Origin of the sequence: Streptomyces olivochromogenes (genome assembly GCF_001514115.1) — a bacterium.
Lineage (GTDB): Bacteria > Actinomycetota > Actinomycetes > Streptomycetales > Streptomycetaceae > Streptomyces > Streptomyces olivochromogenes.
This window is the reverse complement of the sequence record NZ_KQ948478.1, coordinates 55,483-113,036: the sequence shown is the minus strand read 5'-3', so window position 1 is coordinate 113,036 and position 57,554 is coordinate 55,483. Positions and strand designations below refer to the sequence as shown.

43 protein-coding genes and 10 pseudogenes (2 of these 53 only partly in view) are annotated in these 57,554 nt (G+C 68.9%); 28 read left to right on the top strand and 25 right to left on the bottom strand.

Annotation, left to right across the window (positions count from 1 at the left end):
* A protein-coding gene (locus AQJ27_RS44585) for a cytochrome P450 family protein (RefSeq protein WP_341866157.1) crosses the window boundary here: on the top strand, positions 1-891 show its 3' portion. Its footprint begins 645 nt before the window's first position; only the last 891 of its 1,536 coding nucleotides appear in the window; its start codon lies beyond the left edge, outside the window; it ends in the stop codon at positions 889-891.
* A gap of 429 nt (positions 892-1,320) precedes the next feature.
* On the opposite strand, the gene AQJ27_RS44575 is transcribed toward AQJ27_RS44585, so the two are convergent.
* Entirely contained in the window at positions 1,321-2,058 is a 738-nt protein-coding gene (locus AQJ27_RS44575; RefSeq protein WP_067382693.1) for a MerR family transcriptional regulator, read from the bottom strand.
* Positions 2,059-2,105: 47 nt separating this feature from the next.
* Here AQJ27_RS44575 and AQJ27_RS44570 point away from each other — a divergent pair, with 47 nt between their 5' ends.
* A complete protein-coding gene (locus AQJ27_RS44570) occupies positions 2,106-2,585 on the top strand; it encodes a DUF6194 family protein (protein WP_067382690.1) in 480 nt (159 codons plus the stop codon).
* A 611-nt stretch (positions 2,586-3,196) separates the two neighbouring features.
* Here AQJ27_RS44570 and AQJ27_RS44565 read toward each other — a convergent pair.
* From AQJ27_RS44565 to AQJ27_RS44555, 3 genes are all read right to left on the bottom strand, one after another.
* Positions 3,197-4,102 carry an alpha/beta fold hydrolase gene (locus AQJ27_RS44565; protein WP_096240500.1) on the bottom strand — a complete coding sequence of 302 codons (906 nt, stop codon included), beginning with the start codon at positions 4,100-4,102 and terminating at the stop codon, positions 3,197-3,199.
* Positions 4,103-4,187: 85 nt separating this feature from the next.
* Entirely contained in the window at positions 4,188-5,156 is a 969-nt protein-coding gene (locus AQJ27_RS44560) for an RNA polymerase sigma factor (RefSeq protein ID WP_067382687.1), read from the bottom strand.
* Between the two features lie 122 nt (positions 5,157-5,278).
* On the bottom strand, positions 5,279-6,166 hold the full coding sequence (locus tag AQJ27_RS44555) for an aldo/keto reductase (protein WP_067382735.1): 888 nt from the start codon (positions 6,164-6,166) through the stop codon (positions 5,279-5,281).
* 272 nt (positions 6,167-6,438) lie between these two features.
* On the opposite strand from AQJ27_RS44555, the gene AQJ27_RS44550 reads away from it, so the two are divergent.
* Complete coding sequence (locus AQJ27_RS44550; protein ID WP_159064568.1) at positions 6,439-6,984, top strand: TetR/AcrR family transcriptional regulator; 546 nt, start codon at positions 6,439-6,441, stop codon at positions 6,982-6,984.
* Positions 6,985-7,188: 204 nt separating this feature from the next.
* On the opposite strand, the gene AQJ27_RS44545 is transcribed toward AQJ27_RS44550, so the two are convergent.
* Entirely contained in the window at positions 7,189-7,734 is a 546-nt protein-coding gene (locus AQJ27_RS44545; RefSeq protein WP_067382681.1) for an AAA family ATPase, read from the bottom strand.
* A 444-nt stretch (positions 7,735-8,178) separates the two neighbouring features.
* Positions 8,179-9,117 (bottom strand): LysR family transcriptional regulator, encoded by a 939-nt coding sequence (locus tag AQJ27_RS44540; RefSeq protein ID WP_067382678.1) that lies wholly within the window; start codon positions 9,115-9,117, stop codon positions 8,179-8,181.
* A gap of 134 nt (positions 9,118-9,251) precedes the next feature.
* Here AQJ27_RS44540 and AQJ27_RS44535 point away from each other — a divergent pair, with 134 nt between their 5' ends.
* On the top strand, positions 9,252-10,586 hold the full coding sequence (locus AQJ27_RS44535) for an MFS transporter (RefSeq protein WP_067382674.1): 1,335 nt from the start codon (positions 9,252-9,254) through the stop codon (positions 10,584-10,586).
* 324 nt (positions 10,587-10,910) lie between these two features.
* On the opposite strand, the gene AQJ27_RS44530 is transcribed toward AQJ27_RS44535, so the two are convergent.
* Positions 10,911-11,528, bottom strand: coding sequence for a TetR/AcrR family transcriptional regulator (locus tag AQJ27_RS44530; RefSeq protein ID WP_067382671.1), 618 nt, complete (start codon positions 11,526-11,528; stop codon positions 10,911-10,913).
* 174 nt (positions 11,529-11,702) lie between these two features.
* Here AQJ27_RS44530 and AQJ27_RS44525 point away from each other — a divergent pair, with 174 nt between their 5' ends.
* From AQJ27_RS44525 to AQJ27_RS44505, 5 genes are all read left to right on the top strand, one after another.
* Positions 11,703-12,851, top strand: a complete 1,149-nt coding sequence (locus AQJ27_RS44525) for an FAD-dependent oxidoreductase (protein WP_067382669.1) — start codon at positions 11,703-11,705, stop codon at positions 12,849-12,851.
* A gap of 673 nt (positions 12,852-13,524) precedes the next feature.
* Entirely contained in the window at positions 13,525-14,751 is a 1,227-nt protein-coding gene (locus AQJ27_RS44520) for an acyl-CoA dehydrogenase family protein (RefSeq protein ID WP_079065752.1), read from the top strand.
* 5 nt (positions 14,752-14,756) lie between these two features.
* Positions 14,757-15,989, top strand: coding sequence for a CaiB/BaiF CoA transferase family protein (locus AQJ27_RS44515; RefSeq protein ID WP_067382728.1), 1,233 nt, complete (start codon positions 14,757-14,759; stop codon positions 15,987-15,989).
* A 517-nt stretch (positions 15,990-16,506) separates the two neighbouring features.
* Positions 16,507-17,496, top strand: a complete 990-nt coding sequence (locus tag AQJ27_RS44510; RefSeq protein ID WP_067382666.1) for a 3-hydroxyacyl-CoA dehydrogenase NAD-binding domain-containing protein — start codon at positions 16,507-16,509, stop codon at positions 17,494-17,496.
* Positions 17,493-18,398, top strand: coding sequence for a 3-hydroxyacyl-CoA dehydrogenase (locus tag AQJ27_RS44505; RefSeq protein ID WP_067382663.1), 906 nt, complete (start codon positions 17,493-17,495; stop codon positions 18,396-18,398). Before AQJ27_RS44510 ends, AQJ27_RS44505 begins: the two co-directional genes overlap by 4 nt.
* A 167-nt stretch (positions 18,399-18,565) precedes the next feature.
* On the opposite strand, the gene AQJ27_RS44500 is transcribed toward AQJ27_RS44505, so the two are convergent.
* Complete coding sequence (locus tag AQJ27_RS44500; RefSeq protein WP_067382660.1) at positions 18,566-19,018, bottom strand: iron chaperone; 453 nt, start codon at positions 19,016-19,018, stop codon at positions 18,566-18,568.
* Between the two features lie 180 nt (positions 19,019-19,198).
* Between AQJ27_RS44500 and AQJ27_RS44495 the strand changes: the two genes are divergently transcribed.
* The 3 genes and pseudogenes from AQJ27_RS44495 to AQJ27_RS44485 all read left to right on the top strand — a co-directional run bounded on the left by AQJ27_RS44495 (position 19,199) and on the right by AQJ27_RS44485 (position 20,990).
* A complete protein-coding gene (locus tag AQJ27_RS44495) occupies positions 19,199-19,807 on the top strand; it encodes a TetR/AcrR family transcriptional regulator (RefSeq protein ID WP_067382657.1) in 609 nt (202 codons plus the stop codon).
* A gap of 11 nt (positions 19,808-19,818) precedes the next feature.
* Positions 19,819-20,208, top strand: a pseudogene (locus AQJ27_RS55175) (IS5/IS1182 family transposase); the annotation flags it as partial.
* 233 nt (positions 20,209-20,441) lie between these two features.
* Positions 20,442-20,990: a DUF1062 domain-containing protein gene (locus AQJ27_RS44485; protein ID WP_067382654.1), complete on the top strand. Its 549-nt coding sequence runs from the start codon at positions 20,442-20,444 to the stop codon at positions 20,988-20,990.
* Positions 20,991-21,271: 281 nt separating this feature from the next.
* On the opposite strand, the gene AQJ27_RS44480 is transcribed toward AQJ27_RS44485, so the two are convergent.
* Both AQJ27_RS44480 and AQJ27_RS44475 read right to left on the bottom strand, forming a co-directional pair.
* Complete coding sequence (locus tag AQJ27_RS44480) at positions 21,272-22,924, bottom strand: GMC family oxidoreductase (protein WP_067382651.1); 1,653 nt, start codon at positions 22,922-22,924, stop codon at positions 21,272-21,274.
* A gap of 76 nt (positions 22,925-23,000) precedes the next feature.
* Positions 23,001-24,437 carry an aldehyde dehydrogenase gene (locus AQJ27_RS44475; protein ID WP_201264493.1) on the bottom strand — a complete coding sequence of 479 codons (1,437 nt, stop codon included), beginning with the start codon at positions 24,435-24,437 and terminating at the stop codon, positions 23,001-23,003.
* A gap of 401 nt (positions 24,438-24,838) precedes the next feature.
* On the opposite strand from AQJ27_RS44475, the gene AQJ27_RS44470 reads away from it, so the two are divergent.
* Positions 24,839-25,489 (top strand): TetR/AcrR family transcriptional regulator, encoded by a 651-nt coding sequence (locus tag AQJ27_RS44470; protein WP_159064567.1) that lies wholly within the window; start codon positions 24,839-24,841, stop codon positions 25,487-25,489.
* A gap of 54 nt (positions 25,490-25,543) precedes the next feature.
* Here the strand turns inward: AQJ27_RS44470 and AQJ27_RS58115 are convergent, their stop codons facing one another.
* From AQJ27_RS58115 to AQJ27_RS44450, 4 genes are all read right to left on the bottom strand, one after another.
* Positions 25,544-26,107: a hypothetical protein gene (locus tag AQJ27_RS58115; protein WP_201264492.1), complete on the bottom strand. Its 564-nt coding sequence runs from the start codon at positions 26,105-26,107 to the stop codon at positions 25,544-25,546.
* Between the two features lie 178 nt (positions 26,108-26,285).
* Positions 26,286-26,867 carry an NADPH-dependent FMN reductase gene (locus AQJ27_RS44460; RefSeq protein ID WP_067382642.1) on the bottom strand — a complete coding sequence of 194 codons (582 nt, stop codon included), beginning with the start codon at positions 26,865-26,867 and terminating at the stop codon, positions 26,286-26,288.
* A gap of 250 nt (positions 26,868-27,117) precedes the next feature.
* Positions 27,118-28,041 carry an RNA polymerase sigma-70 factor gene (locus AQJ27_RS44455; RefSeq protein WP_067382638.1) on the bottom strand — a complete coding sequence of 308 codons (924 nt, stop codon included), beginning with the start codon at positions 28,039-28,041 and terminating at the stop codon, positions 27,118-27,120.
* The gene (locus AQJ27_RS44450; protein ID WP_201264491.1) at positions 28,038-28,976 is read right to left on the bottom strand and encodes an NAD-dependent epimerase/dehydratase family protein; all 939 of its coding nucleotides are present in this window, start codon (positions 28,974-28,976) and stop codon (positions 28,038-28,040) included. Before AQJ27_RS44450 ends, AQJ27_RS44455 begins: the two co-directional genes overlap by 4 nt.
* A 1,557-nt stretch (positions 28,977-30,533) precedes the next feature.
* On the opposite strand from AQJ27_RS44450, the gene AQJ27_RS44445 reads away from it, so the two are divergent.
* A complete protein-coding gene (locus tag AQJ27_RS44445; protein ID WP_067382635.1) occupies positions 30,534-30,797 on the top strand; it encodes a hypothetical protein in 264 nt (87 codons plus the stop codon).
* A gap of 248 nt (positions 30,798-31,045) precedes the next feature.
* A pseudogene (locus tag AQJ27_RS55170) lies at positions 31,046-31,189 on the top strand (IS982 family transposase); the annotation flags it as partial.
* Between the two features lie 220 nt (positions 31,190-31,409).
* On the opposite strand, the gene AQJ27_RS44440 reads toward AQJ27_RS55170, so the two are convergent.
* The 3 genes and pseudogenes from AQJ27_RS44440 to AQJ27_RS44430 all read right to left on the bottom strand — a co-directional run bounded on the left by AQJ27_RS44440 (position 31,410) and on the right by AQJ27_RS44430 (position 33,824).
* The gene (locus AQJ27_RS44440) at positions 31,410-32,285 is read right to left on the bottom strand and encodes a PhzF family phenazine biosynthesis protein (RefSeq protein WP_067382632.1); all 876 of its coding nucleotides are present in this window, start codon (positions 32,283-32,285) and stop codon (positions 31,410-31,412) included.
* 46 nt (positions 32,286-32,331) lie between these two features.
* Positions 32,332-32,997 (bottom strand): annotated as a pseudogene (locus AQJ27_RS44435) (transposase); the annotation flags it as partial.
* A gap of 191 nt (positions 32,998-33,188) precedes the next feature.
* Positions 33,189-33,824: an antibiotic biosynthesis monooxygenase family protein gene (locus AQJ27_RS44430; RefSeq protein ID WP_067382622.1), complete on the bottom strand. Its 636-nt coding sequence runs from the start codon at positions 33,822-33,824 to the stop codon at positions 33,189-33,191.
* A gap of 427 nt (positions 33,825-34,251) precedes the next feature.
* On the opposite strand from AQJ27_RS44430, the gene AQJ27_RS44425 reads away from it, so the two are divergent.
* Positions 34,252-35,655, top strand: a complete 1,404-nt coding sequence (locus AQJ27_RS44425) for an SLAC1 family transporter (RefSeq protein ID WP_079065749.1) — start codon at positions 34,252-34,254, stop codon at positions 35,653-35,655.
* A gap of 281 nt (positions 35,656-35,936) precedes the next feature.
* On the opposite strand, the gene AQJ27_RS58110 is transcribed toward AQJ27_RS44425, so the two are convergent.
* Both AQJ27_RS58110 and AQJ27_RS58105 read right to left on the bottom strand, forming a co-directional pair.
* Positions 35,937-36,113: a hypothetical protein gene (locus AQJ27_RS58110; RefSeq protein WP_201264489.1), complete on the bottom strand. Its 177-nt coding sequence runs from the start codon at positions 36,111-36,113 to the stop codon at positions 35,937-35,939.
* A gap of 11 nt (positions 36,114-36,124) precedes the next feature.
* The gene (locus tag AQJ27_RS58105; protein WP_067382619.1) at positions 36,125-36,409 is read right to left on the bottom strand and encodes a DUF6884 domain-containing protein; all 285 of its coding nucleotides are present in this window, start codon (positions 36,407-36,409) and stop codon (positions 36,125-36,127) included.
* 682 nt (positions 36,410-37,091) lie between these two features.
* Here AQJ27_RS58105 and AQJ27_RS44415 point away from each other — a divergent pair.
* The 7 genes and pseudogenes from AQJ27_RS44415 (at position 37,092) to AQJ27_RS44400 (ending at position 40,071) form a co-directional block, all read left to right on the top strand.
* Positions 37,092-37,583 carry a DUF2975 domain-containing protein gene (locus tag AQJ27_RS44415; RefSeq protein ID WP_067382616.1) on the top strand — a complete coding sequence of 164 codons (492 nt, stop codon included), beginning with the start codon at positions 37,092-37,094 and terminating at the stop codon, positions 37,581-37,583.
* Positions 37,583-37,804, top strand: coding sequence for a helix-turn-helix domain-containing protein (locus tag AQJ27_RS44410; protein ID WP_054237256.1), 222 nt, complete (start codon positions 37,583-37,585; stop codon positions 37,802-37,804). Before AQJ27_RS44415 ends, AQJ27_RS44410 begins: the two co-directional genes overlap by 1 nt.
* The gene (locus AQJ27_RS59510; protein ID WP_235613917.1) at positions 37,801-38,412 is read left to right on the top strand and encodes a transposase family protein; all 612 of its coding nucleotides are present in this window, start codon (positions 37,801-37,803) and stop codon (positions 38,410-38,412) included. Before AQJ27_RS44410 ends, AQJ27_RS59510 begins: the two co-directional genes overlap by 4 nt.
* Before the next feature lie 12 nt (positions 38,413-38,424).
* Positions 38,425-38,994, top strand: a complete 570-nt coding sequence (locus tag AQJ27_RS59505; RefSeq protein ID WP_235613916.1) for an ISAs1 family transposase — start codon at positions 38,425-38,427, stop codon at positions 38,992-38,994.
* A gap of 384 nt (positions 38,995-39,378) precedes the next feature.
* A pseudogene (locus tag AQJ27_RS61040) lies at positions 39,379-39,522 on the top strand (IS630 family transposase); the annotation flags it as partial.
* Positions 39,516-39,726, top strand: a pseudogene (locus tag AQJ27_RS53590) (IS5/IS1182 family transposase); the annotation flags it as partial. The pseudogenes AQJ27_RS61040 and AQJ27_RS53590, both read left to right, overlap by 7 nt.
* Before the next feature lie 33 nt (positions 39,727-39,759).
* Positions 39,760-40,071, top strand: a complete 312-nt coding sequence (locus tag AQJ27_RS44400; protein ID WP_079065748.1) for a hypothetical protein — start codon at positions 39,760-39,762, stop codon at positions 40,069-40,071.
* A gap of 55 nt (positions 40,072-40,126) precedes the next feature.
* On the opposite strand, the pseudogene AQJ27_RS59500 reads toward AQJ27_RS44400, so the two are convergent.
* A pseudogene (locus tag AQJ27_RS59500) lies at positions 40,127-40,318 on the bottom strand (IS5/IS1182 family transposase); the annotation flags it as partial.
* Positions 40,319-40,430: 112 nt separating this feature from the next.
* Positions 40,431-41,408 carry a hypothetical protein gene (locus AQJ27_RS56885; RefSeq protein ID WP_159064566.1) on the bottom strand — a complete coding sequence of 326 codons (978 nt, stop codon included), beginning with the start codon at positions 41,406-41,408 and terminating at the stop codon, positions 40,431-40,433.
* Positions 41,409-42,035: 627 nt separating this feature from the next.
* On the opposite strand from AQJ27_RS56885, the gene AQJ27_RS44390 reads away from it, so the two are divergent.
* Positions 42,036-46,568: a CHAT domain-containing protein gene (locus AQJ27_RS44390; RefSeq protein WP_067382610.1), complete on the top strand. Its 4,533-nt coding sequence runs from the start codon at positions 42,036-42,038 to the stop codon at positions 46,566-46,568.
* A gap of 63 nt (positions 46,569-46,631) precedes the next feature.
* Here AQJ27_RS44390 and AQJ27_RS59495 read toward each other — a convergent pair.
* A pseudogene (locus AQJ27_RS59495) lies at positions 46,632-46,768 on the bottom strand (IS5/IS1182 family transposase); the annotation flags it as partial.
* A 1,047-nt stretch (positions 46,769-47,815) separates the two neighbouring features.
* Here AQJ27_RS59495 and AQJ27_RS44385 point away from each other — a divergent pair.
* Positions 47,816-50,581: a multifunctional oxoglutarate decarboxylase/oxoglutarate dehydrogenase thiamine pyrophosphate-binding subunit/dihydrolipoyllysine-residue succinyltransferase subunit gene (locus tag AQJ27_RS44385; RefSeq protein ID WP_425275276.1), complete on the top strand. Its 2,766-nt coding sequence runs from the start codon at positions 47,816-47,818 to the stop codon at positions 50,579-50,581.
* Between the two features lie 279 nt (positions 50,582-50,860).
* Here AQJ27_RS44385 and AQJ27_RS44380 read toward each other — a convergent pair whose 3' ends face one another.
* The gene (locus tag AQJ27_RS44380) at positions 50,861-51,655 is read right to left on the bottom strand and encodes an SDR family NAD(P)-dependent oxidoreductase (protein ID WP_067382603.1); all 795 of its coding nucleotides are present in this window, start codon (positions 51,653-51,655) and stop codon (positions 50,861-50,863) included.
* A gap of 779 nt (positions 51,656-52,434) precedes the next feature.
* Here AQJ27_RS44380 and AQJ27_RS44370 point away from each other — a divergent pair.
* Positions 52,435-53,207 (top strand): annotated as a pseudogene (locus tag AQJ27_RS44370) (oxidoreductase).
* A gap of 69 nt (positions 53,208-53,276) precedes the next feature.
* On the opposite strand, the pseudogene AQJ27_RS55160 reads toward AQJ27_RS44370, so the two are convergent.
* A pseudogene (locus tag AQJ27_RS55160) lies at positions 53,277-53,396 on the bottom strand (LysR family transcriptional regulator); the annotation flags it as partial.
* A gap of 1 nt (position 53,397) precedes the next feature.
* Here AQJ27_RS55160 and AQJ27_RS44365 point away from each other — a divergent pair.
* Positions 53,398-54,012 (top strand): annotated as a pseudogene (locus AQJ27_RS44365) (IS256 family transposase); the annotation flags it as partial.
* A gap of 503 nt (positions 54,013-54,515) precedes the next feature.
* Here the strand turns inward: AQJ27_RS44365 and AQJ27_RS44360 are convergent.
* Positions 54,516-57,296, bottom strand: coding sequence for an AAA family ATPase (locus AQJ27_RS44360; protein ID WP_079065744.1), 2,781 nt, complete (start codon positions 57,294-57,296; stop codon positions 54,516-54,518).
* A 132-nt stretch (positions 57,297-57,428) separates the two neighbouring features.
* On the opposite strand from AQJ27_RS44360, the gene AQJ27_RS44355 reads away from it, so the two are divergent.
* Positions 57,429-57,554 carry the 5' portion of an alpha/beta fold hydrolase gene (locus tag AQJ27_RS44355; protein ID WP_067382597.1) on the top strand. Its footprint extends 741 nt past the window's final position, so the window shows 126 of its 867 coding nt (coding positions 1-126); its start codon is at positions 57,429-57,431; its stop codon lies off the right edge, out of view.

Sequence of the window (57,554 nt, the reverse complement as noted above, 5' to 3'; positions counted from 1 at the left end):
AGCCGGGTGATGCTGGAGTTGTTCGGGATTCCGGAGGAGTTCCGGGGGGCGTTGCGGGAGATCATCGAGGGGTTCTTCGCTACGGGGGTGTCGTTGGAGGATGCGCGGCGTAACTACGCGGCGTTGTATCGGACGATGGGGGAGTTGGTGGCGTTCAAGCGACGTTGTCCAGGTGAGGATCTGACGAGTGCGCTGATCGCTGCGGGGAGTGGAGCGGATCCCGCGGCCCCGGCCGCCCTGTCTGACCTCGCAGACATCACAGACCTCTCGGATGTCGTGGACGGTGCGGGCGCGGGTGCCCCGGAGACTGCGGGGGGTGGGGGGTTGAGTGAGAAGGAGTTGGTGGACAACCTAATCATGCTGTTGAGCGCGGGGTGCGAGCCGACCGTGAATCTGCTGGCGAACGCGGTGGTGTTGTTGCTGCAGGAGCCGGAGCAGTTGGAGTTGGTGCGGTCGGGGCGGGCGTCGTGGGGGGACGTGGTGGAGGAGGCGTTGCGGGTGGAGGCGCCGGGGGCGAACGCGATCTTGCGGTATGCGGTGGAGGATGTGCGGGTGGGGGAGACGGTGATCCCGCGGGGGGATGCACTGGTGATCGGGTTCGCGGCGGCGGGGCGGCATCCGGGGGTGCACGGGGAGGATGCGGAGCGGTTCGATGTGATGCGGGCGACGCGGCGGGAGCATTTGTCGTTCGGTCATGGAGTGCATTACTGCCTGGGCGCGCCGTTGGCGCGGCTGGAGGCCGAGATCGCCCTTCAGGCGTTGTTCGACCGCTTTCCCGGGATGCGGCTGGCGGTGGAGCCGGGTGCGCTGCGCCCGACGGAGTCGTTCATTTCGAACGGGCCGCAGGAGGTACCGGTGTTGTTGGGGCCGCCTGCCGACGGGGTGCGGTGACGCGCCGGCCCGCACCCTGCCTGAACAGGCTCGGGACGGTGACCGCTGGGGAGACGTGGACGCGTTCCCGGCGACGAGCGACAGGGCCTCGAACGGCATCTGTCGATCTCTCGCCTTCCGCTTCATCGCCGAACGCAACGTGACGTTCGCGGACCGAGTTCCGCGAAGCAACCACTGGGCCATCACTCCCCGCACTGACCCGGCACGAAGGTGACATTCGGGGGCTCCACGACCAGGCGGTACATGCAACTCGCGTGAACGGCCGACACCCTGCCGACCAGAACGACCCCATGCCCACAACCGCCCCGCTGGGACCACACCAGCGGGGCCCTCTCGTCCGCCGTGGACGAGTTCGGCCCGACGATCGTGTGCGGCACCCACTCCCCGCGCCTGACCACCAAGCGATGCCGCCACGCCGACCACCAGCGCCTACGAGCCGTGGTCGCCAACGACGGCTGCCAGGTCCGCACCCGCTCGGAGTAGCGCCACGGTCCGTGTGGCGATCTGGTCGAGGTGTTGTTGCAGGATGTGTTGGGTCCTGCCCAGGCTGTCGAGTTGGTGCAGGGAGCCCATGATCTCGCGCACTGCGGGAATGCTGTAACCGGTGCCGCGCAGGGCCGCGACGATTCGGGCCGCTCTGATGGCTGAGAGACCATAGCGGCGTGCTTGCAGTGACGTCACTCGCTCGGGCGTGACAAGCCCTTCCTGTTCCCAGAACCGCAGAGTGGAGGGACGTACATTGAGCGCCCCGGCGAGCTGTGTGATCGTCATCGCGTCACTCTCGTGCTCGAACTCGGTCGCGTTCGCCTCGGCTTGGATCGCACGCAGCGCTTGTTGAGCGCGCAGGGCCTCCTCTCGTTCTCTCGCGAGCCGAACGTGGACCGCGTTGATCGCCGACGCCGCCTCCGCGATCGTCTCGGTTCGCAGCTCCGCGAGCATGCGCCGGGCTGTGACTGGCCCAACGGCAGCTGCGAGTCCTCGATAGGCGCGGAGGGCATGTACGTGCAGCGGTGTGTAGGAACGGTAGCCGTTGCTCGATCGAGCGGCCGGGGGAATGACTCCCAGTCGCTCGAGGTCGCGAACCTGTTGCACCGAGTACCCCGACTCTCCGGCGACATCGACGGTCCGGAGCGGTACCCGTCGCGAACCGCTCACCAGCTCGCCCATCAGCCAACCCCACATAAGCACTTGAAGGTGATGCTTGAACCATGAGTATGGAACAGATCATCGACACCGTGCGAGGCTTCGTCGGCGCGCTCGTGGTTGTCCCGGAGCAGGGCGGCGACTTCCCCGAACTCGTGTGGGGGGATGCGTTCTTCTCCTACGCCCCCGACGGCCGGGCGCCTCAGAACGTCCAGCCCTACGGGACCATCGTCACCAAGAACTATCCTGACGACGCCGTTTCCGACCTTGACTCTCCAGGCCGCTGGCGCCTGAACATCCATGTCGACCGCGCGACGTTCCGGGAGCTCACGGGGGAGGAGCCGCGCAGCCTCACCCGACCTCGCGACTACGCGGCGGCCGACACCGTGATGCCGCACCCGGTATACGGGGCACTCGGCTGGATCTCTGTCGTCAATCCTGGTGAGAGGACGACGGACACGGTCGTAGAGCTTTTGCGCAGCGCCCACGACGCCGCTCGTGCCCGGTGCGCGCGGCGACACGCAACGCGAAGGTCGCAGGAGGAGGACTGACACGGTTGCGGAACAAGCGGACTTGAGGGCGCCCCGCGCACAGCGGTGAGCGCGAGTTCGCTCCAGGTCATGCGGTGGGCGCGGTAGTGGGCGTTGGACCGTTCGGGCTCGCTGGGGCAACGGTCGACGCTGCCGACAAGTGCGTTGCCGCGAGCTACCCGGCGGCCCTGCCCTGGCGCGCCCCGGTGTTCGGCGCCTCGAAGTCCGCGGCCGACCGCATGATCGGCCACCTCAGTCCCCGACTCGCGCTTCGGCCCCGCATGCTTCGCCCATTACCAGACCGTCAACGACGGCGACAGCCGCCGGGTCGTCGCGGTCCGCCGGCCGCTTCTGGGCAACCGTGCCGACTGCACGGCGTGGGAAGAGTGCGGGGCCACGGCCGCCGTCGGGAACAGCACTACGACCGCCGACGGCGGCTGCCCGGGCAGCGGCCTCGTGATGCCCCGCCGGCGCCTCAAGGGAGAAGGACTCCCTGAACGGAAGCAGGCATCTCGCTCTCGCCGGATGGACGAGGCGGCTCACACAGCGCCCCGCCTCGTCCACGTCGATTCCACGAGCATTGCGAGACGAGCCTCACGCCGGACCGTCCGTCCCGGCTTCGCTCAAATGACCTAGTGGTCAGAGGAGTTCGCGGCCGTCACGAAACGCGTCACCGCCTGCGAGAAGGCCTCCGGCTCCTCGAGGTGACCGAAGTGCCCGCTGTTCTCCAGGATCAGCAGCTCCGATCCGGGGATCAGCAGGTGGAGTTCCTCGGCCCATCGCACCCCGCAGATGACGTCATGGCGGCCGACGACGACGAGGGTCGGTACGGTGAGTGAGCCGAGGTCCGCACGGTCGTCGATGACGTGTGGGGAGAGGTTCTCGTCCAGCCCGGAGATGTGCGCGGCCCGCACCGAGGCCCGCATGGGAGCGAACTCCTCCTCGCGCCCCCAGTAGTCGGCGAAGTACGCGGGGAGCAGCCCCCTGGCGACGGCTGTCATCTGTGCGTCGTCGGAGATGGTGGGGATCGCCTGGAACGCGGCCAGGACCTCGGGGAGTTCGGGGTGGTCGGCGTGGAGCGCGGCGAACGACTGGACCAGGCGCATGGCCTCGGCGCCGTGTTCGGGACCGGTCAGCGGCGCGCTCTCGTAGAGGATCACCCCGGCGATGAGCTCGGGGTGGTGCAGGGCGTGGTACTGGGCGACGAAGCCGCCGTGCGAGTGGCCCAGCAGGTACACCTCGGGGACGCCGAGGTGTTCGATCAGCGCCCCGAGGAACTGGCTGTAGCGGGCCCGGGTGTAGCCGTGAGGGTGGGAGGGCAGGCGGCCGGAGCCGCCGGTGCCGATCGGCTCCGGGTAGACGATCGTCAGATGCCGCTCCAGCGCGGGCATGCGCAGGTACTCCCAGTCGATGCCAGGTCCGCCGGAGTGCGCGACGCACACCGGACCCGTGCCGTGGACGTGGTAGCGCTGCACGACTCCGTCGATCTCGACGGTGTGCGTTCCGGCGGCCAGAGGTTCGGTCGCAGAGGTGGTCATGGGGTCTCCGTATCGGGCAGGTGTCGATGACACCGGCATGACGCTGCAGAGAGGACGAAGTTCGACCCGGACCACGTGACGCCCGTCACATCAGGGTGAGCGACTGGAGGGCCTGCACCGGCCTTGGATGCAGGAGACGCAGCCGGTGCGGACGACCGGCGTCGTCGAGGGTCATCAGCCAGGCCACCGAGGGCGGGCAGTGGTCGGGGTTGTCGGCGGGGCTGAGGAGGTCCATCTCCCAGACGGCAAGGGACCGTCCGGCCACGGCATGGACCAGGCGCTGTCGTACGCCGGCCTCGAGGTCACCGTCCATGCCGCGCGCGAGGACGCTCCTGCCGCCCACTGGGTCGTTCCCCCTGAGCAGGGCGATCTCGGGCGACCAGCGCTCCGTCATCAGCGCGCCGAAGCGTCCGCTCTCGGCGGCGGCCAGTGTCTCGTGTGCCTCGACACGGCTGGCGCGGAGGCGCTGTGCGGTGTTTCCGTGCGGGGCGTCCGCCGTGGCGGCGAGGGCTGTCGCGAGCTTGGCCCGCCCCTGGTTGAGCCGGCTGCGGACCGTGCCGACCGGGACCCCGCAGGCGTCGGCTATCCGCTCGTAGGAAGTGACGCCGGTGCTGAAGTGACGCAGCACCAGGGGCAGGCGTAGCGCTGGGGACAGCTCTTCGATGGCCTCCCAGATCCAGTCCCGCATCGCGTGCCGCTCCAGCCACCGCTCCGGACCGGCGTCCGTGGCAGGCAGGTGCAGGTCGTCGATCGGCTGGACGGGGACGGAGGATCGCAACAGGGAACGGCTGGCGTTGCGCACGATCATCCGCAGCCATGCGCCCACGGCCGCCGGGTCGCGGACGTCGCCCACGTGGCGGAGCGCGGTCACAGCCGCGTCCTGGACCACGTCGTCGACGTCGGGCCCCGGTCCCAGAATGCTCAGCGCCACCGCGCGCATACCTGCCTGGTGCCGTTCAAGCAGCAGGCCGAGGGCGGTGGCCTCACCCGCCTGCGCGGCACGGGTGAGCGCCGCGTCCTCGATGCGCGCGGCTTCGTCCGACGTCTGGTTCATGTGGCTCCCCTTCCAGCGTCCGCCGTCGTGCGTGACCGTACTACGTGATCGCCATGCCTCCCTCTCCCTCGGGTGCGGGGGCCGATGTGCCACGCCGGAGCGGCACGGTCTCCCCTCATCGCTCAGTAGCGCCCGCCCACCGCCTGCGCGGCCAGCCCGTCGAGCGTGGCGATCTCGTCGGCCGTCAGCTCTATGTCAGCGGCGGCCACGTTCTGCTCCAGCCACTTCACGCGCTTGGTTCCCGGGATGGGCACCACGGGAATGCCGAGGTGCTCACTGCGTGCGTGCACCCAGGCGAGCGCCAGCTGGGCCGGAGCGACACCCTTCTCCTCCGCCAGTGCGCGGACGGCGTCCGCGATGACCTGGTTGGCCGTCGTCCGGAAGCGGGGAAGCCGATTGCGGGCGTCGCCCGGCGCCAGTGATGTCACATCGACCGTGCCCGTCAGGAAGCCTCGGCCGAGTGGCGAGTACGCCACCAGTGCCACACCCAGTTCGCGCAGGCAGTCCGCGACCGCCGTCTCGGGATCGCGGGACCAGATCGAGTACTCGCTCTGCACCGCAGCGATCGGATGAACGGCGTGGGCGCGCCGCAGGAGCGCGGCATCGACCTCGGACAGGCCGATGTGCCGGATCTTTCCCGCCTTCACCAGCTCTGCCATGGCCCCGACGGACTCCTCGATCTCTGCTGTCTGCGGAGGCCGGTGCAGGTAGTAGAGGTCGATGTGGTCGACGCTCAGACGCATGAGGGAGGCGTCACACGCGCGCTTGATGTAGTTCGCCTCCCCGCGCAGCACCCAAGTGTCGCTGCCCATACGGTCGATACCCGTCTTCGTCGCGAGTTGCGCCTCGTCCCGACGACCGGCGATGGCTCGGCCCACCAGCACCTCGTTGTGGCCGAAGGCGTAGGCGTCGGCGGTGTCGATGAGCGTGACACCCAGGTCCAGGGCGCGACGGATGGTGTCGATCGCGTCGTCCCAACTGGTCGGGCCGTACCCCTCGCTCATTCCCATGCATCCGAGCCCCTGGGACGACGTGGTGAGGCCACCGAGTGAAGTCTTGCTCACGGGATGTCTCCGTTCGATGTGGCTGTACCATGACACACATAACGGAGGATCCTCCGGTATGTGGGACGTTAGTGGAGGATCCTCCGCTAAGCAAGCGAGGGTGAGATCTCGGCGGCTGTCGTTCGGTCGGCGCGCCGGTCTGGAGGGCAGCACGGATGCACGAACAAGGACCTGCGCAACCCATGCGCGCCCATGCCCGACGTAACAGGGAGAAGCTCTTGGCGGCAGCGCTGGAGGAGTTCACTCGCACAGGTAAGGACGCACCGCTGGACAGCATCGCCAGAGCTGCCGGGGTGGGCATCGGTACTCTCTACCGGCACTTTCCGACGCGGGAGGCCCTCGTCCTGGCCACCTATCAGCACGAGGTGGAGCAGATGTGCTCCACAGCGGACGAGCTCCTCAGGACGCTGCCGCCGCACCAGGCACTGCGCGAGTGGATGGCCCGATTGGCCAGTCTGCTGGTCGCGAAGCAACACATGTCCGAAGCGTTGCGGAGCGTGGGGCCCTCCAGCGGAGCATGGGCGTCGGAGTCGTACGCGCAGGTCTTCGACACGATCGACACCCTTGTCGCCGCGGGCGTCGCCGCCGGAACGATTCGGTCCGACCTTGAGACAGCCGATGTGGTGCTGGCCATGAGTGGGCTCCTCCGCCTGGACGTGGCCGGAGACTGGAAAGGCCAGGCCGACCGACAGATCAGGCTCCTCATGGACGGCCTGCAGGCCGGGACACATCCGCATCCCCTGAACGCCGACACGGCCGAGTGAACACCGGTACGGTCGAGGGTGTGAGTCTGGAGACCTTTCGGCCCTGTTCAGTGCGCCAGTGCGCCCCTTTGACCCGCGAAACGAGATAGAGGCAGACGAGTCGGGCCGTACGCCGGGCTCGACCTGATCCCGGCGCTCGCTCCGGAAGCCGTCCACCCGCTCGACTGGCCGTACCCCGGGCGCCGTTCGCGACGCCCGGGTGTCCTACCTCTCCGAACCCACCCCGATACGGGCCAACACCTGGTCGGCCAACTCCGGCGGTGTCAGCTCTCCGTCCAGGAACACCGTGTCACCGGGCAGGGTGTCGACCGCGGCCATGCACGGTTCAATCCTGTCCTTGACCCAGCGTCGGACCTGCTCCTCCCGCTCGGGATCATCAGGGAAGAAGATTCGCCCGTCGATTCGCTTCTCCAAGACCTCTCGAGAGACCTTGAGGAAGAAGTGGTGAAGGTCGATGCCCGCGTACTTCAACGCGCCGAAAATCTCGCCGACATACCCGGGGTTGACCACGGTCATGGGGACCAGGACCGGGCGGCGGTACTCCTCGATCAGCCCTACCGCCAGGTCGGCAACCTGTCGCCGCCACAACCGAAGATCCTGGAAGTCGCCGGTCGGCACCTCCACGATCTCCCGCAGCACGAAGCCGACCATCTCCGGGTCATAGACCAGTGCCTCGGGCCAACGAGGACGCAACTCGTCCACGAGCGTGGTCTTCCCGCTGCCGAACGCACCGTTCACCCAGACGATCAACGCGATTCTCCCCACCCCGATGCCAGGCCCGCGCGTCGAACCCGGCGTGTCGGATCAGCATGCCGCTCGACCTGAGTGAGGCCAAATCCCATGGCCGGATCGTGCCCGAAAGATCACTAAGTTGGGCCGAACCCCGCTGCCAACTCGCCACCCTGGAAGCCGCCGAAGCCCGGGCGGCCAAGTGACCGCCGAGAATCTGCCCGCGGAAACCGAACGAAAGGCACGCCATGGCTGACAACGGCCACCGTCATGCTCTGAGTTGTCGGTGGGTGATGCGGCAGGGACCTGGTCGCGGCAGACGTCGTGGTCGTAGCCGTGGTCGGCGAGAAGTGAGTCGGGTCTGCGGCGCTGACGGACCCACCCGCCCGCGGACCGGCGGAATCGTATCGAGCAGCAGAGACAGCAGAGGCAGAGGCCGCGTGACGTCGTTGTGGACTCCGCCGGTCAGCGGGACGAAATCACCCAGCTCGGCGCCCAGGTCCCGGTGGCGTCGTGGCCGGTCGCTGTGGCGGCGAGATGGGCGCGGAGGGTGCCCAGCGCCGGGTGGGGGTTGTCGCGGTGCCAGAGGAGCGAGTGCGGGTAGACGGGCGTCGGGTCGGTCACCGGGATGCGGCGCAGGCCGTGGCCGGAGGGCCAGACGAGGCGGGTGTGCCCGCCCATGAAGGTGGCCAGGGCCGGGGTGTCGGCGACGGTGTCGAGGAGCGCGTCGGAGCCGAAGTTGGGGCCCGTCGCCTCGATGGTGAGGCCGAACTCGGCGACGAGGTCGTCGTAGTAGGCGGCCCACTCGGTACCGGGGACGATGCCGGGCATCCAGATCCGGTGTCCGGCGAGCTGAGCGACAGTCACCGACCTGGCGCCCGCCAGCGCGTGGGCGGGGCCGGTGAGGAGCTCGAGCGGCTCGTCGAGCACCCGGACGGACTCGATGTCCTCGGGAAGGGGCCGGCCGGGCGCGGCGACGGCGCGGAAGGACGCGTCGATCGCACCGGACCGGATGGCGGCGACGGCCGTCTCGATGTCGAACAGCATCACCACGTCGAGGTCGATCTCGGGGTGCGCGCGGTAGAAGCCGCGCATCAGGCCCGCCGCCGCGCCGCGCGAGGCGATCACGTCGACGCGCAGCGGACGGCGGCCGGGGCGCACGGACGCGACCGCGCGCTCGGCGACGCGCAGCAGCTCGCGCGCGTGGGGCAAGAACGCCTGCCCGTCGATGGTGAGCTCGGCGCCGCGCGCGGTGCGGGTGAAGAGCCGAACACCGAGGTTGCGCTCCAGCGCGGCGATGCGCTTGGAGACAGCCTGCTGGGTGACCGCCAGCTCGGCGGCGGCCTCCTGGAACTGCCCTGCGTCGGCGGCGACGACGAAGGTCCGGACGATGTCGAGGTCCATGCCGATATCCTACGAGCACAACCGATGGTTGTGGCCGACGGCCCTGTGGTTGTTTGATCCCTGGGTACGGTGCTCGCTTTGATTGCCACCGAACGCGAATCGGTTGTGCGGGTGAGTGGCGAAGGGCGTCGGGCATGGGGAGCGGACACCGGCTGGGACATCTGCTCGGACATCGGCTGGGACATCTGCTCGGACATCGGCTGGGGTGGCGGTTCGGGTGGCTGTGGGGAGCGTACGGGACCAGCGCGCTCGGCACGTGGCTCGCCTTCGGCGCCTTCCCGCTGATCGCCATCCGCGTGCTGCACGCCGGACCGGCCGAGGTCGCCGCGCTCTCCTCCGTGGGGGCTGCGGTGGGCGCGGCCGTGGCGGTGCCGCTCGGCCCGTGGGTGGAGTTCCGACGCAAGCGGCCGGTACTGATCGCGATGGACCTGGTGCGGTTCGCGGCGCTGCTGACGATCCCCGCCGCGTTCGCGCTCGGCGTGCTCACCTTCCTTCAGCTCCTGCTGGTCTCGGTCGTCGTCGCGGCGGCGGACATCACCTTCCGCGCCGCCTCAGGCGCGTACCTGAAGACCCTGCTGCCGGCCGAGGACCTGCTCGTCGCCAACGCCCGATTCGAGTCCACGGACTGGACGACCACGATCATCGGACCGCCGCTGGGCGGCGCGGCGATCGCGCTCCTCGGCCCGGTGGCGACGGTGCTGGCCGACGCGGTCAGCTACCTGCTCTCGGCCCTGGGCATCCGCGCGACGGGCCGGCACGAGCCGCGGCCCGAGCGCCGGGAAGCCGCGCGCCTGCGGGCCCGGGACCTGCTCGACGGCTGGCGGTACATCCTCGCCGACGCGACGCTGCGACCGCTGTTCTTCAACACCGCCTTGTTCAACGGCCTGGTGATGGCCACCCAGCCGCTGCTTGCCGTCCTGATGCTCGGCCGAATCGGATTCACACCGTGGCAGTACGGCCTCGCCTTCGCCGCGCCCTCGATCGGCGGGCTGCTCGGTTCGCGACTGGCCCGACCGCTCGTCACCCGGTTCGGACAGCACCAGGTCCTGGTCGTGACCGGGGCGCTGCGCGCGCTCTGGCCCGTCGGCCTGGCCTTCCTGGGACCGGGCACCGGAGGGCTGCTGCTGGTGATGGGTGTCGAGCTCGGGCTCATCTTCTGCTGCGGGGTCTTCAACCCCGTCTACGCCACCTACCGCCTCGAGCGCACCGCGACCGACCGGATCACCCGCACACTGTCCGCCTGGACGGTGACGACCAAGGCCTCGACCGCGCTCCTGACGGCCGTCTGGGGCGTGCTGGGCGCCCTGCTCGGCCCGCGTACGGCCATCGGCCTAGCCGGCGTGCTCCTGCTGGCGACCCCGCTGCTGCTTCCCCGCCGCGCGGCAGCGCCTCTCGCCGAGCCGAAGTCGGAGCCGGAGCCGGAGCCGGAGCCGAAGCCCGAGTCGGAGTCGGCACCGAACCGCGCCTGACGGCCCGCCACCCCCGTCACCGCGATCGGGCTGCACCGCCCTTCTCCGGAGCGGCGGTTCACCCCTCCCCATACAGCTCGGAGATGACCGCGACGGCCTCCGCCGCGGCCGGTGAGGCTCGCCGCCCGGCACATCGTGGTTCATGTGCCCAATGCAGGGGAGATTCAGATATCGCCATCACTGCGAAGCCGCGTGCAGCTCAGTGAGCAGGGCCTCGTGAGGTCGCCGCCACGTGTCGACCTCGTTCCGCTCCCGCAACCGGCGCCGCTCACGGTGCGGCCATAGCGGTTCCAGGGGCTTGCAAAGTCGACCCATCTCGATGTGTCAGCCCTTGCAAGAGCCTGTGATCGCGTCCCCGGAATCGTGCTGTGACTGCCAACCGTGGATCAGTAGGTCGAACACTGTCTCCACGGTCGCGCGTGGATCGTGTCGGCCCTTGGTCAAGGTCGGGATTTCCAGGACGAACCGTGCGAGTGCCGAGCATGCGAGATCATCCGCTTCGCGGCCGAGTTCCTCCGCGATGACGGCGCTGAGGGTGCCCGCGTGCCGCATCCACATACGCTCCGCGTACTCGCGGAGCGCGGGCGTTTGGTCCACCAGAGCGGTGAGTTGATGCAGACGTGGATCGGACGCGATCGGCACCCAGGACTTCAGCGCGTGGGCGCGGAGCGCCTCGACCACGCTCTGGTTCTCGGGTCGTTCACGGACGGCGGCGGTCAGCTCTGCATCGACTTCCTCCTCGCGGTCGAAGACCAGAGCCTCCTTGCTCGGGAAGTGCGCGAAGAGGGTCGTCGTCGATACGTCGGCTCGTTCGGCGATGTCGCGGACACTCGCTTGTTCGAATCCGTGTTCCAGGAAGAGGTCCAGCGCGGCGTCGGCGATGGCCTGCCTCGTCGCGGCCTTCTTGCGCTCGCGACGGCCAACGGTCGGAGAGTCGGGCATGGCGTCACTGTACTCCATAACTGGAATGAAGCAGAAACTGAAACGGTTGCACTTATGGACTCGTTTCTGCTTTGGTGGTCGTCGTAGGGGTTGCCGCATCCCGGTGGGGTCGCGGCACCGGTCATCGCCGCGCCGTGGCGTCCCCCGGAACCCCGCCGACGAAAGGAATCCACCGTGGACTCTCCGATGCCCGCAGACGCGCGGATCAGCATCATCGGTGCCGGCCCGGGAGGCCTCACGTGCGCACGCATCCTGCAGCAGCACGGCATTGCGGTGACGGTGTACGACCGTGATGCAGAGGTGAACTCCCGCAACCAGGGAGGCTCGCTCGACCTGCACAAGGAAGACGGCCAGCTCGCGCTCCGTGAAGCGGGCCTACTGGAGGAGTTCTTCGCGCTCGCCAGGCTCGAGAGCCAGGAGATGCGCCGCATGGACCCCGCAGGGCGCGTCCTTGCCCACCATCTGCCGGACGAGGGCGAAACAGCCAGCCCCGAGATCGACCGCGGACAGCTTCGCGATCTCCTGCTGGGCTCGCTCGCTCCCGGGACGGTTCAGTGGGGACGCACGCTCGAATCAGTGAGCGGACCGGCCGACGGGCCGCGCACACTGACGTTCGCCGACGGGACGGCCGTCGAAGCGGATCTCGTCATCGGTGCGGACGGCGCCTCCTCTCGCGTCCGCACAGCCGTGTCGCCCGCGACACCGCGCTACACCGGGGTCAGCTTCCTCGAGGCATGGTTCGACGACATGGAGAGCGCGCATCCTGAGCTTTCCGAACTGGTCGGGAAGGGCAGCGCCCACGTTGCCGACGGCGAGCGCGGCCTCTTCGCACAGCGCAACAGCGGTAGCCACATGCGCGTCTACATCATGCAGCGCGTCCCTGCGGACTGGATCACGACGAACGGGCTTCGCCCCGAGGACACCGAGGGCATCCGCACGCACCTGTTGAGCGAGTACGCGGCCTGGTCACCACAGACACTCCGGATGATCACCGACAACGACGGCCCCTACGTCGATCGTCCGCTCTACGCCCTGCCGGTGCCGCACACATGGGAGCACTCACCCAGCGTGACACTCCTCGGAGACGCCGCGCACCTCATGCCACCGCTCGGCGTCGGCGTCAACCTCGCCATGCTCGACGCCAGCGAACTCGCGCTCGCACTCGCCCATTCCTCCACCATCGACGACGCTGTACACAGCTACGAGAAGTCGATGCTCCCGCGCTCGGCCGACATAGCCCGGATGCTCGAAGGCGGCGCCGAGCATCTCCTGTCCATGCCCGACCCCGACGAGATCCCGCGGTTCGGTCCGCCCCAGCCCTGACATCGCGGGCGCGGCTCCGTCGACCAACCGAACGCTCAGTCCTTCCCTCTGGACACCACCACCAAAGCCGATCGCATTCCTTGTGCGGGTCGTTGTAGGGCGTTGGGCCGGAGCGCCGGGCCGGGGCGAGGGTGTCGTGTTCGTCGGTGGGGACGGTTCCGCGCAGGCAGGCGGTGAGGCGGTGCTTGGCGGCGATGGTCCCAGCCGGGGCCGTGACCTTCTCCCAGGTCTGTAGTAGCGGCCGGCCGCCGCACCGGCGAGTTCGTCCCCTTCCTGGCCCGGGCCAGACGCTTATAGCTAGCGGCCCTGCGTTGACCCGCCGCCGACGGCGGTGGGGCGGACCAGGATCCAGCGCACTCGATGCGCTGGATCCGCATGCGGTGCCCGGTCAGGGTGTGGATGTCCTTCAGCGCCCGGCGACCTCCCGCTCGTCCGCAGGCTTGTCCGCGCCCCTCTCGGGCACCTCGCGGTCCTGCCTCACCTCTCCCACACCGGGCGGGACGGGCCACTGGAGTGGTCCGCGGCGACAACGGCACTTCTGCGCGGCGCGGGTCCGGGGGACCGGCCCGGGATCCGCGTTTAATCGCGCCGGAGAACCGAAACGCCAGGAGCGGAGAGCGCTGACGGGCGCGGATCTCCGAGCCATGCCCCGCAGCGCTTGAGGGAGATTGCCATGAGCGGCGCAACGACCTTGCCGACACCATCCGGTCCGTACCTGGACAAAGGGCTGCTGCCCGCCGACTTCTACGCCTACGAGGACCTGCTGTCGGACGGGGAGCGGGAGAAGCTCGAGTCCGTGCGCGAGTTCCTCCGCAAGCAGGTCGCACCGATCGTCGACGACCACTGGGCCCGGGCCGAGTTCCCCTTCCAGCTGATCGGGGGCTTCGGCGGGCTCGGTCTGATGGACTGGGCCGACCCGGACTCACCGGAGTCCAAGCCGAGCAACCTCTTCGCGGGCTTCCTCGCGCTGGAGTTGGCGCATGTCGACGCGTCCGTGGCCACGTTCGCGGGCGTGCACACGGGTCTGGCCATGGGCACCATCCTGACCTGCGGCTCCGACGAACAGAAGCGTCGGTGGCTGCCGGCGATGAGCCGCTTCGAGAAGATCGGCGCCTTCGGGCTGACCGAGCCGCACGGCGGCTCCGACGTGGCCGGCGGCCTCCAGACGACCGCGCGCCGCGACGGCGACGAATGGATCCTCGACGGCGCGAAGCGGTGGATCGGAAACGCGACGTTCGCCGACCTGGTGGTCATCTGGGCCCGCGATGTCGAGACCCGTCATGTGCTGGGCTTCGTCGTGGACAAGGACACCCCCGGGTTCACCGCGACGAAGATCGAGAACAAGATGGCGCTGCGGATCGTGCAGAACGCCGACATCGTGCTCGAAGGCTGTCGCGTTCCGGAGGCCAACCGGCTGCAGAACGCGAACTCGTTCAAGGACACCGCCAAGATCCTGCGCCAGACGCGCAGCGGGGTGGCGTGGCAGGCCGTGGGAGTGATGTTCGCCGCCTACGAGATCGCCCTGCAGTACGCGAAGGAGCGCGAGCAGTTCGGGCGCCCGATCGGGGGCTTCCAGCTCGTGCAGGACCTGCTCGTGAAGATGCTCGGCAACGCCACGGCCTCGTGCGGGATGATGACGCGCCTGGCCCAGTTGCAGGACGCCGGGGTGTTCCGGGATGAACAGTCCGCCCTGGCGAAGGCCTACTGCACCGTGCGGATGCGCGAGAACGTGGGGTGGGCCCGGGAACTGCTGGCAGGCAACGGCATCCTCCTCGACTACAAGGTCGGCCGCTTCGTCGCCGACGCCGAGGCCATCTACTCGTACGAGGGCACGCGGGAGATCCAGACCCTCATCGTCGGACGCGCCGTCACCGACGGCCTGAGCGCCTTCGTGAGGTGACGACGATGACCACCGAATCCGTCTTCACCGGCCTGAAGGTCCTCGACGCGTCGAGCTTCATCGCGGGACCGGCCGCGGCCACCGTGCTCTCCGACTTCGGAGCCGACGTCATCAAGATCGAGTCACCGGGAAAGGGCGACCCCCAGCGGGGACTGAGCTCCGTGCCGCCCAGCCCCCGGGCGCGGGCCAACTACAGCTGGCACCTCACCAACCGCAACAAGCGCGGCATGGTCATCGACCTGAAGGCACCGGCGGCCACCAAGATCCTCAAACGCCTCGTCGAATGGGCCGACGTGGTGATCACCAACTTCCCGCACGGCACGCGTGAGAAGCTGCACCTCGGCTACGAGGAGGTCTCGGGCTGGAACCCGCGGGTCGTCTACGCCGACATCACGGGCTTCGGGGATGCCGGTCCCGACGCCGGGCAGCCGGGCTTCGACCTGACCGCCTACTGGGCGCGCAGCGGGCTGCTGGCCTCCACCCGGGACGCGGGGGCCCCGCCGACGGCCCCGGTCTGGGGCAGCGGCGACTACATGTCGGCGATCGGGATCTACGCGGCGATCGTGACCGCCCTCTACCGCCGCGAGCGGACCGGACAAGGGGCCAGCGTCGGGACGTCTCTGCTCGCCGAGGGGGTCTGGGCCACGGGAACGCTCGTGGCCGGCGCGCTCGCCGACGGCACGCCGTTCGAGTTGCACGACCGGAAGGCGCCTGCGAACCCGCTGATCAACCCCTACCAAACCGCGGACGGTGAATGGTTCATGCTCGTCACCTCCGCCCCGCACTGGCCGGGACTGACCCGGGCCATCGGGCACCCCGAGCTGCTCGAGGATCCCCGTTTCGCGGACCTCGAGGGCTTCGTCAAGAACTCCGCCGCGCTGACCGAGCTGCTCGACGCCGAGTTCCGTTCGCGGCCCTTCGCCCACTGGAAGGACGCCCTGACCCGGGAACGCGTCACCTACAGCCTCATTCAGACACCGGAGGAGACCGCGCGGGATCCGCAGCTGCGCGCGAACGACATCGTCGTGCCGCTGGAAGGAGTCAGCGGGCTGGAGTACACCATCAACAGCCCGGTCAACCTGCGAGGCGTCGCGAAGGTCCCGGCGAAGCGGGCACCGGACCTGGGCGAGCACAACGACGAGGTCCTCGCCGAGCTGGGATTCGGCCCCGCCGAGATCGCCGAACTGCGCGCCGAGGGAGCGATTCCCGGCCCGGCGGAAGCGGAGGGGGCTCGATGAGCGCGGCGCCCGACGCGTCCGGCGTAGTGCTCCACGAGCGCCGCGGCAGCGTGCTGACCATCGCCATCGCCATCAACCGCCTGGAGTAGAAGAACGACGTCGACCACGAGGGCGCGGTCCAGCTCGCGGCGGTCGCGGGCCGAGGTCATGCGTGGTCCCGTGACGGCAGAGGCGAACTGGTCAGGCTGCCGCGCCTTCTTCCGTACCACGTAGCCGCGCGCCCGGCGCCGCGCTGGACGGGTCCCGAGAGCCGGCGCGCCGCGTAGCGCGGAACGCACCGCTTGCACCGGCAGCCGTCAAGGAGGCCCTGCGTGAAACGCAGGGACTGAAGGAGAGCGACGTGTTCAGACACCAGGACGAGCTCACGAGCGGGCTGGCCGTCGGCCAGGACGCGCGGGAAGGCGCACGGGCGTTCGCCGGCAAGCGTGCCCCCACCCGGCGCGGCCGCTGACGCCGGCCGCCTCTGCCGCTTTTCCACCGCAGCCCGTGTCCGACTTCCAGGAGCAGTGAACCAGTCATGAACGCACACAAGCCCGTCCACCGCGTAGCGATCGTCGGCACCGGCACGATCGGTGCGAGTTGGGCGACGCACTATCTCGTCCGGGGCTTCGACGTCACGGCGACGGACCCCGCCTCCACCGCGGAGGCGGCCCTGCGGTCGTATGTGGAGGCGGCATGGGACACGGCGGCTTCGATCGGGCTCGCGCCCGAAGCGTCGCCCGATCGCCTGAGCTTCACCACGGACATGCGTCAGGCCGTCGAGGACGCCGATTTCGTCCAGGAGAACGCGCCGGAGCGCCCGGAACTCAAGGTCAAGCTGTTCGCCGACATCGACGACGCCACGCCGCCGGACGCGATCATCGCGTCGAGTTCGTCGGGCATCACGATGAGCGTCATCCAGGCCGAATGCCGGCATCCGGAGCGGACCGTCATCGGTCATCCCTTCAACCCGCCGCACGTTGTCCCGCTGGTCGAGGTCGTGGGCGGGACGAAGACCGCCCCGGAGACGATCCGGGACGTCATGTCGTTCTACGCCGCGATCGGCAAGAAACCGATTCACCTCAAGAAGGAGCTTCCCGGGCACGTCGCCAACCGTATCCAGGCCGCGCTGTACCGAGAGGTCGTGTACCTGGTCCAAGAGGGAGTGCTCGACGTGGCGGACTCCGACGACGCGGTGTCCTGGGGGCCGGGGCTCAGATGGGGAGTCATGGGTCCCCATCTGCTGTGGCATCTCGGCGGAGGAGAGGGCGGCATTCAGCACTTCATGGACACCCTCATGCCGCGGATGGTGGCGTCCTGGCAGGACCTTGGCACCCCCGAGTTCACGGCTGACCTCAAGGAGAAGATCGTGGGCGGCGTCCTGCAGGAGGCACACGGCGACTCGGTCGATGAGCTGGCCGCCCGGCGAGACGCGATGCTGTCCGCCCTGCTGGCCGTGCGGGCCGAGCACGACCCGCTCGGCCCGCGGAGCGCCGCAGCCGGTCGCCCGGCGAAGGAGGAATCGTGACGCGTCCCCAGGAAAGACTGTTCGTGCTCGAGGCCAGCAGCGGCGGTCGCCTGTTCTCCGCGAACCCCGACGGCTCCGACAAGAAGGTCATCGTCACCGGGTGCAGGATCCCCGACGGGGTCGCCGTCGATGTCCAGGCCGGGCACATCTACTGGACGAACATGGGCCGTCCGCCGGAGAACGACGGCTCCATCGAACGCGTGGACCTGGACGGAGGCAACCGGACGACGATCGTCCCGAACGGTGGCACGCATACGCCGAAGCAACTCCACTTCGAGGCCGCCGGCCGGAAGCTGTACTGGGGTGATCGCGAAGGCATGCGCGTGATGCGCTGCGACCTCGACGGCCAGAACGTCGAGACCCTCGTACAGACGGGACAGGGAGAGGACGACCGCGCGGACGAGACCAAGTGGTGCGTGGGGGTCGCCGTCGACCCGGTCGGCGGGCACCTCTACTGGACACAGAAGGGCCCGAGCGACGCGGGACTCGGGAAGATCCTGCGAGCCGGAATCGACCTGCCCGCTGGGGAACGAGCGGCCGAACGCGACGACATCGAGGTGCTGTTCGAGGGCCTGCCCGAGCCGATCGACCTGGAACTCGACCTCACGCAGCGCATGCTGTATTGGACGGATCGCGGGGACCCGCCGCGGGGCAACAGTGTGAACCGCTCGCCGATGGACGTGCCGGAAGGGCAGCGGACACCCGAGATCCTGTTGACCCACCTCATGGAAGGCATCGGCATCGCCCTCGATCTGGAAGACGGCCGCATGTACGTGACCGACCTCGCCGGGAACGTCTACGCGGCCGACCTCGACGGATCGAACCGGAGCGAGATCCTCATCCTGCAGGGCAACCTCACCGGCATCGCCCATGCCGTGCTGCCGACCGGAGCGAAGGGATAGGCCGTGTCCGACAAGTCCCGCCCAGATCCCGCCTGGCGGACGGCGATCCTTGCCGGACACGGCCGAGCCGGTGGGCGGAACTCGACACCTGCTGTGCTCAGCCCGGTACCTCGACGCCGTCATGGTGGCGCCGAGCGCGCGAACATGCCGCGGGCCCCGGGCGTGGCTCAGCTCAGCGCCTGCTTCACGAGGGCACTGATCCGTGCCTCCACCTCGGGCGTCACCTCGGTCAGGGCGAAACCGGCCGCCCACATCGTGCCCTCGTCCAGTTTCGCCTGGTCGCTGAACCCGAGCGTCGCATAGCGCGCCTTGAACTTCGCCGCGCTCTGGAAGAAGCAGACGACCTTGCCGTCCAGCGCGTAGGCGGGCATTCCGTACCAGAGCTTCGGCGCGAGGACAGGGGCACCGGCTGTGATGACGGCATGGACGCGTTCGGCCATGATCCGGTCCGAGTCCTGCATCTCGGCGATCTTCGCCAGCACGTCCCGCTCCGCCTCCGCCGCCTTGTCCGCGCGCGAGCCGCGGCGTGCTGCTGTCTTGAGCTCTTGGGCGTGGTCCTTCATCGCGGCCCGTTCCTCGGCCGTGAATCCTTCGTGCGTGCTGTTGTCGGTGCTGGTCATGGCAGATCTTCCTTTGTTGATCCGATGTGGCGGGTGTTGATCTGATCCGACGGGATTTTGGGCGTCTGTGGCGACACGCCGTCACTCCAGCATCGGCACGCACCGTGCCGATCGATACTGAATGCTGCGCGCAGCCCTCGGCGTTGTCAACGGCACGCTGCGTGCCGATAGAGTTGGCGTATGAGCGACACGCCCGCCACGCCACGCCGCCGAGGGGCCGCGCGCACCGAAGAGCTGCTGCGGGTAACCCTCGATCTGGCCGCGGAGGCCGGGTATGCGGGCCTGAGCATCGAGGCGGTCGGCCGGCGGGCCGGGGTCGGAAAGCACACGATCTACCGGCGCTGGCCGTCCAAGGCGGCGCTGCTGCTCGACGCGCTCAGTCACGTGTGGACCAGGGACCTGGACTACCGCGACACCGGGGACGTCCGAAGGGATCTGCGCGAACAGTTCCTACGTTCGGGCTTCGCCCTCTCCAGCCCGCCGATCGGCCCCATCTACCGCGCAGTTATCGCGGAAGCGCAGGCTGATTCCGTGCTACGGGCGACCCTGCACGAACGATTCCTGGCCACCGTCGAGCAGAGCACCCTCGATCGGATCACCCGCGCCCAGCACACCGGTGAACTGACCGCGGACGCGAACCTGGAATTCGCTGCCGAGGTGCTGTGCGGCACTCTTTACTACCGCAGCCTGCTGTCAACCCGCCCCATTGACGAGGCCGCGATCGACGGACTGCTGGACATGTTCATGGCCGCCTACGGAACCACCGACCAGGGCCTGTCTGGTCATTGAACGAGCCATCAAAGATCCTGCGGGCCGTCCGAACCGACGCCGACGCGGCAGGTCGCATCGACTGATCCATGGCGAGCGTGGACTCCACCCCCTGTCGCGCCCCCAACATGCCGCCGGAGCACGTAAGAAGCCGTCGCGTGTGCCGGGAAGGGAAACGCGCCCCGACAGACAGCACCGCCCCGACGACGCCGGTGGAGGCGGCAGGCGTCCACGCACCCGCCCGGATCACCTCGGCGGCGACAAGGCGTGCAACTCCCGCCGTAATCGCCGCTGCCTGCGCAGACGCCTACATCAGGCAGACCATCCCCGAGCCGAAGGACCAGCGGGCCAACCGCAAGCGCCGGGGCAGCAAAGGCGGTCGGCCCACCGACTTCGACAAGGTGATGTACAAGCGCCGTGATCCGGCTCTGACTTCGTCCGTGATCCGCCGGATGGAACCCGGCGGTCAGGCGCTCGAAAACCAGTGGAGCAGCGCCGCGTTGCGCCATTACCGTGCTGCCGAACCAAGTCGTCTGGTGAAGGACGTGCCGTTGTACACCGTGTGAGACCTCCCGAGCGCTGCTCTGTCGCGCGTCGCGCATGTGCGCCGCGCTCCTTTTTGCTGCGGACTTCTCACTGAAACCGGTGTACTTCTGTGCTCGAAAACTGGGTGGTCACGCCCACCTGCCTGCCGCTCGTTCGTCGCCGTTGCCACGCGTGCGCGTCCGAGCGCTTCCGGGCAAACGGTAAATTTCGCGTCAACGCGAACCACAAGCTCATCGACGCCTGGCTCCTCGCGCTCTGTACCGCGTGCGGGGAAACCGCGAAGCTCACGGTCCTGGAGCGGATGAATGTGCGCTCTGTACGACCTGAGCTGCTGGACCGGCTGCATGACAACGACCTTGGTCTGGCAGCCGAGTTGCTCCAGGATCCGGTCGTGCGGCGCCGTAATCGCATCGCCCTCGACTGGGACAACGCCTGGCGCCTCGACACCGGCGGATCGGATCACCTGGACCGCGAGGTGATCGACGTTCTGGTCCGATTCGCGGCGCGGATCCCTGTCCGGCCGGTGCGACTGATCGCTGAAGGTTGCGGTCTTGCGCGGGCCGAGGTCGAGAGACTGATCACGGAGGGCAAGCTCGTTTCGGCAGTCCGGCTGAACGGCAGGCTCTCCGGCGACTTCACCTTCACGCTCAAGCGCTGAGCCCTCTTCGGGACCAGGGGCCTGTCCGGCAAGATCCGCCGGACAGGCCCCAACCCACAGCCGCATTGGGGAATTTGGAACCGTCTCGGTGGCAGGACGCCGACCCTGTCGGGTGACAGCCATGACGAAGTGGGCGCGCTCGTCCGTGAGGGTGGAGGCTGCGACGGTGAACGCGCTGGAGGCGTCGGCGGGCGAGTACTCGAGCGCGTCCATGTTCTCGTCACCGTCACCGTCCGGATGCCTCGGCCTGTTCTACCGTCCGCTGGAGGCCCTTGATCAGATCAATGGGCTGCGGTCACCCGGTGTGGTTCGCCACTGTGACGGCGACGCTGCTCCCTGATCCGCTCGGCCGCCTTTTCGGCGATCATGATCGTGGGTGCGTTGGTGTTTCCGCTGATGACGGTCGGCATGACCGAGGCGTCGACTACACGGAGTCGCTCGACTCCGTAGACCTCCAGGTCGGCATTGACGACGGAGTCGTCTCCGGTTCCCATGGCGCAGGTGCCCACCGGGTGATACGCCGTGGCACTCCATGTGCGGACGTACTCCTCGAGGGCCGCGTCGTCCATGCCGTCCAGACAGTCCGGGCCGGCACTGGCCGGCAGGTACGACCGTGCCAGGTGTGCGGCGAACGGTGCGTGGCGGGCGATGCCCATGACCGCTCTGAGTCCGGCGACCATGACCGACATGTCCGCGGGTACGTCGAAGTACCGGGGATCGATCAGCGGTGGGGCCTGCGGATCAGCCGACGCGAGACGGACGGTGCCGCGGGTCCGCGGGTTCAGGGGGTAGCAGTTCGTCGTGAACACCGGCCGGTCGGGTACTTCCTCACCGCTGAGAATGAGTGCCGTGGCCCCTCCGACCAGCTGGACGTCAGGACGGCCGGTGCCGTCCGTGACGTTGAGGAACGCACCGACCTCGCCGTAGTTGGAGGCGAAGGGCCCGTCGCCGTGGGCACGCCACCGTTCGAGGTTGTCCGGGGTGAGCAGGTCCCGGACGATGTCGGTGGAGTCCCGGGTCTCCCACACGACGGGAGCCATCACATGGTCCTGCAGGTTCCGCCCGACCCCCGGCAGGGGGACGCGGACGTCTATCCCCACATCGTGCAGCTCGTCAGGGTCACCTATGCCCGACAGGAGCAGTAGTTGGGGCGAGTTGATGGATCCGCCGCAGAGCAGGATCTCGCTGTCGGCGTGGGCCGCCCGCTCCTGTCCGTCCCGGAGATAGGTGACGCCGGTCGCGCGTGATCCGTCGAGTGTGATCTTCGATGCCATGGCGCCGGTGCGTACCGTGAGGTTGGGTCGGTCAAGGGCCGGGCGCAGATAGGCGTCGGCCGCGGACCACCGTCGCCCGTGATGACATGTCACCTGGTACAGGCCGGCGCCGACAGGGGACGTACCCGCGAAGTCGTCGTTGTGGTCCAGTCCCCATTCCACGGCGGCGTCCAGCCAGGACCGTGAGAGTTCGTGGGTGTAGACGCGGTCCTCGACGTGCAGGGGTCCGTCCGAACCGTGGTAGGGCTCGCCGAGGCGGCGGTTCGACTCGCACTTCATGAAATACGGCAGGACGTCGTCGTAGCCCCAGCCTTTCGCACCGTGCTCGTCACGCCAGCCGTCGTAGTCGTGCCGGTTGCCCCGGGTGTAGATCATGACGTTGGTGGATGACGAGCCGCCGAGTGTCTTGCCCCGGGGCCAGGAGAAGGTGCGGCCCGGCTGGGACTGCTCGACGGTCCGGTAGCTCCAGTCGGAGTGCGATCCGAAGAGCATTCCGAGCGCGGCCGGGATGTGGATGAGTTCGTCGGTGTCGGGGCCGCCCGCTTCGAGGAGCAGCACGCGGACGCGGTCGTCGCGGCTCAGGTGGTCGGCGAGCACACAACCGGCGCTGCCGGCGCCCACGATGACGTAATCGAATCCTTCGGTTCCGGTGGAAGTCATGCTGGCTCCTTCCTCGCCCGGCGGACGGCCGTCGCCTCGATTCGCCCGAGCCGGGCGACGGATACCGGACGTCGCATCAGGGGTGGTAGATCGACTGGACCTGCTGGTATGCAAGAAGCCCCTCGGGCCCGAGTTCGCTGCCGAGTCCGCTGGCCTTCCTGCCTCCGTAGGGGGAGGTGAGGTCGGGCAGATAGCCGTTGAGCCCGACGGTGCCGGTCCGGAAACGGCGGGCCACCTGGGCACCGTGATCCAGGTCCGTGGTCCAGACGGTGCCGGCGAGGCCGTAGGCCGACTCGTTCGCCAGGCGTACCGCCTCGTCCTCGCCGTCGTAGGGCGTGATCGTGAGGACCGGGCCGAAGATCTCTTCCTGCGCGATGGTCGACGCGTTCTCGACGTCGGCGAACACGGTGGGTTCGATGAACCAGCCTCGGTCGAGGCCGGGCGGGCGGCCTCCTCCGGTGGTGAGCCGAGCCCCCTCGTCGAGGCCGGTCTTGATGTAACCCAGCACACGTTCGCGCTGACGCCGGCTGACGAGCGGGCCGATCTGGGTGTCGGGGTCGAGCGCGTCACCGACGACGGCGTCACGGGCCATCGCCGTACAGAACTCGACCACGTCCCGATACCTGCTGCGGGAGGCCAGGATCCTGGTACTCGCGTAACAGGTCTGACCGTTGTTCAGCAGACTGGCCATGAAGAACTGCTCTGGGTTCGCGGCGAGGTCGGCGTCGTCGAGGACGACGGCGGCGGACTTGCCTCCCAGCTCCAGGGTCACCGGCCGCAGCAACTCGGCGCATTTGGCAGCCACTTGACGCCCCGCTCTGGTGGATCCGGTGAACGACACCTTGTCGACGCCAGGATGGGAGACCAGATACGCGCCGGTGTCGCGGCCGCCCGGAACGATATTGATCACGCCGTCGGGGATGCCCGCTTCCTCGACCGCCTCCGCCAGCAGCACCGAGTCGAGGACCGTCTCCGGTGCCGGCTTGAGGACGAGCACGCAACCGGCCGCCAGAGCCGGGGCTATCTTGAAGAAGGCGATGGTCTGAGGGAAGTTCCAGGTCATGATGGCGGCTACGACGCCTGCGGGTTCCCGGCGGACCAGGGTGGTGCCACGGGGCAGTCCGGTACGCAGTTCCTCGCCAGGCATGCTGTCGGCCAGAGCCGCGTAATAGCGCAGCAGGGCTGACGGCACCACACCTTCGAAGGACCGGGCGACAGTGATCGGCATGCCGTTCTGCGCGCTCACGGCGTCGGACGTCGCCCCCTTCCTGGCATCGAGCGCATCCGCGAGACGGATCATGGCGGCCGCGCGACGTTCCGTGTTCCAGGAAGCCCAGCCGGTCGGTGCGTCGAATGCGGCACGAGCGGCCCCGACCGCCCGGTCGATGTCGACCTGGGAACCGTCCGGTACCGCACCGAGGTGATCGCCGGTACTTGCGGACACGGCATTGATGACGCGATCGCCGGACGTGTGTACCCAGCGTCCGCCGATGAACAGATGGTTGTGATGCATGGCGAAATCTCCCCTCGGCATGGCCTCGGGACCACGGCACTCCGTGGTGTTCGATACGTGGATGACCAGCGGGCACGAGGGTGCTCGGCACGGCACGCAGGCCGTTACCGGTCATGACCTTCTTGCGCCGTGGCCCGGCGCGCCGAACCTGCGGGTGGGCCACATCTGCGACGCCCCTTGGGGCTGGTACCGGCCTTGCGAGGAGCGCTTTCATGATTCACGACTGAATAAATGCGACATTACACCCATCTGGGGTAGAGCGTCACCAGATGGGTAGAATATAGGCAGAAAACTTTGGTGGCCGCCCAATGGGGGAAGGCCGGACCGACGGCTCAAATCCTCACGCGATGCCAGTGAGCATCGCGGTCGGCAGGCCAGGCCCCGGTGCGCGACCTCGCACCATGAGCAGGACGCCTCAAAGAGAGGTGCACATCATGAGGACATATGGCGGAGCAACGGCGGAACAGCGCACATCGCTCCGCCGTCGGCGCCTCATGGAAAGCGGTCTCGAACTTTTCTCCAGCCAGGGATACGCCCACACGTCGATCAGTGCGGTACTCCGCCACGCCGGACTGAAGGACAGGTACTTCGCGGAGAGCTTCTCATCCCTCGACGATCTCATGGCAGCGCTCATGAGAGACATCTACGAGGAGCAGATCACCCGATGCGCCGAGGCGATCGGAACAGACCAGCCGCTGCGCGACCGGGCTCGAAACATGATCGACGTCATCGTCGGGCTTCCTCTGCAAGACCCGAGGAAAGGGCGCGTCAAACTCGCGGAATCCCTGGGTGCCGGTCCCCTCACAGCACACGAACGACGTCTGGGCCTGCAGCGCATGAGCGGCCTCGTGGACTCCCTCCTGAGGGAAGGGCTCCACGACCCCCGGATCGACACCGCCACCCTGTCCGTGGCGGTCGTGGGCGCGGTCAGCGAGATGCTGCTGAGCTGGTTCAACGGAGTTCTGGACATCTCGAGGGACGAGCTGGTGGATCAGGGCCTTCTCCTCTTCGAGGCCATCACCGAGCACGCCTCGGCAACATCACGAGAATGACAGCGCAGCCACCGTCACGAACCGAGCGCGTCCGCGACGCGATGGCCCGCAGCGTCATGAGGTGGCGCCGACGCCGTCGAGTGCGGACTCGGCCAGGCGGAGCCACTGCGCGGCGTGCGTGCAGGGAACGGCGACCCAGTCCTTGAAGGGGCGGTGATTGCCGGACGGGTCGAAGAGTTCCGCGCCAGAGAGGGCAAGGGCTTCGGCGTGGGCGGGTGTGCCGTCCCCGAGTTTGAACGCGAGGTCGTCGCCCTTGAGGCAGGCGAACGCCTTACCGTCGACAGCCCTGCCTGCTTCCGCGTCGAATACCGCCCCGTCCGGCAGGACGAGTACACCTACGTGGACCTCACGGTCCGCTCGCCGCTCAATGTACGCGGCCGACGTCGGTAGAGCCGACAGCGGGCCGTTCGGGTCGCTCGTGATGGTCAGCGACCCGGCGGCGCTACTGACATTGACGATGTTGATCAGCACGTCGAGGTGGCCGAAGCGTTCCCCGATCTGCTGTGCGGCGGCCCGGGCGGTGGCCTGGTCGGTGACGTCCAGGACGACCGCGCGCGTTGCCGCCGGCCACGCGCAACGCCGCAGCGGCATCCTCGCCACGCCGTGGGTCTCTGGCACCGAGGAGGTCGGTGACGATGGAGATCAGGTCCTGCAGCCGGTGTTGAGGTTGGCAGCGGGCCAGACGATCGGATCGACGGGCCGGTCCGCCTCCGGCGCGAGGGCCGGGGTGCGGACCGTCACCGTTCGTACAGCGGATCCAACGTTGTAGAGGATGGGGACGGGGGGTTTCGGCCGTTCAGGCCGCGGCCCGGGAAGCTGCGCGCAGCGGGCCGAGCGCCTGCGCCCAGGCCAGCAGCTCGTCGATCAGCCCGTGCACCTCCGCCACGTGCAGCTCCTGCGGCCGGAAGTCGGCAAAGGCCTCGAAGTCCTCGCGCAGCGAAAGCGCCACCTGAGGCCCGATGTCCGCCATCCGCAACGGGCCTGCCTGCGCACGTAGTTTCTGCACCGCCATGACCGCGCCGAAGATGCCGTAGCCGACGTAACCGACCGGCTTGCCGCCCCATTCCGCGTGGAGGTAGTCGATGGCATTGGTCAGGGCGGCGGGCGGGGCGGTGTTGTACTCGGGCGTGACGACGATGAAGGCGTCGCACGATTCGATCCGGTGGGCCCATCGCCGTGTGTGGGGCCGCCGGCCCGGTGCCATGCGCGCCGGCACGGGCTCGTCGAGCAGCGGCAGCGCGTAGTCCTTCAGGTCCACAAGCTCGAAGTCCGCGACGTCGCCCGCGTGTTCAACCGCCAGCTCCCGGACCCATCGGGCCACCTGGTCGCCGTTCCGGCCGGGACGGGTGCTGCCGATGATGATGCCGATCCTGATCATGTCCGATCCTCCTGTTCTGGATTCTGCAATTGGTTCTGCAATTGGTTCTGGTTCTGGTCCTGGTGCGCCGAACCTGTCGCTGCTTGGTTTCTGGTTGGGGCCCGACAAGCCGTTGCCGTCCAACGCTGTTTGCCCGAGCCGTGTGCGGGGGTGCATGTCCGCGATGGTGAGATCCCTGCTGCTACGGCGAGTTCCCGGCCCGACTGCGGCACCCGGCACCACGAGTCTGGAGCGCACTGCGCGCTTCGGGTCAGTCCACGTCCCGACGGACCTGTTGTGTTTCGCGCAGGACCGCCCATGCGTCCGCTACGGGGCCCACGTGCCCGAGCTTGTCGGGGTTGCTCACCGTGCGGATGGTCTGGATCCGTCCGTCGAGGATGTCGAGTGTCCAGGTGTTGAGGACCTTGCCGTCCGGGTCGCGGAAGATCGCGCCCGGCTGGCCGTTCACCTGGTGCCGTTCCACGACGCCACCGATCTGGATGAACGGCGGGAGGAGGGTGGCGAGCACCTCGGACACATGGTCGGCGCCGAAGAAGCCGCTGGCCCACTGCGGGGCCTTGCCGCCGCCGTCCCCGACCAGCGACACGTCGCCGGCGAGGAGTTCCCGCAGCCCGTCGATGTTCCCCTCCCGCAAGGCGTCGAAGAACCGCTCGGCGAGCTTCTCGCGCTCCTTCCTGTCGGCCTCGAACCGGGGCCGGCCCGCGTCCATGTGGCGGCGTGCCCGCACCGCGAGCTGGCGGCACGCCGTCTCCGACCTGCCCACCGCCGAGGCGATGTCCGGGAAGCCGAAGGCGAACACCTCCCGCAGGACGAAGACCGCACGTTCCAGCGGGCTGAGCCGTTCCAGCAGCAACAGAGATGCCATCGACAGCGTGTCGGCCAGTTCCGCCGAGTGCTCCGGGTCCTCGTAGGGGTCGGTGAGCAGCGGCTCGGGGAACCACGGCCCGACGTACTCCTCCCGCCGCAGGCGGGCCGAGCGCAGCACGTCGATCGAGATCCGGGTGACCACGGCCGACAGGAACGCCTTGGCCGACGCGGGCCGGGTCGTGGAGAGCTCGTAGCGCAGCCAGGTCTCCTGGACCGCGTCCTCGGCCTCGCTCACGCTGCCCAGGATCCGGTAGGCGATCGAGAACAGCAGCGGCCGCAGCTGTTCGAACTCTTCGGTCCGGGTCACGCCAGCCCCTCCTTGAAGCCCTGCCGCCACGACGGATAGCGCGGCTCCCAGCCGAGCTCCCGCTTGGCCTTCGCGTTGGAGAAGCCGCGCCCCTCGGTCATCATCGTCACCACCACCTGCCCGGCCAGCAGCCGGGCCAGCCACGGGGGGATGCGCACCGGCCGTTTCGCCCCCGCGCACGCCGCGAGATGGGGCAGCCACTCGCCGGCCGGGGCCGGGTCGTCATCGACGATGTTGAACACGCCCCTCGCTTTCTGCTCGATGGCCAGGACGGTGGCGCTCGCCGCGTCGTCGAGATGGATCCAGGAGGCGTAGCCGGTGCCGTTGCCGACCAGCGGGAACTGCCGCTTGCGCACGAGTACGACCTGGTCGTCGGTAGCGCCGGGTCCGTAGAACGCGCCGTATCGCATCACCGCGCCGCCCGCGCTGGTGACGGCATCCTCGACGTGGCGCAGCGCTGCCATCGCCGGGTGCGCGGGTGTTTTCTCGTGCAGGTCCAGCGGGTCCTCCTCGGTCTTCACCCAGCCGCCCTCGCGGATCCCGTTCCAGTTGGCGTAGCCCTGCGCGACGAAGTGCGGCACGCCGGTCGCCTCGGCGGCGGCCAGCAGGTGATCGGTTCCCTCGGTGCGCAGCCTGATGGTGGGCAGGGACCACCGGTCGAAGTGCTTCAGATCGGGCTTGCCGGCGTGGGCCATGCTGATCCCGGTCATCTGGTGCACGATCACGTCCGGCCGGGCGGCCGCCACCGCTTCGCCGACGGACAGCGGGTCCAGTCCGTCCATCACGACGCCGTCCGCGCCCAGTTGCTCCACGAAGCCGAGCTTGGACGTGCTCGTCGTCGTGGCCGTCACCTGGTGACCACGAGCCACGAGCTGCGGCACCAGCCGCCGCCCCAGGACTCCACTCCCGCCTGCCACGAACACCCGCATGACCATCACTCTCCTGATTTCGGAGTCTGTCTTCGGCAATCTGAGACGAGACAGCCCCGCCGTTCTGTGACATCGGAGGGCGGGGGAGAACACGGCGGGGGAGGAGGCCGCTGGTGCCGCCCGGGCACAGCCCGAGACGGGGACGAGCCCGCCGTCCCGCTCGGCCCAGGACCGGACCTGGCCACGGGGCTAGGGCCCGGAAGAGCGCAGGGGAACGCACGGGAACGCACGGGATGCGGCACACATCAGGAGGCGACCTTCCAGGCAGTGACCTGCGGATGGTGTGACCTGCAGGGGTGTGACCTGCAGGGGTCACCTGCGGGTGGTGTGACCTGAGTGCGGTCGGGACGCCGGGCCGATGAGTTCTGCGTGTCGGGTGGGTCTGCCCGGTCTGCTCGTTCCACGGCGCCCGCCGAACGGGATGTGTACACCGAACTGGCCCGCTTTGTCCTCGCCACGGTCAACGGCCTGGAGATGTAGTACGAGATCCACGGTGCGGGCGGCGGTGCCCGGCGTCCTCCGGTGCTGCTGCACGGGGGTGTCCTCACGGCCGGTCTGGCCCTCGCCGCCGTGCCAACGGTCCTCGCCACCGGCCGACATGACGGTCGCTCACGCGGCGGCCGTCCGCTACCACCAACCAGCCTCGCCGACCTCGTTGGACCCGGTGTTGACCCGCCGACGGCGACCGATTGGGCATGGAGTCGTTCTCCGGCTGCTGCGGCGACTTCCCGCTCCGGCGGGCGCTCGCCGGGCTCGGCTCGGCGGACTGGGCCCGCTGCAGCTGACAGTCGGCCTGCGGGAGATGGAGGTCAAGACCTTCGGCGGTCGCTTCGTGGAGAAGCGGGTCCCTCTGCCGGAGCGCCGGCTGCGCGGCTTGGCCGAGGTCCAGGTATTGGCGGCCAGTATCCCCCCTGCCTGAGCCCGTCGGCACCGGGTCCCTCCTCGATCGGCTGACCAGCCACCAGCCACCAGCCACCGGCCAGTTGGGCCAGGACTCTTGCCTACCCTGGCGAGAGGGGGTGCGTGCGGTCGCGACCTGGTTCGTCATCGACGGCGCGGCGGCCGACAACGGCCGCCGTCAGTTACACCGAGCGTGTGGTGGTGACGCGGCTCGTCGGCGATGGCGATCCCGGTGAGGACACCGCCCCCCTGCCAGAGGCACTGCGGATCACCAGCCACATCCCCGGCACGGGCCTCCCACCCCTGACGAGGCCTGGCGGGTTCGCCGCCAGTCAGGTCAGTGCCTGGGGAACCACCTGGCCACAGCCCCTCGGGAATGACTTCGGCGTCGGAGAACGGGCGCCGGGAACCGTCGTTCCGGGAGTGCGGGCGTGCATGGAGTGCTCTAGCGTCGTAAGAGCGAGGGTGGTCGATACCGGGCCGATCGGGTCTCGGAGGAAGCGCACACCACCCGCACGACAGGCACGGCACACCGCCTGCTCCACCCTGGTGGTGCTCGAAGCCCAGGGGATTCCGTCTCTCGCGTTCGCTCGCCGCCGCCCCCGCCCGCGGTCCGGCGCGCCCAGGACCGCGTGATCCGACCCAGAGAGCAGGTGCATCCTCATGCGTCGTTCGGCTTGTATTCCCAGTGTTCTCGCCGGCCTGGCCCTCGCCCTGGGCGGTACTTTCTTCGCCGCACCAGCCGCCCACGCGGACATCGCCGCCTGCGAGAACTATGTCCAGGACCAGGGCACCGAGGTCACGGATGCCGTCCGGATGGCTTGTTACGTCGGCTTGGTGGGCGACCAGAGCGGCTGTGTCAGCGATCTGGTCCGATCCGGGGTGGCGGGCGTCGTCGCAACCGAGGCGTGCCGCCAGGCCCCGTAGTAGTCGGTGGTGCCGTACGCGAGTAGTCGGCGGTCCCGTACGCGCCCTTTCGGCTCGCCCCCACGTCGAGTCCGCCCGGAGCGGCGCGGGAGAGTGCGTCATTCCGGCGTCAGCACGACCAGGACCTCGGGCGCGCCCAGCTTCCACTGGCCGGCGCCGACGAGCCGTTCACCACCTCGCGGCCCGCTAGATGATCGATTCCAGGGGATCGGCTGCGCGCATACGACGAGGGCGTCCAACGTCACTGCGTGGAGACAGAGTTGGACACCCTCGCGACCGCGCTCCATGTGAAGTCCGACGATCTGTTGAAGGCGTCTCGGTGTCTCGCGCCATGGTGGCCTGCCGTGGGGATCGCCCCGCAGCTCATCGACGCCGAACTGGTCACGCTGGCCCGTCCTTCGCTCACTGACCGCCTATGACCACTGACGACAACGCCGGGCGGCGCGCCACGCGCGCCGCCCGGCGTCCGGACTACTTCGGTTTAAAGCTCGCTCGGACAGGCGCGATGGAGCACCCTGGGAGCAGATGAGGCACAGGCCTAGCGATCACGGAATTGCGACGCTCTGTGGCCACCGGCAGGACCTGTGCCTGCACTGCCATCATGGCTGTGCTTCAGCTGATGCGAGTTCCTGCCCCGCTGACACGGACGCGCGTGTCTCCCGCGCGCAGTGTCACTGTGAGCTCGCCAGGGCGGCCCAGGTCCGCGCCCTGGTGCAGGGTGAGGACGGCGTCCTCGGGGACCAGGCCGAGATCACGGGCGTAAGCACCGAACGCGGCGGCCGCGGCGCCGGTCGCCGGGTCCTCGACGACGCCGCCGACGGGGAAGGGGTCACGGACATGGAAGACGGTGGCCGACTCCCGCCACACCAGCTGGACTGTGGTCAGGTCCAAGCGGTGCATCAGGGCTTCGAGGCGCGCGAAGTCGTAGGCGAGATCTGCGAGGCGGGCGCGCGTCGCCGCCGCGAGGACGAGATGGCGGGCGCCGGCGAAGGCGATATGAGGCGGGAAGTCGGAGTCGAGATCGGTGGCCGGCCAGCCGAGCGCGGCGAGCGCCTCCGTGAGGTCGGCGTCGGCGATCTCCTCGATGTGCGGCTCGACACTGGTGAGCGTGGCCCGGAGCTTCCCGTCCTCCTCTGTCACCTCCACCGGCACGGTGCCGGCGCGCGTCGCGAACACGAGCTCCCCGGGGCCTATCCGATCGGCGAGCGCGATGGCGGTCGCGACGGTGGCGTGCCCGCAGAACGGCACCTCGGCCTTGGGGCTGAAGTAACGAATGGTGTACGTCCGCCCCTCCTGGCCGCCGAGACCCTCCGGGGGCGCGGTCAGGAACGCGGACTCCGAGTATCCGAGGTCGGCGGCGATGGCCAGCATGTCGCTGTCGTCCAGGGTGTTGGCGTCCAGAACGACGCCGGCGGGGTTTCCGCCGTCGGGAGTGCTGGAGAAGGCGGTGTATCGCAGCACCTCGGGCCTTGGCGTATTCGTAGTCATGTTCGTGGCAACGCGGGGCGGGGCCGTGGCTGTTCCCGGATGCGGGTGGAGGCGGAGGCGGGCGCCTGTCGCGGGCGATCCAGACCTGTCGGATGAGGCGACGGACGGTGATGATCGTGTCCGCGAGGTCGAAGAACGCGTCGGTCACGGTGGCACGGTGTTCGTAGCGGCAGGCGAGGGGCGAAAGGCGTTCTGCCAGGCGTGCGTTCGCTCGACGTGCCAGCGCCGGCGCGCCTGGATCGGGGCCCTGTCGCCCTTGTGCGCTATCCGGCCGTGTAGACCCCGTTCTTCGAGCAGGGCGCGGGTCTTGTTCGAGTCGTAGCCGGCATCCAGGTGCACCGCGGTGTCGTCGGGCAGCGGCCCGAGCTTGTCCAGGCGGTCCAACGTGGGGGCCAGCAGCGGAGAATCGTGGCAGTTCGCCCGGGCGAGGACACGGCCGATTGGGATGCCGTACCCATCGGTCATGCCGGAGCGTTTCAGGCCTTGTTCGCCCCGGTTACGGATCGTGCCGACCGAACCGGTCGTGTCGGCGATTGCTTCGTAGGAGCAGTCGAATCGCAAGAGTTGCAGGAGCTTGTCGAACACGATCCGGTCGTCGATGCGCAGACGGTCGTAGCGCAGGGGGATGATCCAGGTGGTAGCGCGGCCGCTCGGGCAGCAGGGCCGAAAATTGGTCCCACAGGTCCCACAGGTCCCACAGCGGTTCGATCAGTCATGATGGCAGTACAGGCACGGGTTTTCCCGGTGATCACGGAGCGTCGAAACTCGATGATCATCAAGGCCTGTGCCCGCTTCTCTGCCGGGGTCGCCCACACGCCCAACTGCGCGACTTCTTGGTTGCCCCTTGCCTGCTTGGCGGATTCGGCCACCGGGGCGAACGGCTCGGGAGCGAACGACCCGCGCTCAGAAATCGACGACAACCCGGAAGAGTGCGGGGTCGGCGATGGCGAAGTCAGGGGAGGAGGACAGTTGCTGTGGCTGTGGGAAGCGGGGGTCGTTGTCTGCTGTGCGCCATGCGTCGGGGCTGTCCCAGTGCGCGATGCTGACCAGTTGGAAGCGAGTGTCCGGGTCCACCGCACGGTGCAGCCGGTCGTCCCGGAAGCCGGGCGCCTTGCTCAGCGGCTCTGCGCGGTCGAGCCAGTGAGGCAGGAAGTCATCGATCCGCTCGGCGGGCAGCTCGAAGGCATTGATGAAGGTGATTCCCGGCCCTTCGCCCGAACCGTTGCCCACTGCGCGGAATTCGGCCGCCACCTCATACCATCCGCCGTGCACGGTGGCATAGCTGGCCGCGGTGGCTGCCGACGCGGTGAAGTCGGGATTCGCCAGAGCCTCGTCCCGGGCCTCGATGCTGTCCCAGTGCGCCACATTCACCAGGCCGAGCCGGGACTGCGGGAACAGTCTGCGGTGTAGCCGCGCATCCTGGAAACCGGGGGCGGCGTGGATGAGCCCGACGCGCTCCCGCCAGCGTGCGATGGACTCGTCGATCCGGTCCTCGGGCAGTTCCCACGCGTCGATCAGGGTGATTCCGTTGTCAGTCACCGCACCATCGTGAAACCTCAACCATGCTTCAGGTCAAGACGATACGGTCACGCCACCCGGCGAGCGACGCAGCCGGGTTCGAACAACCGCCGCCCGTTTACGCAACAGGCTCCGTTCGGCCGCCGCCGCGCCGCCGGCCCTCGCCGCGGCCGGTGCCAACAACTGGTCAACACCAGAACATGACCCGCACGGTGAGCCATCAACGCGGCAGTCGCCGAACAATGACGCACTGTCAGGTGGGAGTGATCTTTACGGGACAACTCATGGTCTCGGGAATCACGGTCGGCAGCCGGCCGACCGGGGTGCCGCCGGCTGGGTCGGCCCTGCGGGACTGCCGCACTGTGGCGGTCACTCGATATGTGCTCCAAGCCCCTCAGATCTGGACATGACCGGCTGTGTTGCCCCAGCCCCGCCATAGGTTTGGGTCATGAATTCCTCCTCGTCCGCCCGCCCGTTGCCGCCTGCCGCAGACAGAACGACGCGTGCGGTATTCGGCCCCAGCTGGTTCGCGTCGGTCATGGGTACGGGCATCGTCGCCAACGCGGCGGTCACGCTGCCCCGGAGCTTTCCCGGGCTGCGGACTTTCGCCACGGTGGTCTGGCTGGGCGCGGCGCTGTTGCTGATCCTGCTGGCCGTCGGCTACCTCAGGCAGCGGGCGCTGCGGGTACACGCGGCCGATCCGGTGGCGGCGCAGTTCTTCGGAGCACCGCCGGTGGCGCTGCTCACGGTGGGCGCCGGGACGCTGGTGTTGGGTCGGCGGCTGATCGGGCTCGAGGCCGCGTTGGGCGTGGACTGGGTGCTCTGGTCGCTCGGTACCGTGCTCGGTCTCGTCACAGCGTGCACGGTGCCGTATCTGATGGTCACCCGGCACCGCTTCGCGCCGGACGCGGCGTTCGGCGGCTGGCTGATGCCGGTGGTGCCGCCGATGGTCTCCGCCGCGACGGGCGCGCTGCTGGTGCCCCACGCACCGGCCGGGCAACTGCGGCTCGCCCTGCTGCTGGGGTGCTACGCGATGCTGGGGCTCGGCTTCGTCGCGGCGCTACTGGTGCTGGCCATGATCTACGGCCGCCTGGTGCACCACGACGTACCCGCCGCAACAGTGGTGCCCACGGTGTGGATCGGCCTGGGCGCCTTGGGCCAGTCGGTGACTGCGCTCGGCGCGCTGGCCGCGGTGGCGCCGAGCGTGTTGCCCGCGCCCTACGCGCGAGGCGCCGCGGTCGCCGCGTTGCTGGGAGGAGTGTCGGTGTGGGGCTTCGCCATGTTGTGGCTGGCACTCGCCGCGGGGCTGACCGCACGGACGGTCCGGGGCGGGCTGCCCTTCGCGCCCACATGGTGGTCGTTCATCTTCCCGGTGGGCGCCTGTGTGACGGCCACGAGCGCTCTCGCGGCGCGGACCGGATCGCAGCTGTTCATATGGGTGGCTGTCGTGCTCTACGTGCTGGTGGTCATTGCCTGGATGGTGGTGGTGAGCCGCTCCCTGCGCTACGCCACCGGGCACGCGCGGCGCCGACCCGTCCCTGAGCATGCACGCCGCGGGGCCGCCGAGCCTGACGCGCGCCGCGGCGTGGCGCCCGCGCTCAGGGGAACCGTCCGCAGCAGCACCACGGACGGCCGCCCGGTTTCCGAGGCCCGCGTCACCCTTCTGGACCCGGCGGGCGACATCGTAGGCATCGCGCTCACCGCCGAGGACGGCTCGTACGCCTTCACCGGTCTCGAAGCCGACCAGTACACCGTCGTCGCTGCGGGGTACCCGGCTCGGGCGGCATCCCTCACCCTGGATTCGGTTGGCCAGGAGGCCTTTGATCTGACGCTGGCACACGACGAGGGTTGAACGGCTCTCTCACTGACGGGCCCGCCGTGGCATTCGCGTGATCATGGGCGCAGTGGGGTGGGCGAGAACGCCCGTCCCGGCATCCGTCGTCCGGTACTGGTCCGGGCGCTGTTTCGCGGCGCGGTCGTGGCCGTCTCCCACCGCGCCGCGCACCTGCTCGCCGACAGGAGGCACCCTAGCCACCGGCGCTGCTCCGCCCCGCCCTGCCCCGCCCTGCGCACCTGCGCGGTCACGCGGCTGTCGGCCGCGGCCGGGCCGCCTTCCCGCAGCGGCATGCGGTGTCACATCAGCTGCTGCTCGTGTGCCTTGCGCAGCACGGCGAGCCGGGCCATTTGCTCACCCATGCCGCGTGTCCCGGCCAGTGGCGTGCGGGCGTGCGGCCAGACGGTGCGGACGAGGTCGGCATGCTGTGCGCCGCCGAGAGCCACAACGGGGTCGAGGGGGACGATGTCGCGCACCGTGGCCTGCTTCAGGAGGGCTTGGGCCGTGATGCGTCGGCAGCGCCATGGTGTGTGTCGTACGGGTCGACGACGTCGTCGAGGTCGAGGAGGCCGTACCGCGCGGAGAGAATGAGCAGCCGGTCGGGCCGCAGCGCATCAGCCGCCTTGCGGCACGCCCGGTGATAGGAGCCGACATACAGGTCTGCCGCTCGTGCGCGCCGGCCCAGTTTGCGGCTGCCGCACGGGAAGGCGCGCGGGTTCCAGGAATCCTGGGCGTCACGGCTCGGGAACCTGTACGCGAACCCCTGAATCACAAGGCCTCGCATACGGGTTGACGGCTGTCGATCAGACGTCACCAACTGCAGCGTCCAGGGGGGACGGGCAGGAGCTTGTGCCCTGGCTGGCCAGGTGCACGTGCCGACGGCCAGAGAGGCCGTAGGCAGTCTCCGGGTCCTCGTCACAGAACTTCACGCAGGTGCAGTCCCGGATCTCGTCCCGCGCGGCGCCGTCGGCGGAGGCTCGGGGGCGAGCACCGGTGGTGGCGGTCGGCCAAGAGGTCACCGCCGAACCGAGAGGGCGGCAAGTGACTGTTTAACCGGCACGCAGGCTTGCTGTGCTCGCTGCAGAGGAGGACGAGCCCGCCGAGGAGACTGCAGAGGCGGAGAGCGTTCGCGACGACGAGGCCCCTACCAAGTGGGTAGGAACCTCGTGTCTGCTGCTCAAACCCGTGCGGCCAACGTTCCGGCTGCCACCGGCCGGCAGACCGCCGCGAACCGGGACTCGTACCAAGACTTCGGCGTAGTCGGATGGCGTCCGATTTGTGGCTGAGCGAGGTCGACTCGGCAAGATCGAGAACCTTCGCATCGCGCCATGCCGCGGGAGGGGGCGGCGGCATCCTGTCATGGTGCGAGACCGCCGCCCGCCCTCCGACCCAGCCCTTGCTTCACCTATCGAGTGTCGATAGATTCCCATCGCATCTCGATGGAAGGATGGGTCATGGGAAAGCTGACCGTGCGCGCGCTGCGCGCCGTGCTCGTGGTGGTGCTCACCGGCACCGTGTTCGTACAGGCATTGATGGTGTGGGCGTTGGTCAGCGGGAGTGACCCGGAGGACGGGTCACTCCCGCTGACCCCGCTGCGCGTGGTCACGATCCTGGGCATCGGGGCGGCCCAGGTCGCCCTGGTCTGTGTATGGCGACTGGTAACGATGGTGCGACGCGGAACCGTGTTCTCCCACGCCGCCTTCCGGTACGTGGACGGCATCATCGGCGCGATCGTCGCGGCTGCTCTCGTGTGGTTCGCGGTCACGGCCCTCAACGCGCCCGGCCAGCGGGACGACCCGGGCGTCACCCTCATCATGGGCGGGATTGGCGTGGCCATCCTGGGAGTCGCGCTCATCGTGCTCGTGCTGCGGATGCTGCTCGCCCAGGCCGTCGCCCGCGATGTCGAAGCGGCGCAGATGCAGGCCGAGTTGGACGAGGTGATCTGATGCCGATCGCCGTCGACATCGACGTGATGCTGGCCAGACGGAAGATGTCCGTGGGCGAACTCGCGGACCGCGTAGGGATCACGCCCGCCAACCTGGCGGTACTCAAGAACGGCCGCGCCAAGGCGGTGCGCTTTGCCACACTCGCCGCGCTCTGCGAGGTGCTCAAGTGCCAGCCAGGCGACCTGCTTCGCTGGGAGGCCGAGGACACCGCGGGCGAATGAACCGTGCCTGCCGACGCGTTATCGCCGATCCCACTTGCCCCTTTGACCAACTCCGCGAGCATTCCGGGGCCGTACTTGGGGAGATCCCGGGCCTGCTGGAGCGTCTGGCCGCGGCGCCCGACCCTCGCGATCCGCGCGGTGTACGGCACGCGCTGGTCGTCATGCCTGCGCTGACCGCGTGGGCGGTTCTGGCCGGAGCGACCTCCCTGCTGGCGGTGGGTGAGTGGATCACCGACGCCCCGCCGTCCGCCCTGGAGCGTCTCGGCGTACAGCCCGATCCGCTGTCCCCGAAACGGTGCCTGCCGACGGAGGTGACGGTGTGTCGGCCGCTGGGCCGCATCGACGGCGACGCGTCGGACCGGGCCGTGGGCCGCTGGCTGGCCGACCGGCGCACTGGGGCCGACGGCCGGCTGTACGCGTGGCGGTCGACGGCAAGACCCTGCGCGGAGCGGCCAGGGCCACGGGCCGCGAGATTCATCTGCTCACCGCCGGCGGCCACCTCTCCGGCCTGGTCCTGGCCCAACTCGACGTTGGCGAGAAGACCAACGAGATCACCTGCTTCCAGCCTCTGCTGGAGACCCTCGCCGATCTGGCGGGCGTGGTCGTGACCAGCGGACGCCATGCGCATCCAGCGCGAGTACGCCGGCTACCTGCTCGGCCGAGGCGCGCAGTACATCGTGATTGCGAAAGGGAACCAGGCGAAGCTCCACAAGCAGCTCAAATCCCTTCCCTGGAAGCAGATCCCGCTGCAGGGCCGCACCCACGACACCGGCCACGGCCGCGCTGAGATCCGCCGCATCAAGGTGTGCACGGCGAGGAGCCTGCTCTTTCCCGGCGCCCGCCAGGCCATCCAGCTCAAACGCCGCCGAATGGACCGCAAGACCGGCAAGGTCAGCATCAAGACCGTCTACGCGGTCACCGACCTCACTGCGGAACAGGCCACACCCGCCGAGCTCGCTCGGCTGATCCGCAGCCAATGGAAGATCGAAGCCCTGCACCACGTCCGAGACGCGACGTTCGCCGAGGACGCCTCCCAGCTGCGAACCGGCTCCGCACCCCGCGCCATGGCGACCTGGCGCAACCTCGCCATCGGCGCCCTTCGCCTCGCCGGGAAGAACAGCATCGCCGCCGGCCTCCGGCGCAACGCCCGCGACGCCAGCCGACCTCTCGCCCTCCTGGGACTCACATGATCACGAAATGGACGTCACGCGACTATGCCGAAGCCCTGCCCCTCGTACTACAACGCCGATGCCCTGCGAGCCATGCCTGAGCCCGGTGTAAGGCGTCGGCTGTCACGTCCCTCGGCAGCCGTACACCGGATTTGATCCATAGAAGGGCGCGTCACCAAATGCGAACACGCCACCGTCGCAGGCATTCAGCCAGTATCCCGAGGCCGTGGGCGTCGGCGAAATACTCGTGATCCGGCCATTGAGGGGTTTTCCTGCCATGGAACCGTAGAACGTGGCGTCGCCGAACGCGAACACACCACCGTCCGCCGCAGGTACTGACCTTGGTCGGGTGATGTCGGAGCCGTTCGCCTCAGGGTGGGCGCTTGGTTCCAGTAGCCCTGGGCTGTGAGATACGCACAGGGCGGTGGGTTGACCGACGCCGGGAGAGCCGTGCGGGAGCGGATCCGGCTGCAGGCCGTGAAACGCTTCGGGGGCGGAGAGAAGAACCGGGAGATCGCTGCTGCGCTGCGAGGCAGCGAGCGGTCGGTGTCCCCTTCCGCGGCCGCTGGAACAAGCTCTCCGCCGGGAAGAAGGCCGTCAACCGCGCCCACGCGAAGATCCGCGCACTCGGCGAACAGGCCATGGCCACCCTCAAGTCCTGGCGCCTGCTGTGGAAGCTCCGCTGCAGGCGCCACCCGCATCACCGACCTCGTCAAGGCCGTCCTCACCCTGGAGCTGACCGCCTCAGCCTGAGGAGGAAGCCTCACTGCCTTCTATACTCCTGGCGTGTTTGATACGTCGAACCTCTTCCACGTTTCGTCCATGCTCAATCGGCAGTCGATCGCACAACATGGCCTGGATTGGGCCCGGATGAGCGCCGCACCGGGAATCGCCGGCAGCCGTCGCCCTGAGGTGGAGGGGATCTTCGTCTGTCGGGGCGAGGAGGAAGCAGAGTTCTTCCTTCAGATCAACAACACCGGTGGGCCGGTTGATCTCTGGTCCGTGGACGGCATCGATGAGGGGTTGCTCCTCGACAACGGCAACGGATTCGTCTACCTGCCCGGCCGCATACCAGCCGCGCGAGTCCGCCTCGTGTGATCAGACGTTCCTTCGCAGCTTGGTTTTTGATTTCGCGCGGCGGTGCGGCTGGGGGTAGGCCCGAGCGGAATCTGGCTGCGAGCTCGGCAAAAGTGTGGTTGCAGCGCAGGTGGGCCAGGGTCGTCGGCGCCTGGCGGCTGCAGGTCAGCCGCCGCCGGGTGCCGATCAGTCGTCGCCGAGCGGCCAACCCCCGCCGCAGCAGTCGGAGTGCGGAATTGGACAGATGCAGCCCGGATGGGTGGGCAATGGCTCGGGGGCTCTAGGCGGAGAAGGTAGTTGTTAGTCGACAACCCATCTACCTGAGTTTTCGTTGCCCCGTCACCGCAACCGCTCGATCTCACAGCCAGGTTGGAAGGGGCTCAGTGGCTGCTGTCTTCGCGCGCGGATCGGGGGCGGCCGATGGACGTCGTGTCATCCGGTGGCCGTGGGGGAGCGCTGGGAGTCAGGTGGCGCGTGAGGGCGTCGCCGGATTCGTGGGACAGGGAATCGCAGTCCAGGCCCAGCTGGCCGGCGAGGTCGCGGGCGTGGAGGCGGACGGCGGCCTCCAGCAGAGTGGCGTACGTGTCGGCGGCGGTGCGGGTGCGGCGCCAGCTGGTGATGACGAGGGCGGCCGTGATTCCGGCGGCGGGCCACCACCACGGGACAAGGAGTAGGTACAGCACAGCCCAGGCTGTCAGGGTGGTGGCCCGGGTGAGGGCCTGGCGGGCGGCTGAGATCTCGGTGCGGACATTGTCGGGCAGCGACAACCACAAGTGCGGCCACAGGGCCGCCAGATCGAGGTGGTAGTCCCGCTCCAGCCGCACGGCCACGGCGTGGATGCGGTCACCGCTCCAGGTGGGTCGTTCGGGGCGCTCGGGCGAGATGCGGGTCATCGCTGCGCGGGCCGCGTACCGTGGGAGGGGAGTTGTCCGTGCGCCGCGGGCGCGGGCGGCGGCGGCTTCATCCCGGTGACGGTGCCAAGACACGGCGGCATCCGTCCAACGGGTTCTCCGGCGTCCGGTGGCCCACTGCGCGAGATGGCGAAGGCCTGGTGGCCAGATGGGCCAGTCGGCGGCGAGGTGGAGCGGTTCGGTCAGGGAGCCCAGTGTCTGGGCGGCCAGTCCTACAGCTGCGGCTCCCGCCAGCGAGGCGGCCAGCAGCACCACTTGGCCGCCGGCGGTGCCGGTGGCGGGGGCGATGGCCCACGAGGTGATCTGGCCCGTCAGGCGGTGCAGGTCGAAGGGGTGTGCCTGGCCGAGGGTGAGGGCGGTGGCGCCGACCGCCAGGTAAAGGGCACCGGGCAGGACGAGCAGGGACAACCATCGTTCGGCGAGCTTCTTGCCGAGTTCTGACAGCATGCCGCCCATCGGCTACAACTGGTCCCGGCGAAGTGCTTCTCCGCTGATCGCGCAGTGGGGCACTGGGACGGGTCCCTGCGGCCACCAGGAGCGTGCGCACCGCGTGGCCGGGCACAGGTACACCGGCTCTGATGGGCGTTCACGGTCGGTGCCCGCCGGGTGCACATCGCGATCTCCTGTGCGCCTGCGGATCGTGTACGTGCTGAGGCCCTGGAGGTCGCCGAGGGCCTGCAGAACACTGTGCAAGACGTTCACGGGGCCCGCTACCTCCCCGCCGCCGCGTGCAGTGTTCAGCAGTTCTTGGAGAACCGTGTCGTCCCCGGCCGGGCTGTCGCACAGACGCCGGCGGATATGTTCCACGTTCGCGCAGACGATCGCCATCCGCTGCGCCGTCTCTTCAGTCACACGTCCCCCGCTTCCCTTGGTCCGAACCGCTCCCTGCCGGTGTCGATGAGGCTGTCCGGCCGCTTTGCGGCCAGCGTATCCACACGACAGGCCGCCACCTCACGAAGCGTGCCACTACTATCGCAGAGCGTGAGCATCCAGGGGGGAAGAATGCGCGACGAACGACTGGCTGCGCTGCGAGCACGGTTGGAGCGGACAGGCCAGGGTCGTGACCTGTCACCCGTGCTGGAGTCCGAAGCTCTGCGCGAGGCAGGGCAGTTGGCGGCGCACCACGGCCCTGGCGACCCGGAAGCCGGGTTCCTCCTCGGCTGGTTCCACTGGTACCGCTACCAGGCGTTGCCCGCAAACAGTTGTGACGCGGAACTGAACGCCGCCGTCGAGGCATTCACCCCGTGTTACGTCATCGGCATGGCCGGGCTTCCGGAACTGCTGCAGCCCCTCCTCGCCTATGCCGCTGTCCCGCGGGCCTTCGAGATGTTCCAGCGCCTACAGGTGTCCCTCGACCCGGACTTGCTCTCCGGCACAGCGGATCTGTGGCGCCGCATCGTGGTCGACTCACCCGACCACCCGGACCGCGCATCCTTTCTGACGGTACTCGGGCTCGTGCTGCAGGTGAGGTTCGAGCGCATCGGCGTGCCGGCGGACATTGACACCGCTATCGGCTACTTCCGGGAAGCGGTCGCCACCACTCAGGCCGGCCACCCGAGCCGTGCGACCGCGCTGTCGATGCTCGGGAGCGCCCTGGGAAAGAGGTTCAGGCAGACCGGCACGCCGGCGGATCTGGACGCCGCTGTCGCGGTGGGGCGTGAGGCGGCGGCCATGGTCGCCGCCGATGACCCCGACCGCGCAAGGACGCTCTCCTCCCTCGGGCGCCTGCTGCTGCTGAGGTTCGAGCGGACCGGCGCTCTGGCCGATGTGAACGAGGCTGTCGCGATGGGGCGGGAGGCGGTGGCTGTCGCCGCAGCCGACGACCCCGACCGCGCGACAATTCTCTCCCATCTCGGAAGCTCTTTGGGACTTCGGTTCGAACGGACCGGCTCGCCGACGGACATGGATGCCGCTGTCGCGGTGGGGCGTGAGGCGATGGCCGCTACCCCTGCCGACCACCCCTACCGTGCGATGCGGCTGTCGAACCTCGGGAATGCGCTGTCGAGACGGTATGCCCGGACCGGGGTCCGGGCGGACCTGGACATGGCAGTCGTGGTGGGGCGGGAGGCAGTGGCGGAAACGCCGGCCGGTCATCCGGAGCGGGCGATGCGATTGTCGAACGTCGCGAGCTCACTACACCAGAGGTTCGACCGGACTGACGAGTTGGCGGACCTGGACCTGGCCATCGGCCACTTCCGGGAAGCGGTGGCCCTTTCGCTGCCCGACGACCCCGACCGTGCGACGCGGCAGTCCAACCTCGGGAGTGCGCTGCTGGCCAGGCACAGGCGGACGGGGACGGCAGCGGACCTGGATACGGCTGTCGCGGTGGGGCGTGAGGCGGTGACCGCCACCCCCACCGATCATCCGGAGCGCGCGAAGCGGCTGTTGAGCCTCGGGAACTCACTGCACAGTAGGTTCGAGCGGACCGGCGAGCGGGCGGACCTGGACTTGGCCATCGGCCACTTCCGAGAAGCGCTGGCAGCCACCCCCGAGGACCACCCCCGCCACCCGGTACTACAGTTCAGCCTCGGCAGCGTGCTGCTGGCGAGGTACGAGCGGACCGGTGCGCTCGCAGACCTGGAGACCGCCGTCGCCGTGAAGCGTGCGGCCGTGGCCGCCACCCCCACCGACCACCCCGACCGACCCGCAATACTGTCCGCCCTCGCCACCGCCCTGGGGAAGAGGTTCGAACGAACGGGAGTTCTGGCGGACCTCGAGGCGGCCATCGAGGCGGGACAGCAGGCGGTGACCGCAACCGCCGCCGACCATCCCAACCGCGCTATGTGGCTGGCCAACCTGGGCACCGCGCTGCACAGGAGGTTCGAGCGGACCGGCGAGCCGGCGGACCTGGACCTGGCTATCTGCCACACCCGGGAGGCACTCGTCGCCACCCCCGCCGACCATCCCAACCGTGCCGGCATGCTGCACGCCTTCGGAAACGGACTGCACATGAGGTTTGAGCGGACCGGCGAGGCGGCCGACCTCGACATGGCAGTCGCGGTGGAGCGCGAGGCGGTGGCCGCAACCCCGCACGACCATCCCGACCGGGTCGGCAGGCTGAACGCCCTGGGCGGCGCGATGCGCAGCAGGTTCGAACGCACCGGTGCACTGGCGGACGTGGACACCGCCATTGACCATTTTCGCGACGCCGTGGCCGCCACCCCACATGACCACCCCGACCGTAGCCTGCTGCTGGTCAACCTCGGCAGCGCGCTGAGAAGGAGGTTCGAGCGAACCGGAGGGCTGGCGGATCTGGGCACCGCCGTCATGGTGCTGGAGAAAGTGTTGACCGCCACCCCCGCGGACCACCCCGCCCGCGCGATGCGACTGGCCTCCCTCGGCGCCACACTCCACATGCGGTTTGAACGGACCGGAACGCCGGCAGATCTGGAAGCGGCCATCGCGCACCTCCGGCAGGCCGTGGACGCCACTTCCGCTGACCACCCCAGCCGTGCCATGTGGCTGTCCAGCCTCGGCGTCGTACTCCTGAGAGGGGTCGAGCGCAGCGGCGTGCGGGCCGACCTGGACGCGGCGATCGTGATCGGTCAGGAGGCCCTGGCCGCCACCCCCGCCGACCACCCCGGTCGGGCGACACGGCTGTCCAACCTCGGCAGCGCCCTGCTGGGACGGTTCAGGCGGACCAGTGTCCCGGCGGACCTCGACACCGCCATCGAGCATTTCCGTTCGGCGGTGGCCATCGCTCCCGCCGACCACTCCACTTGGGCACTGTGGCTGTTCAACCTCGGGAACGCGCTCGAGACCAGGCGCAGGCGGACCGGAGCGGCAGCCGACCTCAGTGAGGCGGTGTCCTGCTGGCTGGAAGTGGCATGGACGGAATCGGCGCCACCCTCCCTGCGCGTTCGAGCAGGATGGAGCGCCGCTCGCCTCCTGGCTGCGTCCGGCGACGGGGAACGGGCGGCACAGGCAGCGGAAGCAGCGGTGCTGCTCCTGCCCCAGACCACTGCACGCCGTCTGGAACGCGGCGACCAGCAGTACACGATCGGCGGCTTCGCCGGCCTGGCCGGCGAAGCCGCCGCGCTGGCCCTGGCCTCCGCGGTCGGGAATGATGCGGAGCGGGCAGAGCAGGCCTTGAGGCTTCTGGAGGCCAGCCGGGCGGTCCTGCTCGGCCAGGCCCTGGAAACCCGCACCGACCTGACCACCCTGCGTGAGCGCCATCCAGGGCTCGCCCGACGGTTCATGGAACTGCGAGAGCGCCTCGACGAGCCCACGACCATGGCGGTCGGCGAAGTGGGCGCAGAAGCCGCTGAGGCCGCTGAGGCCGCTGATCACACACTTCGGCTGGTACGGGACCGGCGAGTGACCGTGGAGGAGTTCACCGCCGTCCTGGACAAGATCCGCTCGCTGGACGGTTTCACCTCCTTCGCGCTGCCGCCATCCACCAAGGACCTCCTTGCCCAAGCGGCCCAGGGCCCGGTGGTGGTGTTCAACATCAGTGACCACCGCAGCGACGCCCTGCTGCTCACCTCCAAGGGCATCACCGCCCTTGAATTGCCCGGCCTCTCCCCGGCCCGGGTGACGGAGCAGACCGACGTCTTCCGGCAGGCGCGGCAGCTCGCGGTGTCAGGCACCGACCACGACATCCGGAAAGCAGCACAGGCCACCCTCATCAAGGTCCTCGAGTGGCTATGGGACGAGGCTGTCGGCCATGTGATGGAAACACTGGAACGCGACGGCCACCTGACGGTCGAGCGCGGCGATTCCGGCAAGGAGCTGTTGCCGCGGGTGTGGTGGGCGCCGGGCGGACTACTGGGACAACTGCCCGTGCACGCCGCAGGCCACCACACGGACAAGACCGGGGGCCCACGGCCACGAACCGTGATGGACCGGGCCGTCTCGTCCTACATCCCCACGGTGCGCGCGCTGGGCTACGCCCGCGAACGCTCGCAGACTCCTGCGGCGCAGCCGCCCACGGGTCCGCGGAGTCTGATCGTGGCGATGCCGACCACTCCCGGGCTCCCCGGCGGCGGGCGGCTGGGTTTCGTCGAGGCCGAAGTTGCGATGCTGCTGGACCGTCTGCCCAGTCCCGTGCTCCTCCGGGAGCCCGAGTCCGACGGAGCTTCGGGCGATCCGGCAGAGGCCGTGCCGACGAAGGACAACGTGCTGGCGCGCCTGCCGGAGTGCGCGATCGCGCACTTCGCCTGCCATGGTGACAGCGATCCCGTCGATCCATCGAGGAGCCTGCTGCTGCTCCACGACCACGCGGACGACCCGCTCACCGTGGCCTCCCTCGCACCTGTCGCACTCGACCGGACCAGGCTGGCCTACCTGTCCGCCTGTCGCACCGCGGTCGTCGACACACCCGCACTGCTGGACGAAGCCATCCATCTGACCTCCGCCTTCCAGCTCGCCGGCATCCCGAATGTCATCGGAACCCTGTGGGAGATCGACGACGACATGGCGGTGACCGTCGCCGCTCTCTTCTACGCCGGCCTGCAGGCCGACGCGGTGGGGACGGACTGTGCAGAGTCCGCCCGAGCGCTGCACACAGCACTCCGTCAGATCCGTGACGGCCTCGGGCTGCCGGCTCCTTTCGACCGCACGCAAGCCCCCCTGCTATGGGCCGCCCATGTACACGCAGGTGCTTGAAAGACCATCCGTATCGCAAGGGCGTACCGGCTGCCGAGAGGAGTCGACTGCCCGGGGACAGGTCTTCATGCGGGCGAAGACGCGCTCGACGCAGGCACGGACCTTGCGGTACGAGGCGCTGTGCCCTTCTTTCCAGGCCGGTACCGCGATAGCCGCCGTCGGGGATCACGGGTCGTCCTGCCGACAGCGTCCTTCGCGCCTCTGCCAGCTCTTTGACGAGGCAGTTGTGCGGTGCGTTCAGGGCGCGCCGCTGTGATGTACCGCATCGCGGTGTAGGAGGCGATGCCGAACACAGATGGGGGTTGGTCGTGACCGGCCAGCGCAGGTGGCGTTCGCGGAGCCATGCGGAGGCGTAGCGGTAGGTGAGTTTGTTCGGGTAGATGGTGTGCCGTTGTCCGGGGCGTCGTACGACGAGATGCTCGCGGGACAGGTCAAGGTCGGTGAGCAGCTGGCTGCGGATGTCGGTGCCGCTGAGCGCATGGATGCGGACCAGCACCATCACGAAGCGCTGGAAGTCGTCCTGCGTGTGGCTGAGGACGCCCGCCAGCCGGTCCGAAGGTGCGGAGGGCGGGGTCTTGTTGATCCCGGTGAAGACGAGGCCGCGGGTGGGATCGCGGAAGATACTGCGACAGGTGCGGCCGGCGTGCTCCCACTTGCCCTCTCCGCGCACGATGACGACGAGTTCGGGTTGGAAGAAGTCGAGGGTGTCGTTCGCTGTCCTGCCTGTTGTCCTGCCTGTTCATGTGTGACGACAGCGGTGTCGGCCCTGTGTGTGCCTGGTACGGGTCTCATCCGAGGTTGGTGTCGCCGACCTGCCGGCCGGGGGCCGGTGATGCCGGAGCGGCGGACAGCGTCGAGCGTGTGACCTGGACGACTGTTCCGTCTCGGGTGCATGGGGCGCGGGGGAGGGGATTGCCGTGCGACGGCAGACTGGGCCGCAACCGCAGTTCACCTCGGGGACGCGCGGCGGCCGATGATCAGGATTCGGCTACGCGTGGAAGCATTCCACGCGGAGGCCGCCTTACTGCTGCGATGTCCTGATGTGACGGCGTTATGGCATTCCGGGGTGTCTTGCTCGGCTCCCGCTATGCCATAGCGTCGGTGGTACGACGCGGTCGGACGGTTTCGCCTCCACGGCGGATACCACCAGCGGAAAGCGAAGCCCGCGGGCACGATGAATGACGACCGGGGGTCCGGCCGTGTCCGTCATCGATCATTGCGAATGAGGAAAGAAGGCGATCCACCCAGTGGCATCGCAATCACGCGCGGGACAGCCGGCGCTCCACGGGCTGGAATTCGGAATCAACGAATGGCTCGTGGACGAGCAGTACGAGCGATATCTGAACGACCCCGGCTCGGTCGACCGGACCTGGAGAGAGTTGTTCGCCTCCCCGATCCCCGCGGCCCGCCGAGAGGCGCGCAACAGTGCGACGACCGCGCAGGAGAGTACGGACGAGGCGGCCGTCAAAGCGGTCCGCGTTGCCGCGCTCATCGAGGCGTATCGAGTCCGCGGACATCTGGTGGCCGACACCGACCCGCTCACGGCAGGACGGGTGGCCGCGCATCCGGAACTCGAGCTCACGGCATTCAGGCTCCAGGGCGATGACCTGCAAAGAGATTTTGTCGTCGACGGATTCGCGGGGCAGGCCACCATGACGCTTCGCGATGTGCTCAATGCGCTGCAGGACTCGTACTGCCGTACCGTCGGCACCGAGTACATGCACATCCAGAGCTCTCAGGAACGCCGCTGGGTGCAGCAGCGGATCGAATCGCCTCAGCCCCGGCCGGACGTCGCCGAACAATTGCAGATTCTCTACCGGTTGGGTGCGGCAGAGGCTTTCGAGACGTTCCTGCAGACCAAGTACGTGGGACAGAAGCGGTATTCGCTCGAAGGCGGCGAGTCGGCGATCGTGCTGCTCGACGCCCTGCTGCTGCGCTCCATCGGGCACGGGGTGAAGGAAGCCGTCATCGGTATGGCACACCGGGGTCGGCTCAATGTGCTGGCCAACATCATCGGCAAGTCCTACGCAGAGATCTTCGATGAGTTCGAGGACGCGGTGGACATCCGGTCGGTCCAGGGATCCGGCGACGTGAAGTACCACCTCGGTGCGGAAGGGACCTACCGTGCGCTGGACGGCGGCATGATCGCGGTCTGCGTGGTGGCGAACCCCTCGCATCTGGAGCTCGTGGGGCCGGTGGCCCAGGGGGTGGTGCGCGCCAAGCAGGACAGGGCCGCAGACGGTGGCGAAGCCTTCCCCGTCCTGCCGATCGCCGTCCACGGCGATGCCGCGTTCGCCGGTCAGGGCGTGGTCTTCGAGACGCTGAACATGTCCCAGCTGCCCGGCTACCGCACCGGCGGGACGGTCCACATCGTCATCAACAACCGGCTGGGCTTCACCACCTCGCCCGCCAACGGCCGTTCGAGCGCATACGCCACCGACGTGGCACGGACGGTCCAGGCCCCCATCTTCCATGTCAACGCAGACGACCCCGAGGCCGTGGTCCGGGTCGCGCGCGTGGCCTTCGACTATCGTCAGGCGTTCCACAAGGACGTCGTCGTCGATCTGGTCTGCTATCGGCGTCACGGGCACAGCGAGGTCGATGATCCCTCCATCACGCAGCCGGCGATGTACGACCGCATCGACGCCAGGGCTTCGGTGCGCAAGCTGTACGCCGAGGCGCTTGTCCGCCGGGGGGACATCACCGAGCGGCAGGTGGAAGGCGCCTTGCGGGACTATCAGGGGCACCTCGCACGGGCCTTCACCCAGACCCGGACGCGTCCGGCGCCCCCCTCCCCGACGCCCGTGAACCACCTGAACGCCACGAACCCCGTGAACGCTCAGCATGCGGCCGCCTCCCAGGCGGCGACCGCGATCACGGAGGCCACCGCCCGCCAGGTGATCGCTTCCCAGACCGCTGTGCCGGGAGGTTTTACCGTGCACGCGCGCGTTCTTCCGCAGCTCCAGAGGCGGACCACGATGCTGGATGCGGGAACGATCGACTGGGCCACCGCGGAAACACTGGCCATCGGCTCCCTGTTGCTGGACGGGGTTGCGGTGCGGCTGGCCGGGCAGGACTCCCGCCGTGGCACGTTCGGCCAACGGCACGCCGTACTCACCGACCGGCGCACCGGCGCGGAGCACACGCCACTGAGCTCCCTCGGCTCGCGGGCTGCCGACTTCGCACCCTACGACTCGATGTTGTCCGAACTGGGCGCCCTGGCCTTCGAGTACGGCTACTCACTGGCGCGGCCCGACGCTCTGGTGCTGTGGGAGGCCCAGTTCGGCGACTTCGCCAACGGCGCGCAGGCCGTGATCGACGAGTACATAGCGTCATCCGAACAGAAATGGGGCCAGCGCTCCGGAGTGACGCTGTTGCTGCCGCACGGCCTGGAAGGACAGGGGCCCGACCACTCCTCCGGCAGGATCGAACGGTTCCTCCAGCTCTGCGCGCAAGGGAACATGACCGTCGCCATGCCCTCCCTACCGGGCAACTACTTCCATCTGCTCAGGCAGCAAGCGCTCGACGAGCGCAGAAGGCCACTGGTCGTCTTCACGCCGAAGTCGATGCTGCGGTCGAAGGTGGCTACCTCCGGGTTGACGGAGCTCACCATGGGCGCGTTCCGTGCGGTCATACCGGATGAGACGGCGGACACCGCCCGGATCAGACGTGTGCTGGTGTGTTCGGGCAAGGTCTTCTACGACCTGGACGCCCATCGGCGAAGCGCCGGTCTGTCGGACACCGCGATCGTCCGCCTGGAGCGTCTCTACCCGTTCCCCATGGAGGAGCTGGGCGCGGAACTCGCCCGCTTCCCCGTCGGGGCCGAGGTGCGATGGGTGCAGGAGGAGCCGGAAAACCAAGGCGCATGGTCCTTCGTGGGCCCCCATGTGCACCGGCTGGCGGGCCGTCCCGTCGTATGCGTCAGCCGCCCGCAGGCGCCGGCGCCCGCCGTGGGGTCTGCCCGCCGGCATGCCGGCGAACAGCAGGACCTCGTGACGTCGGCCTTCCACTGACCGTGCCGCCCCCAACGGTTCGGAAGACGGGCCCCACCACGACAACCCGCGGCCTTGTGCCCCGGACACCTCCCGGACCGATCCCAGGGGCGCCCGGGGCCACGGGGCCTGTGCACGCTTTGTTGCCGCGCACAGGGCACTTGGCCGTCACCGCAGTGACTGCTTTGAAGGCGGAGGCCCGCTCGGCCTCCCGGCAGTTGGTGCCCCCGTGGTAGCGGGGTACCAAGCACGGAGCGGCGCCGACCTCGTCGGACATGGGTCATCGAGTTCGGGCCATCCTTAGGGGAGGATGGAATCGACGTACCCTCCATCCACCCGCAGCGCGCCGCCTGTGGTGGCGGACGCCAGGTCGGAGCTCAGGTAGACCACCATGTTGGCGATCTCCTCGGGTTCGATCAGGCGCTGCAACAGCGACTGCGGGCGGTGCTCTCGCATGAAGGCTCGCTGTGCCTCGTCCCAAGGGAGGTCGCGGTCGACGAGTTGGTACACGAAATCCTCCACACCAGCGGTGTGGGTAGGGCCGGCGATGACGGAATTCACGGTGACGCCGGTCCCTGAGGCATGCTTGGCGAAGCCACGGCTGACCGCGAGCAGGGCGGTCTTCGACATGCCGTAGTGGATCATCTCGGCGGGGATCACCACTGCGGAGTCGCTTGCGATGTATTGGACGCGGCCCCACCCCCGTTGGATCATCTGCGGCAGGTAGGTACGGGTGAGTCGGACGGCGGCCAGCACGTTCACTTCGAAATAGCGACGCCATTCGTCGTCCGTGATCTCCAACGGGTCCTTGGCGCCGAAGATGCCGAGATTGTTGATGAGGATGTCGACGTCCGGCAGGGCTTCCCGGGCGGCGACGGCGCCCTCCTCGGACGTGACATCGGCGGTGACCGGAAGGAAGTCGCCGGCCGGCACGTCGGCTTTGAGCTGTTCGATGGACTCCTCGACCCTGCCCCGGTCGCGTCCATTGACTCCAACCCGGGCGCCGGCCCGCGCGAGTCCGGCCGCGATCGCGGCTCCGATGCCTTGGGTGGATCCCGTCACCAACGCGGTCCGTCCCGTGAGGTCCAGGAGCATGTCTTTTCCTTCCCGACATAGGTTCGGCGGCTGTCAGCCGTCATGGCACTTCTTCTCCTCGGAGTGCCCGATCATGTTCGGAAACCCTGGGATGGGGCAGTACGGGTGACTGCCGACGGCTCGTTCTCGACTTTGCTGGTGACGAACTTCTCGTACTGGCGTCGACGTCCTCGTCGGTCAGGTCTCGAGGGTCCTCGACGAGAGACCTGAACTCTGAATGGGCGGCGTTCTCGGTTCGCTGCAGGAAGCGCATGCCGGAGAGCATCCTGGTCCAACCCCTCGGCACACTGGCGCGGGGCGTGCCGGACGGCGGCCCGGGGGACTGGCGGCTCACCCTTCTCACACACGTCGGTGCTGCCTCCTCGCGAGCCCGCGCCCACCAGGTCGAGAGTGTTCAGCAGCGGGGCGTAGGTCGGGATCTCGTAGCTCTTGTCGGCGATCTGGAGCTGCGCGAGCCGCTCGGCGATCGGGGCTGTCGCCTCGGCACGGGTCAGTTGCTCCAACGCGGTGGGGATGGGGGATATATGAGGGAAGGCGCGGTCTCGCTCGGCATTCATGGGACCTGGACACTCACATGATCACCGGCTCGGGGTCGGGGCGCCATAGGAATTCCCTATAGCAGCTGCTGACATTTCGTCTTTGCCTCTCGTTCTATTCCGGACCTACCGTGAAACAGCTCGACGAGGTGCTGACCGCGATTTCTCCGAAGATTCGCGCTCCGCACACGTCGATCCTTCTTCCGCCGAGCGGACGAACACATAATTGAGAGGACCGGTGGCATGACCACGATCGAGAACGGATCGGGAACGCGAGAACTCGCGGGAAAGCGGGCCCTGGTCACGGGAGGTTCTCGCGGAATCGGAGCGGCCGTCGTGCGCCAACTCCCGGACGCGGGCGCCGAGGTGCTCACGACCGCCAGGTCGGCGACGAGCACGGTACCGGAGGGTGCCACCTTCGTGGCGGCCGACGTGCGGACACGGGCTGGAGTGGAGGCGCTCGCCGCGGCCGCGCACGAGGTGCTCGGCGGGGTGGACATCCTCGTCCACAACGCGGGCGCGGGGCCGGACCGCACGCCGGCGCCGTGGCCATTCCCGACGAGGAGCGGCAGGACGCGCTGGACTTGAACTTCCTGGCGTCGGTGCGGCTGGACTCGCTGCTGGCACTGGGGATGCGGGAACGGCGTTCGGGGGTGATCGTGCACGTCTCCTCGGCTGCGGTCACCCTCACGCCACCATCGTTCCTGCGCTACGTGGCGGCAAAGGTGGCCCTGGGGGCCTACAGCTGGGGACTGGCCTCGGAGCTGGCCCCGTTCGGTATCCGGGTCAACACCGTGTCTCCCGGCAGAACCGCCACCCCCGGCGGCGCAGCGACGCGGGAGCAGTGGGCGTGCCTGGACGCGGGGCCGGGCCAGGACAACACGACCCCGCCGCTGGGGCGCGATGGTCAGCCCGTCGACATCGCCCACGCGGTGTTGTTCCTCATGTCCGACCGGGCGAGTTGGCTGACCGGGAGCAATCTCGTCGTGGACGGCGGTGAATTCCCCAGGGGTTGACGCCGACGGCATTCCGGAACGCCAGTTTCGACACAAGGAATTCAGCGGTGCCCGCCTCCTTCTCGGCCGTCAGGACACCGAGGAGAAGGAAGCGGACTCGGACCAGGTCTCCTGACGCAGGAGTTCGAGCAGGGCCGTCTCCGCTGGGCCCGCGCTGTGTCGGACCACGGCGATGACGGGCTGGGACACGGTGGAGGTATACGTGCACGGCGTGTCCACCCGCAGCGTGGACGACCTTGGCAAGGCACTCGGGGCGGACAACGGGATCTCGAAGTTGGAGGTGTCGCGGATCTGCGGTGAACTCGATGCCGAACTGGCCGGGTTCAAGGAACGGCCGCTGGATCACACGGTCTTCCCTCACGTGTTCCTGGACGCCACCTACTGCACGGCCCAGGTGGACCAGCGGATCGCCTCCCAGGGGGTGGCCATCGCCACCGGCATCTCGGCCACCAGGCACCGCGAGACCCTCGGTCTGATGGTCGGCGACAGCCGGTCGAAGCCGTTCTGGACTAAATTCCTGCGCACCTTACGAGCCCACGGTCTGGAGAACGTCCGGCTGGTCATCTCCGACAGCCACAGTGGGCTGGTGGCCGCGCTCCGCACCGTCTTCCTCGGCTCGGCCTGGCAAAGGTGTCGGGTTCACTTCGTGCGCGACGTCTTCAGCGTGATCGACAAGGGCTCAGCGGAGATGGTCGCGGCCACCATCCGCACCACCGTCGCGTAGACCACCGCCGAGGCCGTGCGCACTCAGCCGGATGTGGTGGCCGAGATGCCCGGACGGCAGTTTCCCAAGGTCAAGACGCTCGGGGGGGGGTATGCCTCGATGGTCGGGCTGACTGGGCCGTGTATGTCACCGGCTGTAGCATCGGCGCTCACGAGAAGTGGTGGTGGAGCCGCAGCAACAAGAGGCCGGCGCTGTTGAAGTGCGGCGGGGAGCGCCAGCAGTGGATCTTGTGGTGTACGACGGGAAGCTCCATCCCGATGATTGTCTCGGCGGCGAACTGCACGGGAGGCAACTCTCAGCGGTGGAAGATGGCGTGACGGAGAGGGGGCAGGGGCCGGTTGTGACGCCTGCGCCGCTCGAAATGCTCACCAGGCGAACAGACAGAGCGTGCGAGAACGTCGGAGACACACGAGCTGATCGTCTCGTCACTACGTCGCCGCTGATGCAATCCCGCAATCGCATGACCGTCGCCGAGCACGCTGACCGTCCACCAGCACACGGTATCCCTGGTGAAGCGGAAGGCTGAGAACGAGACAACTCGCCTCAAGTCCCACGAGAATGAACGAACTCTCCAGAACAACCTCTTATGCGCCGCCAGGGCTGCTCGGCAGGACTCGGTCGAGCTGGCTGCGTGAGGTGATGCCGAGCTTGGTGAAGACCTTGCGCAAGTGGTACTGGACGGTGCGTGCGCTGATGAACAGGCGGGTGCCGATCTCCGGGTTCGACAGGCCGTCGCGGGCCATCCGGGCGATCTGGCCTTCCTGGGCGGTCAGTTCCTCATGCCGGGCCGGGGCAGTGCGCTTGTGGGCGGTTCCGCCGGCGGCCCGCAGTTCGCGGCCGGCACGCTCGGCGAACGCTGACATGCCCATCGTCTCCAGCATGCCGTGGGCCGTGCGTAGTTGTTCGCGTGCGTCATTGCGACGGCGTTCCCGGCGCAGCCATTCCCCGTACAGCAGATGCGCGCGGGCGAGATCGACCCGGAGCCGGGTCTTGGCGAAGTGGCTGATCGCCTCGCGATACAGGCGCTCGGCTGCGTCGCCCTCGCTGAGCAGCGCGCGCGACCGGGCCCGAGCCCCTAGGATCCAGTCGGTGCCGCTGGCATCGGCCATCTCGGAGAGCCGCCGACAGGCGTCGGTCGCGGCCTCGGGCGTCCCGCAGCGTGCGGCGGCCTCGATCAGCTCGACCAAGGGCCAGCAGATCCCGGCAGGATCGTTGTCGTAGGCGGTGGCACGCAGGCCCGCGGCCATGGCCTTGTCGTAGTGGCCGAGGCCGTTGTTGAGGGCGGCTTTCGCCCATTCGGCGTAGGTGACGCCGATTCCCTCGCCGCGCGTGGTCACGTCCTCCAGCGTGGCGTCGATCACGGCGCAGGCCCCGGTCTCGTCACCGCGCAGTGCGGCCAGGCCCATGGCGCTGTAGGACGCCAGGCCGCTCCCTGTCGCTTCCTTGACCGCCTGCAGTTCGTCGGACAGCGACGCCGCGCCGGGCAGATCACCGGCGAACAGCAACACGTAGGCACGTGCGGTGAGGGCCAGCGGCAGCTCACTGAGCGTGCCGGTCTCGCGCGCCAGTCGGATGTACCGGGCCGAGAGCGTCTCCCAACTGTCGTCGTCCCAGAGCCGCATGGCCGTGATGCACGCCAGGTACATGCGTCGCAGTTCCTCTTCGACGGACATGCCGGCTCCGAAGTCGGCCAGGGCCCTGCGCAGGACCGGGACTCCTGCCGCATACCCGACATCAAGGGTTGCCGCCGTGCCGTCGAGAAGGAGATCGGGAGCGCGCGGGGCGTGACGCGGCGGAGGTGCCGCGCCCGCCGCCCGGGCCACCTCCAGCACGTCACCGCCGGGACCGGCCAGGCGTCCGGCGAAGATCGCGCCGAGCAGCGCGTCCAGGTAGGCCGCGCGGGAGAGACTGGCGTCGATGGGCCGGAGCCGCTCGGCCGCCGTCAGTAGCAGCGCGGGGGCATCACCACCCCGGCTGGTGTTGAACGCGAGCTGGGCCCGCATCATGTCGACACGTGCCTGCTGGAAGTCGCTGAGCTGCCCGGATTCGGCCATGGCCAGCAGCTCCGACGCCACGTCGAAAGCACCTGCCTGGATCGTGGCCTGCACAGCGTCCAGGGCCCGGCCGGCCCGCCCTGCCGGGTCGAGCGTGAGCAGCGCCGCCTGCTTCAGGAACGCGGCTGCCGCGGCCGTACCGCCGCGTGCCCGGGCCCGCCCGGCCGAGTGTTCGAGTTCGGCGGCGACGTCCTCGTCTGGTCCCGGGGCGGCCTGCGCGCGATGCCAGGCACGCCGGTCGGGATCGAGCCGCGGATCGGTGGCCTCGGCCAGGGCGCGGTGCGCCTCCTGTCTGTCCTGGGCCGACGCCGAGCGGTAGGCCGCCGAGCGGGCCAACGGATGGCGGAACCGTACCCGGGTGCCGAACTCGACCAGGCCGGCCTCGATGGCGGGTGCCGCGGCGTCGGTGCCGGTCCCGAGTCGGCCGGCTGCCCGCCACACCAGGGCCGGGTCGCCGGAAGGGTCGGCCGCCGCGATCAGCAGCAGCCTCCGGGACTGTTGCGGAAGGGCGCCGACCCGCCGTAGGAAACTCTCCTCGATGCTGCCCGAGAGCGGCATCAGGCCGGGGAGCCCGAATCCGCCGGCCAGCTCCGCGGGCGTCAGTCCCCGCGTCAGCTCCAGCAGGGCCAGCGGGTTGCCCCGTGCCTCGAACACGATCTGGTCGCGTACCCGGGCGTCGATCGGCCCGGTCAGTACCGCGTCCAGCAGGGCCCGCGCGTCGGCCTCCCGCAGCCCTTCGACCACCAGTTCCGGCACTCCTGCCAGGTCGCCGTGCACGGTACGGGCCGCGAAGACCAGGCCCATCGACTCCGCCCCCAGACGGCGCGCGACGAAGGCGAGGACCTGCGCCGAGGCGCGGTCGAGCCACTGCTCGTCGTCGATCAGGCAGATCAGCGGCCGCTGCTCCGCGACCTCGGACAACAGGCCCAGCACGGCCAGACCGACCAGGAACCGGTTCGGCGCCGGTCCCTCGCTCATGCCGAAGGCGGTGCGCAGCGCGTCACGCTGCGGCCCCGGCAGATGCTCGAGCCGGTCCAGCAGCGGCGCGCACAGCTGGTGCAGCCCGGCGAAGGCGAGTTCCATCTCCGACTGGACACCCGCGGCGCGTACGACACGGCAGCCGAGTGCCTGCACGGCCAGGTACTCGAGGAGCGCCGTCTTGCCCACGCCCGGCTCGCCGGTCACCACCAGCGCCCGGCTCTCACCGCCGCGTACGGCCCCGATCAGCCGGTCGAGCACCCCGCACTCGCCGCGGCGGCCCGTCAGCTCCGCCGCGCGCCTCCAGCCCGGCAGGTCCGCGGCCTCACGCACGGCACCACGTTATCCCCCTCCGGCCGGCGCACCGGCGACGGTGGCCAGCCAGTGGCGGATGCGACCGTCGCCCCGCCGGTCGCAGGCTTGGACCAGGACATCAGTGGGGGACGGACCGTGAACGGAGCAGCCATGACGACCATCCACCACCGCTACGCCACCGTCCGTGGACAGCGACTGTTCTACCGGGAGGCGGGGCCGCCCGCCGCGCCCGCCGTGGTACTGCTGCACGGCTTTCCCACCAGCTCGTTCATGTTC

What these genes read in the sequence shown, in the direction of transcription:
- AQJ27_RS44575 (WP_067382693.1), bottom strand. Translation starts at nt 2,058, where the DNA reads ATGGGCGAGCTGGTGAGCGGTTCGCGACGGGTACCGCTCCGGACCGTC.
- AQJ27_RS44570 (WP_067382690.1), top strand. Translation starts at nt 2,106, where the DNA reads ATGGAACAGATCATCGACACCGTGCGAGGCTTCGTCGGCGCGCTCGTG.
- AQJ27_RS44565 (WP_096240500.1), bottom strand. Translation starts at nt 4,102, where the DNA reads ATGACCACCTCTGCGACCGAACCTCTGGCCGCCGGAACGCACACCGTC.
- AQJ27_RS44560 (WP_067382687.1), bottom strand. Translation starts at nt 5,156, where the DNA reads ATGAACCAGACGTCGGACGAAGCCGCGCGCATCGAGGACGCGGCGCTC.
- AQJ27_RS44555 (WP_067382735.1), bottom strand. Translation starts at nt 6,166, where the DNA reads ATGGGAATGAGCGAGGGGTACGGCCCGACCAGTTGGGACGACGCGATC.
- AQJ27_RS44540 (WP_067382678.1), bottom strand. Translation starts at nt 9,117, where the DNA reads ATGGACCTCGACATCGTCCGGACCTTCGTCGTCGCCGCCGACGCAGGG.
- AQJ27_RS44535 (WP_067382674.1), top strand. Translation starts at nt 9,252, where the DNA reads ATGGGGAGCGGACACCGGCTGGGACATCTGCTCGGACATCGGCTGGGA.
- AQJ27_RS44530 (WP_067382671.1), bottom strand. Translation starts at nt 11,528, where the DNA reads ATGCCCGACTCTCCGACCGTTGGCCGTCGCGAGCGCAAGAAGGCCGCG.
- AQJ27_RS44520 (WP_079065752.1), top strand. Translation starts at nt 13,525, where the DNA reads ATGAGCGGCGCAACGACCTTGCCGACACCATCCGGTCCGTACCTGGAC.
- AQJ27_RS44515 (WP_067382728.1), top strand. Translation starts at nt 14,757, where the DNA reads ATGACCACCGAATCCGTCTTCACCGGCCTGAAGGTCCTCGACGCGTCG.
- AQJ27_RS44510 (WP_067382666.1), top strand. Translation starts at nt 16,507, where the DNA reads ATGAACGCACACAAGCCCGTCCACCGCGTAGCGATCGTCGGCACCGGC.
- AQJ27_RS44500 (WP_067382660.1), bottom strand. Translation starts at nt 19,018, where the DNA reads ATGACCAGCACCGACAACAGCACGCACGAAGGATTCACGGCCGAGGAA.
- AQJ27_RS44495 (WP_067382657.1), top strand. Translation starts at nt 19,199, where the DNA reads ATGAGCGACACGCCCGCCACGCCACGCCGCCGAGGGGCCGCGCGCACC.
- AQJ27_RS44480 (WP_067382651.1), bottom strand. Translation starts at nt 22,924, where the DNA reads ATGACTTCCACCGGAACCGAAGGATTCGATTACGTCATCGTGGGCGCC.
- AQJ27_RS44475 (WP_201264493.1), bottom strand. Translation starts at nt 24,437, where the DNA reads ATGCATCACAACCATCTGTTCATCGGCGGACGCTGGGTACACACGTCC.
- AQJ27_RS44470 (WP_159064567.1), top strand. Translation starts at nt 24,839, where the DNA reads ATGAGCAGGACGCCTCAAAGAGAGGTGCACATCATGAGGACATATGGC.
- AQJ27_RS44460 (WP_067382642.1), bottom strand. Translation starts at nt 26,867, where the DNA reads ATGATCAGGATCGGCATCATCATCGGCAGCACCCGTCCCGGCCGGAAC.
- AQJ27_RS44450 (WP_201264491.1), bottom strand. Translation starts at nt 28,976, where the DNA reads ATGGTCATGCGGGTGTTCGTGGCAGGCGGGAGTGGAGTCCTGGGGCGG.
- AQJ27_RS44445 (WP_067382635.1), top strand. Translation starts at nt 30,534, where the DNA reads ATGCGTCGTTCGGCTTGTATTCCCAGTGTTCTCGCCGGCCTGGCCCTC.
- AQJ27_RS44440 (WP_067382632.1), bottom strand. Translation starts at nt 32,285, where the DNA reads ATGACTACGAATACGCCAAGGCCCGAGGTGCTGCGATACACCGCCTTC.
- AQJ27_RS44425 (WP_079065749.1), top strand. Translation starts at nt 34,252, where the DNA reads ATGAATTCCTCCTCGTCCGCCCGCCCGTTGCCGCCTGCCGCAGACAGA.
- AQJ27_RS44415 (WP_067382616.1), top strand. Translation starts at nt 37,092, where the DNA reads ATGGGAAAGCTGACCGTGCGCGCGCTGCGCGCCGTGCTCGTGGTGGTG.
- AQJ27_RS44410 (WP_054237256.1), top strand. Translation starts at nt 37,583, where the DNA reads ATGCCGATCGCCGTCGACATCGACGTGATGCTGGCCAGACGGAAGATG.
- AQJ27_RS59510 (WP_235613917.1), top strand. Translation starts at nt 37,801, where the DNA reads ATGAACCGTGCCTGCCGACGCGTTATCGCCGATCCCACTTGCCCCTTT.
- AQJ27_RS59505 (WP_235613916.1), top strand. Translation starts at nt 38,425, where the DNA reads ATGCGCATCCAGCGCGAGTACGCCGGCTACCTGCTCGGCCGAGGCGCG.
- AQJ27_RS56885 (WP_159064566.1), bottom strand. Translation starts at nt 41,408, where the DNA reads ATGCTGTCAGAACTCGGCAAGAAGCTCGCCGAACGATGGTTGTCCCTG.
- AQJ27_RS44380 (WP_067382603.1), bottom strand. Translation starts at nt 51,655, where the DNA reads ATGCTCCTGGACCTCACGGGACGGACCGCGTTGGTGACGGGATCCACC.